The sequence below is a fragment of the Aeromonas taiwanensis genome (genome assembly GCF_000820165.1).
GTDB classification, from domain to species: Bacteria; Pseudomonadota; Gammaproteobacteria; order Enterobacterales; family Aeromonadaceae; genus Aeromonas; species Aeromonas taiwanensis.
Window position 1 is genome coordinate 1 of sequence record NZ_CDDD01000106.1, and the last position, 53,781, is coordinate 53,781.

Sequence of the window (53,781 nt, forward strand, 5' to 3'; positions counted from 1 at the left end):
TCATCCGAGCGGGCTTTTTTTGTCTGTAGATTTCCATTCTCTGTCTGAATCCTTTCTTGTTTTTGCCTTTTACCTCTCTTTGTCCCTTGTCTTAGCGGGCAGTGGAGCCGCATCTTCACTGTCATAACGCAATGTGCAGAGACGATGGTGTGTTATTTACCCATTTCCATCGGGATTATCCAGCCGAGACTCCTTCGTCCAAATCCGACACCAGGCCCGCGATTAGGGTTGTATCTGCACCATAACTCGGTAGAGTAAGGGCATTCTGGGTTTGCCCGTGCCATGCCTTTTTTCTCTATCTGGTCTGGGAATATCCACCTGTTTTCATTCACCTTCAGTCAGTGGTATCGATATGGAACAAGTAAACAAGTCTACTTTCAACGATGTGCTGGAATATGTGCGTATGTCCCGTCGCCAGAACAAGCTCAAGCGTGAAATCGCGGATAACGAGAAAAAGATCCGTGACAACCAGAAGCGGGTTCTGCTGCTCGACAACCTGAGCGACTACATCAAGCCCGGCATGAGCATCGATGAGGTTCAGGCCATTATCGCCAACATGCGTACGGACTATGAGGAGCGTGTCGATGACCACATCATCAAAAACGCCGAGCTGTCCAAGGAGCGCAAGGAGCTCAGCACCAAGCTGAAGAGCATGAGCACCAGCAAGTAACGCGACTCCATTACCCTGAACACCGGCCTCTGGCCGGTGTTTTGCTTTCTATCCCGCAGCTCGGATCTCTTGTCGAGCCGCAACAATCGGCTCCCCTTTTCACAATCGCCCTGTTAACATCGCTGCAAAGCAGTCAATAGTTTTCAAGCCTTTGACTTGAAACGACTAAGCTTGATTGAAAGACAATAAATTGCGCAACCATGGTGGGGCTGATATGGGCGCATCAAAACAGACGGATTCGATTAAAGTGGCAACTCAGGATTCATCCGTACCGCATGCGGACGGGCAACCTCAGCGCAAGCGTCGCCCCTGGTGGCGCTGGCTGTTCTGTTTTATCTTCTTGCTCTGCCTGGCTGCCGTGATCGCCCTGGTCGGTTATGAGATGAAGACATCCCGGCTGCAGTCACAGGAGATCTCCCGCTATGCGGCCGAGCTGACTTATCAGGTCGAGCCCGGCCCCAGCAAGCAGATCGCCTTCCCGGATGACGGTCCTTTCGACAAGCGGTTGGGCTATGTGCTGATGCCCATGATCCAGGAACGCCTTGTCCAGCGTGGCTATCAGGTGAGTGAACAGGTGTATTTCTCCGATGCGCTGTACAACTATGCCAGCCACGGCTTCTTCGTTCCCTACACCGAGAAAGTACAGGCTGGGTTGACGCTCCATGACTGTCGTGCCGAACCTTTCTATCAGTACAAGTACCCGACTCATTACTACGCGGATTTCAGCGCCATACCGCCGCTGGTAATACAGTCGCTGCTGTTCATCGAGAACCGGGATCTGCTGAGCAACAAGGAACCCCTCGCCAATCCGGCTGTGGACTGGCCGCGCTTTGCCAAGGCGGCTATGTCCCAGGTGGGTAAGGCGCTGGATATGCAGGACCAATCTGCGGGTGGCAGTACGCTGGCGACCCAGGTGGAGAAGTATCGCCACTCTCCCGACGGTCTGACCGTTTCGCCGACCGAGAAGATCCGCCAGATGGTCTCGGCCAGCGTGCGTGCCTATCGTTTGGGGCCCGAGACGCTGGAGGCGCGCAAGCTGGTTGCCTGGGCCTACCTCAACTCGGTGCCGCTTTCCGCCGCCCCGGGATATGGCGAGGTCCATGGACTGGGGGATGGCCTTTGGGTCTGGTTCGGCGCCAATGTCGACGAGGTAAACCGTCTGCTGGATCCCGCCCGCAACCAGAATGCCACGCTGGCCGAGCAAGGCCTGGCCCTGCGTCAGGTGGTTTCCCTGATGATTGCCCACCGTCGTCCCTCCTACTACCTGGCCCAGGGGCGAGAGGCGCTCTCTACCCTGACCGACAGCTACCTGCGACTGTTCGTGCAGGAGGGTATGATCACGCCACCTTTGATGGAGTCGGCTCTGAAGGCCAAGCTGGTCTTCCGCGACTTCCTTCAGGCGCCGGCCATTACCCGGGTCAACAACAACAAGGGTCTGCAGGTGGCGCGCACCCGTCTGAGCCGCCAGCTCGGGGTGCAGCTGTATGATCTGGATCGCATGGATCTGACGGCCAATGCCACCCTCAACATGCCGCTGCAAAACGAGGTTTCCCGCTATCTGCAGCAGCTGGCGGATCCCGCCTTCGCCGCCCAGGTCGGTCTATTTGGTGAGCGCCTGCTCTCGCCGGAGAAGACGGGGGACGTGAAATACAGCTTCACCCTGTTCGAGAAGACTCCGGAAGGGGTCAAGGTGCGGGTGCAGACCGACAACACGGATCAGCCGTTCGACATCAACGAGGGCAGCAAATTGGAACTGGGCTCTACCGCCAAGTTGCGGGTGCTGACCACCTACCTCGAGATCGTCACTGAACTGCATGACAGTTACGGAAACATGCCGGTCGAGAGCTTGCGCAAGATAGAGGTCGCCGACCAGGACAACATCAGCCGCTGGGCCATCGCCTACCTGATCAGTGCCAAGGATCGGAGTCTCCCCGTGATGCTGGAGGCGGCACTCGATCGCAAGTACTCCGCGAGTCCCTATGAAGGCTTCTTCACCGGTGGCGGGATGCACACCTTCAACAACTTCCGCAAGGAAGACAACGGCCGCATTCCACCCATCCGCGATGCGCTGCGTGAATCCATCAACCTGCCATTCGTGCGGCTGATGCGTGACATCGTGCGCTACAGCCTCTACAAAGAGGGCAACCGGGCCCAGTTGCTGAAGGACGACAAGGATCCACGCCGCACTGAGTACCTTGCCAAGTTTGCGGACAAGGAGGGGCAGACCTACCTGCTGCGCTTCTGGCGCAAATATCGTGGCAAGACAGCGGAAGAGCAGCTCGACACCTTCCTCGATGGCCTCAAGCCCAGCGCCGTGCGCCTCGCAGCCGTACACCGCTACCTGATGCCGGAAGCATCCCAGGCGGAGTTTGCCGCCTTCCTGGCCAAGCGCCTGCCCCGGGAGAAGCTGAGCGACAAACGGATAGAACAGCTCTACGTCAGCTATGGTCCAGGTAAGTATTCACTGCCGGATCAAGGCTATATCGCTCGGGTACACCCGCTGGAGCTGTGGCTGCTCTCCTATCTCAAGGCGTTTGACAAGGCGACCTTCTCCGATGCCGTCGAGGCGAGCCGGGACGAGCGCCAGGAGGTCTACAGCTGGCTGTTCAAGACTCGTCATCGCAGTGCCCGTGACAGCCGGATCCGTACCATGCTGGAGGTCGAGGCGTTCCTCGACATCCATCAGCGCTGGGCGCGCCTGGGCTATCCGTTCGACCATTTGGTGCCATCGCTGGCGACAGCCCTTGGCAGTTCGGGGGACAGACCGGCGGCCCTGGCCGAGCTGATGGGGATCATCCAGAATGGCGGGATGCGGGCACCTACCCTGCGCATCGAGCATCTCTCCTTCGCCAAGGGGACCCCCTTTGCCACCGTCTTTGAGCCGGCCAATACCCAGGGTACCCGGGTGATGTCGGTCGAGGTGGCCAGCGCCTTGCGCAATGCCTTGTCCAAGGTGGTGGAAGGGGGGACGGCACGGCGAATTGCCGGTGCCTTTGCCCTGCCGGACGGCACCGTCCTGGCCCTGGGGGGCAAGACGGGTACGGGGGACAACCGGATCGAGACGGTGGGCCGCTACGGCAATGTGACCAGCTCGCTGGCCCGCAACCGGACCGCGACCTTTGTCTTCTATATCGGGGATGACCACTTCGGGACACTGACGGCCTATGTGCCGGGCAGTCAGTCGGACAAGTTCCGCTTCACCTCGGCCCTGCCGGTACAGGTGCTCAAGGGAATGGCTCCCCTTCTGGTGCCCTACCTGCAGCCCGGTACCCATACCCAGTGTGTGGCGGGAAGCTGATAACACATAAAAAACGGGGCCTGACTGGCCCCGTTTTTATTCTTGCTATCCTGCGACTAACCCGAGAGCGCGCCGTGGTTTACAGCTGATCTTCGATCTCGCCGCGCAGGTACTGGTACATCTCGCGATAGGCGACCGGCGGCTTGTTCAGCTCCCGCTCCTTGTTGGCGGTGCGGATCAGCTGGCGCAGCTTCTGACGGTCCAGTTCGTGGAACTGGGACATCAGCTCGTTGAGGGCACTGTCACCCTCGGTGATCAGGCGCTCGCGCCACTGTTCGAGACGGTGCAGGCGGGCGTTCACAGTGGAGTGGCGCATCTTGATGATGGAGAGGGCCTCCTCGATGGGGCCGACATCGCGACTGCGCATCAGGCGGCCGATGAACTGCAGGTGGCGACGGAAGGACTCGTCCTTCTTTGGTTTGAGCTTGCGACCCAGCTCGACTGCTTCAGCCAGCTCTTCGTCCAGCGGGATCTTCTCCAGCTCGCTGTGGCTCAGGGAGACGATCTCTTCGCCCATCTTCTGCAAGGCCTCGGCGTCACGCTTGAGCTGGCTCTTGCTGGGACCCCAGTCTTCCCACTCGTTGTCGTCTTGATATTGACTCATCGGTCTCTTGATTCCTGTCATTCACGTTTTGGCGGATATGTTACCAGCTTCTCCCGCTGGACGCAGGGGTCTGATATGCTTAGTCCCTTTCCTTCCTTCATACAGATGTGAGTTATGGACCAGCAAGATCAAATCCGCCAGGATCAAGCCCATCTCGAGGCCGTGGTCGCAGAAGCCCTGGCGATAGCGAAAGGGCTGGGTGCCGGGCTTGCCGAAGTCTCCATCAGCAAACAGACCGGCCTCTCGGTGAACACCCGGGGCTGTGAGCTGGAAAGCATCGAATTCAACAAGGACGGAGCGCTCGGTATCGCTGTCTATCGCGATGGTTGCAAGGGCTCTTCCTCCACCACGGATCTGACCAAGCCAGCCATTCGCGCTGCCGTGGAAGCGGCCATGGAGATTGCCCGCCATACCTCCCCGGACGACTGTGCCGGCCTCGCGGATGCCGAGCTGCTGGCCTGGGATGCGCCGGATCTGCAGCTCTGTCACGCCATCGAGCTCGATCCCGAGCGCGGCATCGAGCTGGCCATCGAGTGCGAGCGTCTGGCGCTTGGCCGGGATGCCCGCATCAAGCACTCCGACGGCGCCAGTTTCTCCAGCCATCTGGGGGTCAAGGTCTACGGCAACAGCCACGGCTTCGTCAAGGGCTATGCGGCGTCGCGCAACTCTCTTAGCTGCGTGCTCATCGGCGAGCAGGATGGCGACATGCAACGGGACTACGGCTACTCCTCCAGCCGCTCCCTCTCCGGGCTGTGGAGCCCGCAGCGCATCGCCGACGAGGCGGTGGAGCGCACCGTCTCCCGTCTCGGTGCCCGCAAGATCAGCACCCGCCACGCGCCCGTGCTGTTCCATCCCGATACGGCGGCCGGGCTCTGGGGACACCTGGTCATGGCCATCAGCGGCGGCAACCTCTACCGCAAGTCGAGTTTCCTGCTCGACAAATTGGGCAAGCAGATCCTGCCCGAGTGGCTCACCATCCAGGAATTCCCCCACCTGTTGGGCGGGCTGGCCAGTACCCCGTTCGACGGCGAAGGGGTGCGTACACGCGACATGGACATAGTGCGCAACGGCGAGCTGATGAGCTGGTTGCTCACTTCCTACTCTGCCCGCAAGCTGGGGCTGAGCACCACGGGACACGCCGGCGGCATTCACAACTGGCAGGTGTCCAATACGGGGCAGAATTTCCAGGGCATGCTCAAGGAGATGGGCACCGGGTTGCTGGTGACCGAGCTGATGGGGCAGGGGGTCAATATCGTCAACGGCGACTATTCCCGCGGCGCCGCCGGTTTCTGGGTCGAGAACGGCGAGATCCTCTATCCGGTAGAGGAGATCACCATCGCCGGCAACCTGGCCGAGATGTTCAGCCACATAGTGGCGGTGGGGAGCGACGAGGATGAGCGCTCCAGCCTCAAGACCGGCTCCGTGCTGGTAGAACAGATGAAGCTGGCCGGTCACTGACTCCAGGCGGACAAACAAAAACGGCACCCCAGGGGTGCCGTTTTTTTATGGGCGCGAGGATTACGCCTTGATGCGCTCGATGCAGCCGCCCAAGCCTTGCAGCTTGTGCTCGATGTCTTCGTAGCCACGGTCGATGTGATAGATGCGATCGACTATGGTGGCCCCTTCGGCCACGAAGCCGGCCAGCACCAGGCTGGCGGAGGCGCGCAGGTCGGTCGCCATCACCTGGGCCCCCTTGAGCTGGGTGGTGTCGCGGCAGATGGCCACGTTGCCCTGGAGCTCGATGTCGGCGCCCATCCGCACCAGCTCGGGTACGTGCATGAAGCGGTTCTCGAAGATGGTCTCGGTGACCATGCCGGTACCCTTGGCCACCGCGTTCAGGACGGTGAACTGGGCCTGCATGTCGGTCGGGAACGCCGGGTAGGGGGCGGTCTTGATAGTGACAGGCTTCAGGGTGCGACCTGTCATGTCGAGGGTGATCCAGTCGTCACCCTTCTCAATCAGGGCGCCAGCCTCTTCCAGCTTGACCAGTACGGCTTCCAGCAGACTGGGGTCAGTGTTGCGGCAGGTGATCTTGCCACCGGTGACCGCTGCACCCACCAGGAAGGTCCCGGTCTCGATGCGATCAGGTTGCACGCTGTAGCTGCCACCGTGCAGGCGCTCGACGCCGTCGATGGTCAGGGTGTCGGTGCCCGCGCCCTGGATCTTGGCGCCCAAGGTATTGAGGAAGTGGGCCAGATCCACCACTTCCGGCTCCCGTGCGGCGTTTTCGATCACGGTGCGACCGTCGGCCAGGGCGGCGGCCATCATCAGGTTCTCGGTACCGGTGACGGAGACCATGTCCATCAGGATGTGGGCACCCTTCAGGCGACCGTCGACACGGGCCTTGATGTAGCCGTCCTCGATGGTGATCTTGGCGCCCATCAGCTCCAGGCCATGGACGTGCAGGTTGACCGGACGGGCACCGATGGCGCAACCGCCGGGCAGGGAGACGTCGGCCGCCCCGAAGCGGGCTGCCAGCGGACCCAGTGCCAGGATGGAGGCGCGCATGGTCTTCACCAGCTCGTAGGGGGCTACGTGGTTGTTCACGGCCCCGGTCAGCACGGTCACATTGCCGTTGACCTTGGTGGAGGCGCCCAGCATCTCCAGCAGCTTGAGGGTGGTGCCCACGTCCTTGAGGCGCGGCACGTTGGAGAGCTGCACCTCTTCATCGCACAGCAGGGTGGCGAACAGGATCGGCAGGGCGGCGTTCTTGGCGCCGGAGATGGTCACTTCACCGGAGAGGGTGCAGGGGCCGGTGATCTTGAATTTGTCCATGGTTACTTCTTTACCAAATCAGGAGGGCAGCTGGAATTTACGCTCGCGTTTCCACTCGGCCTCGGTATAGGCCTTGATGGAGAGAGCGTGGATCTCGTTGGTGGCAATCTTGTCCATCAGAGGGGCATAGATGGCCTGTTGCTTCTTGACCCGGCTCATGCCGTCAAACATGTCGCCGACGGCGATCACTTGGTAGTGACTGCCATCCCCTTTGACATGGACTTCGGACAATGGCAAAGCCTCGAGGAGTATCGCTTCAATTTCAGAGACTTGCATTATGCGTCCTCAGTTGTGAGCGGGGTTGATTGAAACAAACCGGCCACCCCGTAAAGGTTGGCCAGCGTATGGAAATCGTTGGAGGCACCCACCAGAGTCGGTGTGGCGCCTCGCGCCAGGGTTGCCTTGGCCCACTTGACCAGCAGGGCCAGGCCGGCGGAATCCAGGGTCGTGACCTCGCCGAGCTCGAGCTGGTCTTCCTGCCACCAGTCGGCACGGCGTTGCCACAGCTCGATGACCTGAGCCGCCTGCAACTCGCCACTCAGTCTCATGACTTGATGACCAGCGGCTTGGCATTGTGTTCGCGCAGCTGGGCGATCACCGCATCGATGCCGTTCTGACGGATGAGGCCACCCAGCTCGTTCTGCTTGGCAGAGAGCAGGCTGATCCCTTCGGCAACCATGTCGAAGGCTTTCCACTCGCCTGTCTTGTTGTTCTTGCGCAGCTTGAACTCGAGGAAGATGTCCGGTTTACCGGCCTCTTTCACGCTGACGTTGACGGCGGTGATGTTGCTGTCGGCCACCTTGCCGGGTTGCACCTGGACGGTCTGCTTGTCGAAGTGGGCCAGGGCATCGGCGTAGGAGCTCACCATGTATTCGGTGAAGACCTCGACGAAGGCATCACGCTGGGCCGGGGTGGTCTGTTTGATCTGGTTGCCGAGCACCTTGTAGGCAGCGAAGCGGTTGTCCACATAGGGCAGCAGCTCTTCGCGGATGATGACGCGCAGATGGTCGGGGTTGCTCTTGACCTGGGCCTGGTCGGATTTCAGGCGCGCGAAGGTCTGCTGGGCGGCCTGATCCACCAGGGCATAGGGATCCGAGCTGTTGATCTCCGCCTGGGCGACGAGGGAGAACAGCATGCTGGTCATCAGACCCAGCAGCAGGGCGATCTTCTTGAACATGGTTACTCCTTGGTTGCGGGTGTACTGGCGGCCGGAGAGGACTGGCTATAGAGGAACTTGCCAATCAGGTCTTCCAGCACGATGGCGGACTTGGTGTCTTCGATCATGTCGCCATCCTTGAGCATGCTGGTGCCCATCTCCTCATCGCTGAAGCCGGGTGCCAGACCGATGTACTGCTCGCCGAGCAGACCCGAAGTCAGGATGGAGAGGGTGCTGGTTTCGGAGAACTCGCCGGCACTCTTCTGCATCTGCAGGGTGACGACGGGGACCTGGCTCTTGGGCTCCAGACTGATGTCGCTGACCCGGCCGACGACGACACCGCCGACCTTGACCGGCGAACGAACTTTCAGGCCGCCGATATTATCGAAATGGGCGCGCAGGGTATAGGTTTCTCCTTCCGGTTTGAAACTCAATCCCGCCACTTGCAGTGCCAATGCCAGAATGGCCGCGATGCCAGCCAGCATGAAGGCGCCAACCAGAAATTCTACTTTGCTGAACTTCATCTTTCCCTTATCCAAACATGACTGCGGTGAGTATAAAATCCAGACCGAGCACGGCCAGGGATGAGTGGACCACGGTGCGGGTCGTCGCCTGACTGATCCCGGCCGAGGTCGGTTTGGCATCATAGCCGTTGAAGAGCGCTATCCAGGTGACCACCAGGGCGAAGATCAGGCTCTTCACTGCCCCTTGCATGATGTCGTCCTGCCAGTCGACGGAGGCCTGCATGGCGGACCAGAAGCCGCCCTCATCCACTCCCAGCCAATCGACACCGACCAGCTTGCCGCCGAAGATGCCGATCAGGCTGAACATGAAGGCCAGCAGCGGCATGCTGATGACCCCGGCCCAGAAGCGAGGCGCCACGACCCGACGCAGGGGATCGACGGCCATCATCTCGAGGCTCGAGAGCTGCTCGGTGGCCTTCATCAGGCCGATCTCGGCGGTGAGGGCGGAACCCGCACGACCGGCGAACAGCAGGGCGGTCACCACGGGGCCCAGCTCACGGAGCAGGGAGAGGGAGACCAGGGGGCCCAGGCTCTGCTCTGCGCCGAAATCCTTCAGTACGTTGTAGCCCTGCAAGGAGAGCACCATGCCGATGAACAGGCCCGACACCAGTATGATGGCGACGGACTGTACCCCCACCACGTAGAGCTGCTGCACCAGCAGCGGGAAGTGTTTACGCGGCTGGGGGCGTCCCGCCAGCGCATGAAACAGCATGATGGTGGCGCGGCCGATGGCGCTGATGAAGCGCACCCCGCTGCGTCCCAGCTTGCTTATCTGAGTTGTCAGCATCACAGATCCTGTAGCAGGTCGCCTGCCGGAAAATGAAACGGGACAGGACCGTCAGGCAATCCCTTCAGGAACTGCTCGACTTCGGGATTGTGCTCCTCGCGCAGCTGCTCCGGCGTGCCGTGCGCGACCACCTTGCGGTTGGCGATGATGTAGGCGTAGTCGGCGATGCTCAGCACTTCCTTCACGTCGTGGGTGACGATGACGGAGGTGATGCCAAGGGCGTCATTGAGCTCCTTTATCAGCTTGACCAGCACCGCCATGGTGATGGGATCCTGGCCGACGAAGGGCTCGTCATACATGATGAGATCCGGATCCAGCGCGATGGATCTGGCCAGGGCCGCGCGTCGTGCCATGCCGCCGGAGAGCTCGGACGGCATCAGTTTTGCCGCGCCGCGCAGTCCAACCGCCTGCAGCTTCATCATGACGATGGCGTGGATCAGTTCCTCCGGCAGGCCGGAGTGCTCCCGCAGCGGAAAGGCCACGTTGTCGAAGACGGTCATGCCGGTGAACAGGGCGCCGCTTTGAAACAGCATGCTCATCCGTTTGCGCACCTCGTAGAGGCGTGAACGGGAGAGAGTAGGAATGTCTTCCCCGTCGAACAGGATGTGACCCGATTCCGGTTTCAGTTGGCCACCGATCAGGCGCAGCAAGGTGGTCTTGCCGATCCCGCTCGGCCCCATGACGGCGGTGACCTTGCCACGGGGAATGGTCAGGTTGATCCTGTCGTACAGCAACCGATCTCCGTGACTGAACGTCAGGTCGGAGATGGTGATCAGGTCATCGTTCAAACAATTGTCCATCCGGTATAAATGAAGAGCGAATTTTATGGGCTAGTCTAGGTCTAAGCAACAGCAAGGAACAACTATTGAGCGGGTTTCCCCCCCAAAGGCGCGACAGTTTTATGTAACAATTTGCATCGCTGACCGGCCATTCCGCATCCGATTCGCTTATCTCGGCAGACTTTTTTATAATCCCGCAGCAAATTTCGGCCCGGAGCTGTGCCTTTATGTCTGTAAAGCCTGAAAAAGTGTCTGAATTGTTCGATTTTCGTCGCAGTGCCCGAGCGGTGCTGGACATAGAAAAACAAGCCATTGATGGGCTCTACCAGTACCTTGACGAGGCCTTCGAACGGGCCTGCGAGATGGTGCTGCGCTGCGGTGGCAAGATAGTGGTCACCGGCATGGGCAAGTCGGGTCATATCGGCAACAAGATTGCCGCGACCCTGGCCAGCACGGGGACGCCCGCCTTCTTCCTGCACCCGGGCGAAGCCAGCCACGGGGATCTCGGCATGATCTCCGCGGGGGATCTCATCATCGCCATCTCCAACTCTGGCGAGAGCGACGAGATCCTTGCCCTGCTGCCGGTGCTCAAGCGCCGCGGCATCCCGCTCATCTGCATGACGGGCAACCCGGCTTCCACCATGGCGAAAGAGGCCAACGTGCACCTGTGCATCAAGGTGGAAAAAGAGGCCTGCCCGCTGGGGTTGGCACCGACCTCCAGTACCACGGCAACCCTGGTGATGGGGGATGCGCTGGCGGTGGCTCTGCTGGAAGCCCGCGGCTTCACCGCCGACGACTTCGCGCTCTCCCACCCCGGCGGCTCCCTGGGCAAACGGCTGTTGCTGCGGGTCGGCGACCTGATGCACGCTGGTGATCTGTTGCCCAAGGTGGGGATAGATGCCACCATCAGCCAGGCGCTGCTGGAAGTGAGCCGCAAGGGGCTGGGGATGACGGCGGTGGTCGATGAACAGGGGCTGCTGGCCGGCCTGTTCACCGATGGCGACCTGCGGCGGATCCTGGATCTGCAGGTGGATATTCACCACACTCCCATCAGCCGCGTCATGACGGCCAACTGTGTTACCGTAGGGCCTGAAATGATGGCGGCCGAAGCCGTCAAACTGATGGAAACCAAAAAAATCAACGGGTTGCTGGTCGTGGATGGGGAGAAACGTCCGCTGGGCGCCTTCAACATGCACGATCTGCTGAAAGCCGGAGTAATTTGATGCAAGACGTACCGACCCTCTATGGTCCGGTGACGCGCAGCCAGTACGAGAAGGCGGCGCAGATCCGCCTGCTGGTGTGCGATGTGGATGGGGTGCTCTCCAATGGCTTCATCTATATGGGCAACAACGGCGAAGAGCTGAAGACCTTCTGCACCCGTGACGGGGCTGGGATGCGGGCCCTGCTCAATGCGGGCATCGAGATCGCCATCATCACGGGGCGCAGCTCCCGCATCGTCAGCGATCGCATGAAGAGCCTGGGGGTGCAACACCTGGTGCAGGGGGCGGATGAGAAGCTGCCCCATTTCGAGGCGTTGCTGACCACGCTGGGACTGGATGCATCGCAAGCCGCCTATATGGGGGATGACACCATCGATCTGCCGGTGATGCAGGCTTGTGGCCTGGGTATCGCCGTGGCGGATGCCCATCCTCTGGTACGGGCGCGGGCTGACATGGTGACACGGCTGGGAGGCGGTGTCGGTGCGGTGCGCGAAGTGTGCGATCTCATCCTGCAGGCCCAGGGGGTGGGGGACTATCCACCCGAGGTGTCGCGATGAACAAGCAGACGGTTTTGTTCGGCCTGCTGTTCCTGGTGGCGCTTGCCGCCTGGCAGTTGGGGGAGATAGAGCTGGCGCCCGAGCCGACGACCAAGGTAGAGAACTTCCAGCCGGACTTCACCGCCAAACATCTGGTGACCACCCGCTTCAACGAACAGGGCAAGCGGACCGAGCGGCTGGAGTCGGATTATGCGGAGTATTATCAGGTCCTCGAGCAGTCCACCTTCGACAAGCCTGTGGTTTACATGTTCGATGACAAGGGTGAGGCCGAGTGGAAGGTGACGGCCGAGACCGGGGTGCTCAACACAGACGACAATGTGATCCTGCGTGACAAAGTGCATCTGGACGGCCTGTTGCCGGCTACTTTCATCTCCACGCTGGATACCCCTTATCTGGAGATGGACCTGGTGACGCAGGAGCTGAGAAGCAACCAGCACATCAGCATCGTGGGCCAGGAATTCCAGACCGAGGGCGTTGGCCTGAAGGGTCACCTGGAACGTAAATATTTCGAGTTACTGGATAAAGGCCATGCCACTTATTTCAATCAAAAACGTTAATCTGGCGCTCACTGCCCTGCTGCTGTGTGGCACCCTGAACGCCAAAGAGTCCGACTTCGCCGAGAAGGTCTATGTGGATGCCGTCAGACAGGTAGCCGAGATGCAGGACAATCGCATCACCTTCAGCGAGGATGTGATCATCACCCAGGGCACCATCAAGATTAAGGCCGACAAGGTGGTGGTGATCCGCTCAGGCGAGAAGGGGGCTGAGGTCATGACGGCCTATGGCAACCCGGCCACCTTCTTCCAAGTGCTGGACAACGGCAAACCGGTCAATGCCCACGGCAACAGCATTCGCTACGAGCTCAAGAACCGGCTGGTGACCATCACCGGCAACGGCCAGCTGAAACAGGAAGACAGCCAGGTCACTGGCGATCTGATCCGCTATGACATCGTGAAACAGAAGATGATCGCCGAGAGCAAGGGACCCACCCAGCGCGTCAAGACGGTGTTCCTGCCGGATCAGGTAGAGAACTTCGACAAGCCCGCCGACCAGAAGAAGTAGGAAACAGAAGCCATGGCAGTGTTAAAAGCAACGGGGTTGCAGAAGAGCTACAAGCGCCGCATGGTGGTCAGCGATGTGAGCCTGGAGGTGGGTACGGGCCAGATCGTGGGCCTGCTCGGTCCTAACGGGGCGGGCAAGACCACCTCCTTCTACATGATCGTGGGTCTGGTGCAGCGGGATGCCGGTCTCATCACCATCGACGAGCAGGACATCAGCCTGCAGCCCATGCACATCCGGGCGCGCAATGGCATCGGCTACCTGCCACAGGAGGCCTCCATCTTCCGGCGCCTCTCGGTGTTCGACAACCTGATGGGGGTCATGCAGACCCGCAAGGGGTTGAGCCGGGAAGAGCGGGAGGATAAGGTCGAACAGTTGCTGGAAGAGTTCAACATTACCCACATCCGCGATAGCCTGGGGCAGAGCCTGTCAGGAGGGGAGCGGCGCCGGGTGGAGATTGCCCGGGCGCTGGCGGCGGAGCCGCGATTCATCCTGCTGGATGAACCCTTTGCAGGCGTGGATCCTATTTCCGTCATTGATATCAAGAAGATCATCCAGCACCTGAAAGAACGCGGGCTGGGTGTGCTGATCACCGACCACAACGTCAGAGAGACGCTGGACGTGTGCGAGAAGGCCTACATCGTCAGCCACGGCAAGATGATTGCCGAGGGTGCCCCGGCCGACATCCTTGCCGATGAACAGGTCAAGCGCGTCTATTTGGGCGATCAATTCAGTCTATAGTAAGGGGGCACCCCTCATTTTTGTTAGGTGACCGCCTCGCTGAACATAAGGATATCCCGACGTAGATGAAGCCGACATTACAGTTGCGCCTCGGTCAGTCACTGACCATGACGCCACAATTACAACAAGCGATTCGTCTGCTCCAGCTCTCCACCCTGGAACTCCAGCAGGAAATTCAGCAAGCGCTCGATAACAACCCCTTGCTGGAGCAAGAGGAGAACGATGCGCAGGAAACCAGTGAGGCGGAGCCACACGATGCTAGTCAGCTCGACTCCAGCGACGCCATGGCACAGGACAAGATGCCGGACGAGCTCCCGGTCGACACCACCTGGGACGAAGTCTATTCGGCCGGTACGGCCCAGAGCGCAGGCCCGATCCACGACGGGGAGGAGAGCCTCTATCAGGGTGAAACCACCGAGAACCTGCAGGACTACCTGCTGTGGCAGATGCGTCTCACCCCCTTCAGCGATGTGGACGCCGCCATCGCGCTTGCCATCATCGATGCCATCGATGAATCCGGCTATCTGACCGCTTCTCTCGAGGACATTCAGGCTGCAGTCAGCAGCGAAGAGGTAGAAGTTGAACTGGATGAGATCGAAGCGGTACTCAAGCGGGTGCAGCATTTCGATCCGGTCGGTATCGCCGCCCGCTCGGTGCAGGAGTGCCTGCTTATCCAGCTCGGCCAGTATTCGCCCGAGTTGCCCTGGCTCAACGAGGCCAGGGAGGTGATCCGCGAGCACATGGACTTGCTTGGCAATCGCGACTATCGCACCCTGGCACGCAAGACCCGGCTCAAGGAGAGCGACCTCAAGGAGGTGCTGGATCTCATCCAGCAGCTGGAGCCCAGGCCCGGCAACGGCATCATCCAGAGCGAATCCCAATACGTGATTCCGGATGTGTCCGTGGTCAAGAAGGGCAGCAAGTGGGTGGTGGAGCTCAACCCGGATTCGGCGCCGCGCATTCGTGTCAACGAGGCCTATGCGGCCATGGCACGCAATGCCCGCAGCAGCACGGATACCCAGTTCATCCGCTCCCACCTGCAGGAGGCCAAATGGTTCATCAAGAGTCTGGAGAGTCGCAACGACACCCTGCTCAAGGTGGCCAGTTGTATCGTCGAGCAGCAGCAGGGCTTCTTCGAGTATGGTGAAGAGGCGATGAAACCCATGGTGCTCAACGACATCGCCGAGGCGGTGGAGATGCATGAGTCGACCATCTCGCGGGTCACGACCCAGAAGTACATGCACACGCCTCGCGGCATTTTTGAACTGAAGTTTTTTTTCTCCAGTCACGTCAATACGGAGGGAGGAGGAGAGTGCTCATCGACCGCTATTCGCGCCCTGATCAAGAAGCTGGTGACGGCGGAGAACCCCGCCAAGCCGCTTAGTGATAGCAAGATCGCGGATTTGCTGGCCGAACAGGGTATTATGGTGGCGAGACGCACGATCGCAAAGTACCGTGAATCCTTGTTGATCCCGCCATCCAATCAGCGCAAACGCCTGGTTTAGGCAAACAAAAGGAAGACGTTATGCAAATTAACCTGACCGGACACCATGTCGAGATTACCGAAGCTCTGCGTGATTATGTGAACAACAAATTTGCCAAACTCGAGCGTCACTTTGACCATATCAACAACGTGCATGTGGTGTTGAGCGTCGAAAAACTGAACCAGATCGCCGAAGCCAAGCTGCACGTCAGCGGGGGTGAGGTGTTCGCCAATTCGCAGCATGCCGACATGTATGCGGCGATTGATACCCTGCTGGATAAACTGGATCGGCAGATCATCAAGCACAAAGATAAGTTAAATCAAAAATAACTATGCAACTTGAACACATACTGAGTCGGGACTGCACCAAGAGTGCGGTCCCTTGTACCAGCAAGAAACGCGCGCTCGAGATCATCAGTGAACTGGCCGCAGAGCGCCTCGGCGCCTCCCGCCAGGTCCTGTTTGAAAGCCTGCTGGCGCGGGAAAAGATGGGCAGTACCGGTATCGGTGCCGGTATTGCCATTCCCCACGGCCGGATCGACGACGCATTTGCGCCGACCGCCGTGTTGATGACCTTCTCCGAACCCATTCCTTTCGATTCGATCGACAATCAACCGGTTGACCTGCTCTTTGCATTGCTGGTGCCGGAAAGCGAGTGCAAGCAGCATCTCAAGACTCTTTCCCTGATGGCATCCAAGCTGGGTGACAAGGCCGTCTGCCGCCAATTGCGCCAGGCGACCAGCGACGAAGAACTCTATCAGATCATGACGTCGGCCTGAGGCCGGGTCTGACACAGCCACGTTGGCGTGAGGGGACAAGATGCAGTTAATAGTGGTAAGCGGCCGTTCGGGCTCCGGTAAGACGGTAGCCCTGAGGGTGCTGGAGGATCTGGGGTACTACTGCGTAGACAACCTGCCGGTCAACCTGCTGCCTCAGCTGATCGTGTCGGTGGAGAGCCAGTATGACAAGCTGGCGGTCAGCATCGACGTGCGCAACCTGCCCGCCCAGACAGACAGGCTGGAGAGCCTGCTGAGCCAGGTCCGCAACGAGGGGCGGGTGGAGTTTTCGAGTTTCTTCTTCGATGCGGACAACACGACCCTGCTCAAGCGCTACGGCGAGAGCCGCCGTCTGCATCCCCTGTCACGGAACAAGCTGTCCCTGGACGAGGCGATCCGGGAAGAGACCCACCTGCTGGCGCCCCTCTCCTCGACCGCCGACCTGCGCATCGACACCACCAACCTCAGCATTCACGACCTCAGCGAGCTCATCAAGACCCGGGTGCTCGGCAAGAAGGAAAACGAGCTGGTGCTGGTGTTCGAGTCGTTCGGCTTCAAGTACGGCATCCCCAAGGATGCGGACTTCGTGTTCGATGCCCGCTTCCTGCCCAATCCCCACTGGATCCCGGAGCTCAAGCCCTTCACCGGCCAGGACGAGCCTGTGGCCAACTACCTCTCGAGCCAGCCGGATGTCATGTTGTTCATCCAGCAGATCGAGAACATGCTGGCGACCTGGCTGCCCCACCTGGAGCGCAACAACCGCAGCTATGTGACGGTCGGGATCGGCTGCACCGGCGGGCAGCACAGATCGGTGTTCATCGCCGAGCGGCTGGCCAGTGCATTCCGGCTGCTTGGCAAGAACGTGCAGATCCGCCACCGGACGCTGGACAAGCGGTCCACTCAGGCCTGACAGACCACAGGATGCTCAGATGACAGTTTCCGCCTCGGTAGAAGTCAAAAACAAGCTAGGCATCCACGCCAGACCGGCCATGATGCTGTTCGAGCTGGTGCAGGGATTCGATGCCCACGTGCTGCTGCGCAACGAGGAAGGGGTCGAGGCCGACGCGGACAGCGTGATCGGCCTGCTGATGCTGGATTCCGCCCAGGGCAAGCAGGTGGAAGTCCAGGTGGAGGGCCCCGAAGAGGTGGAGGCACTGGCCGCGGTGGTGGCGCTGTTTACCTCGGGTTTCAACGAGGAGTAAGCGGCCCCGACTCGCCTCAGGAGGCGCAGCGCGCCAGCGCCTTGAAGGCGGCAAAGTCCCGACAAGCCAGCAGGTTCCTGCTGGCTTTTTCGTTCATCAGTGCCAGAAACAGGTCGTAGAGCCCCATCGCCTCCTCATAGTCGGCCTTGGCGATGGCCAGCACGAAGATGAGGGTGGCGGTCTCGCCATTGCCCCAGTCGATCCCCTGGGGGGCCAGCACGGTATAGACCAGGGTGCGGCGCGCCAGCAGACCGAGGGAGTGAGGTAGGGCGATCCCTTCCCCCAGCATGGTGGAGACGATGCGTTCCCGTTCGTGCAGGGATCCCCGAAAGCCGCTCTCCACCAGGTCCTCGCGCTCCAGCTGGGAGCAGATGCGGGCAAACAGCTCGTCCTGGCTGATCGGTTCCCTCACCACCATGAAGTGCTCGGCATCGAAATACTTGTCGAGCAGATAGGGGCGGGTGCGATCGATGAGCACCAGCTTGCCGAGCTGCTCCAGCTGATACTGGGTCGGGAAGGGGGCTACCTGCACCACGGGTACGTTCTTCTCGCTCACTTTGACGGTGCTGACGACAAAGTCCTGCTCGACCCGCGCCAGCCCTTCATAATCCCGTACCGACTCCAGCGTCATCAGCTGAAGTTGGGGATACTCCCGCCGGATGCGCGCCTCCAGCACCCGGAAGGTGGCATTGCCCGCGTCGCACAGCAGCAGCGCCTGGGGGCGCCGGGCGTAACCGATGTCGTAGTGGCGCTCAAGCCCGACCCCGATGTGGATCACCAGGTAGCCGATTTCATGGTGGGTCAGCCGGTACGGGGTCTGCCTGATCCACTCCGAGATGGCGGCCAGGGTGATGTCGTAGGCAAGGGGGTAATACTGCTTGATGTGGTCCGCCAGCGGGTTGTGGCTGCCGATCTGGTACTTGACCCGCAGCAGCATGGCGCTGATATGGGTCTGCAGATCGGCCCGCAGCTGAGGATCGCCGCGAAGGTCATAGGGGTAGTGCTGGTGGATGTAGGTCAGCAGATGCTCCGTCAGCTGCTTGCTCTCGGCGGCCATGGTCGGGCCGAGCTGGGGGGTGTCGGCTGTGAGACGGGCCTGGATCTGGATGGAGAGGCAGGCGATCTCCTCCTCCCCCGGTGGCGTCAGGGTGGGCAGGGCGGCATAGATATCGCGGGCCACTGCCGCCAGGGGCGGGGTGATGTCGTCGCTGGCAAACTGGATCAGTTCATGGCCGGAGGCTTGCCGAAGTAGGGCGACGGCGCAGTAGACGGTGACTTGCTGCAGGCTCTCGTCGGCGAGGCGTAGCTGATGTCGGCCGAGCTGTTCGTGAATGTGATTGCCCACTACCTCCAGCGTCTTGCTGGGGCAGAGGGTAGGCAGCAGGCTCTGGAGCGGATGCTGTTGCAACAGTTCCTGACAGAGCAGCTGTGTGAGGCAGGCGCGGATCGCCGTCTCGTTTCCCTGAATGCGCATCCCGAGCCTCGGCTTGCTGTCGATGGCGAGCCCGAAGTGAGCGAGCCGCTCCCGCACCTCCGCCATGTCTCCCTGCAGTGCCGCCCGGCTCAGGTACCAGGTGTCCGCCAACTCGTCGAGCTTGATCCCCTGTTCCGCCGTCAGCAGCAGGATCTGCAGGTGCAGCACCCGCTCGCGGCTGGTGCGGGGCAGGGCGCTCTCCTGCCCCTGTGCCGCCAGCAAGGCGTCGAACAGCCCCTGATTGTAGATCTTGAGCTGGTAGCCGCTGCCACGCTGGTGGATCAGATGGGCGCCCTGGGTGGTGATGAGCTCGTTCAGGGTCGCCACGTCGGTGCGCACGGTGCGGGTGGAGACATTGAGGCGGCGGGCCAGCTCCTCCTGAGGCAAGGGCTCGGCGTGGAGCTGGGCCAGCAGTTGGTGGAGCCTGGGGTGGGGCAGCTTGATCATGGGGGAAAGGGGACTCCTGTCGCGCACTGTGGGTCGATGTTAACAAGGGGGTCAATGACAAGCCAGGCACCGGCCAGTGATCTGACCGGTGCCCCTGGCTATCAGGCCAGCAGCCCCTTCACCATGGTGAGCAGGGTGCGCACGTCCTCGGGCCGGGTCTGACCGCTTGCGCTATCGATGATGGAGCTGTAGACGTGAGGGATCACCTTCTCGACCCCGGCATCCAGCGCGATCCGCACTATTTCCTCGAAGTTGTCCAGATCGATGCCGCCGGTGGGTTCCAGCCAGAAGCCGTGGCGGGCGCAGGCCTCGGCCACAGCCTGATACTCGGCGCGGCAGGCCAGCCCGCCCATGGGGAAGAACTTGACCGAGTTGCCGCCCATGTCCTTGAGCAGGGCGATGGCGGTATCGATGGGGACAATCCCGTCCGGCTGCCCGGCGCTGAGCGGGCCGGTGGAGATCTTCACCATGCCCGGCGTGCCGGTGGGAGAGATCAAGCCGTTCACCAGGGTGGCAGACTGGCCGAGCAGTGCCCGGCTGGCGCCGACCCCGGTGAACACCTGGTTGACGTGCTGGGGCTGCAGCTGGCGAGCCAGCTCGGCCACCATGGCGGACTGGCGCGGATCGCCAGCTCCCAGCCCGATGGAGAGGGCGTTGTCGATGAGCGCCGCGTACTCCTTCATGTCGGCGACGGCGGCAGGGACATCCGGGTAGTTCTTGGAGAGCACGCCGACCAGCACGTGGCCCTCGGCGGCTTCATAAATCTCGACGGCATTCTCTCTGGAACCGGCCAGCACGTTGAGGCAGACCCGATCGCGGTAGTAATTGGGCGTAAGAGACATAAGGAGTTCTCCTGGATTAGAGGTGGCTGTCGACGACGGCATGCTGTGTGAAACCCGGTAACGCGTTGAGGCAAATCTGATCGCGGTAGAAATTGGGAGTCAGTGACATCAGTTGTTCTCCTGAACGAGGTGGGCAATGGCGGCATGGATCTGGTCGAGCTGGGGGACGGTAACGCTGCGCACGTCTATCTCGATGTGCCCCTCGTTGGCCTTGTAGCCGCGACAGTAGATGGCCGGCGTACCCTGTTGCAGGCGGGCAACGACCTGCACCGTGGTCATGCCGATCTGCTGGTGGTCGAAGGCAATGTCGGTGCGGGCAATGTCGCGCCCCGCGCTGTCCCATACGACCCTGGCGGTGACGCCGGGCAGCTGGTTGAGGCCTTCGATGAAGGGGGTCATCTTGGCGACCATGGCGGCGCCGCTCTCCTTCTCTTTGGCCAGGTAGCGCTCGATGGCGTGAGTCAGGCCGAGGATCCCCTCCTTGCCTACCTTCATGGCGCGTCCGATGCCGTTGCCCTGCTGCTTGACCCACGCCACATACTGGCGTTTGCCGAGCACCAGCCCGCTGGTGGGCCCCTCGATGGCCTTGGCCCCGCTATAGATGACGAGATCCGCTCCCTGGTTGTAGTAGAGGTGCAGATCCTCCTCCGCCGCCGCATCGACGATGAGCGGGAGCCCGTGGACCCTGGCTACCTCGGCCGCCTCGGTCACCGACAGAATGCTCTTCTGCACGCAGTGGTGGGACTTGATATAGAGGATGGCGGCGGTATTGGCATTGATGGCGGCGGCCAGCTGGGCGGCAGAGCACTCGTTGGCATAGCCTGCCTCCACCACCTTGCCACCCCCCAGGCTGACCATGGTGCCGACGGGGGCGCCAAAGTTCACATTGTGCCCCTTGGGCAGCACGATCTCGCTTGGTACCCCGTGGTCATGGGCGTGTAACTGCTCGAGGCGGTAGGGGTCGCCGCGCACTATCATGGCGGCCACCGACTGGGCGATGCCGGCGCTGGCGCAGGATACCACCACCGCATCCTCGGCCCCCAGCAGGCCGGCGATGTAGGCGCCGGTCTTGTCGATCAAGTCTTTGACCTCGAAGTAGTGACCCAGGCCGAAGTTGACCGCGTCGACCACCTCCTGCTCGGGAGTGGAGACGCCGAGCAGGGTCATGCGCCCGGAGGCGTTGATCACCGGTTTGAGCTGATATTTCTCATACACAGAAGGCATGGTGTGATTTCCCGTTGTGAGTCAGAACCAGTTCGCCGCCGACCAGGGCGGCGAGGGGGAGCAGTTGCCGGTCGCCGTGGCGGGTAGCGGCCTCGGTATCGGCAAAGAGAATCGGGTCGCTTGCGACCTGGAACAGGGTCAGGTCGGCATCGGCGCCCACCTCGAGGCGCCCCTTGCCGGGCAGGCGCAGGGCATCGGCGGCCTGGTGGGTGACGCAGGCGAGCACCTGTTCCAGGGTCATGCCGATGGCGAGGAATTTCGACATCACGTGGGCCAGGCTGTAGACGGGCCCCTTGATGCGGTTCTTGCAGTAGATGTCGGAGCTGATGGTGTGGGGCAGGATCCCCTGGCGGATGGCCAGCTCCGCCACCTCGAAGCTGAAGCTGGCGCCGCCGTGGCCGATGTCGAGCAACAGTCCTCGCTGCATCGCCTCGCGCACCGCCTGGCGCAGTTCACCCGCCGGAGTCAGGATGCGGTTCGGCTTGCCATTGAAGCAGTGGGTCAGCAGGTCGCCATCCCCCAGCAGGGCGACGATCTCGTCGAGATCCGGCGGCGTGTTGCCCACATGCACCATCAGCGGCAGGTTGCCATTGTCCCGCTGGATCTGCTTGGCCACGCGCAAGGGCTGCAGGCCGCTCTCGCCCACCACGCTGCCGCTCATACGCGCCTTGATGCCGACGATGAAGGAGGGGTGGCGCCGGATGGCTGCCTGGGCGAGGGCGGGGTCGATGTCAGCGGGATCCGCCAGCTCGTTCTGGCGCAGCAGACCGATGCGGGAGATGTTGAGCAGGGCGTGGACCCGGGTCTTGCAGCCGGCGGCGATCTGCTGGAAGTCGTCCACGTCGTCGGCCCCGGTGCTGCCGGCGTCGATGACGGTGGTGACACCTGACGCTACCCCCACCTTGTCCGGCTCATCGTGATAGAGGGGGGAGGCGGGGTAGCAGTGGGTGTGGCCGTCGATCCAGCCGGCGCTCACATGCACCTGTCCAGCCAGAGTGAGGGTTTGCTTCGCCTCAGTGCTCTCTGGCAGCGAACCCAGCACCACTATCTTGCCATTCTTGATGGCGATATCGACGAGCTGCCCGTTTCCCAGGCATCCCGCCCTGATGATCGTGTCGTACATGCTGATGACCTCGACAGTGCCGCCCCTAAGGGCGGCGAGTGTGGCGCCGGCTTATGCCAGGGCGATGGGGAAGAAGGTGCCGAACAGCATGGCTCCCAGGATGGCGCCCCCCGTGATGGGTTTCTCCCAGAGGTAGAACACCAGGGCGCCCAGCAGGGAGCCGATGCCGATGGGGATGGAGGCGCCCATGGCGGAGAGGATGATCAGGGGGCCGAGGAAGCGGCCGGAGCTGTTGCCGGCCCCCATCATGACGTCAGCCCCGTAGGTGGAGTCGCTCTGGTTGATGGTGAACTTGCGCGCCAGGATGATCACGTAGCCGATGGCCAGGCCAATCGCCATGCCGGTGACCAGGGAGGCGGTGAAGTTCTCCACCGGGTAGACGATCCCGGCCCCCAGCAGAAGGGCGGGCACGCCAAGGCCCACCCCGGTCTGGATGGCGCCGCCGATGTCCAGTATCCCCACCAGGGAGCCCTCGATGATGCGGGCAAACAGGAAGCTGGCGCCGAAGGCGGCCACCGCGCCGTAGGCACCCGTGTCCATCCCGGCCTTGAGCATGGCGACGAAAGCGACCTCGTTGAAGGCGCCGACCCCGTAGAGGTAGAACATGTGGGTACCGGCGAAGACGCCGGAGGAGAGCAGGCCGACGAAGATGGGGAAGGACCAGTCGGCATACCAGAAGTTGTTTCTCAGTTTCTCATCCATGGTGTGACCCCTTATTTGCCGCTCAGCAGGTTGTGGACGTTTTCCAGCCACAGGGGGATGCCCAGGTGGAAGGACTCGATCAGTTTCATGTCAAAGCCGCGGAAGAAGCCGCTCAGCACGAACAGCAGCACGATGGCGCTCATCATGACGCGGGTGACGTGGTTCCAGCCGCTCTCTTCCACCCCCTTGCCGATCAGGATGCCGAGCACCAGACCCGGCACGGCGTTGCCCATGATGAGCTGCGCCAGACCGCCGAAGATGGTGGCCCAGAAACCGGACTTCTTGCCCGCCTCGATGGCGGCCAGCCAGAAGATCACCGGCATGACGGTGTTGACCAGCAGGTTGGCGGCCGGTACCAGCACCTTGACCGCAGTAACCTGCAGGGCGGCGGGGACGGCGGCGGCCGTGCTGTTGAGGAAGGCGACCACGATGGCCCCTATGATGCCGCAGGCGATGGCCATCTTTTTGGGGTCATGCAGGGTGGTGGCGAGATCCCGGTTCTTGAACATCAGGGCCGCAGCACCCCAGTTCGGCAGAATGCGGTGATCCACGTCCTGGGTGAAGGCCCCGGCCGCGACCGTGGAGGCCCAGGCGTTGAAGAAGAAGCCCAGACCGAACGAGAAGTGGGAGGCGGGATCCCCCTCGCAGGAGTTGAGCTCGCCCAGGGTGCGGAAGGCCCCCATGCCTTGTACGGTCGGGGCGTGGAACATCCGCGCCGCGCCAGCCCCCACCCCGACGCCGACCAGGCCGCCGATGATGAGTGACTTCATCAAAATGATTAGAAACATCCAACTTGTCCTTTTGGTTGTGGGGTCAGATCAGGGTGAAGTTCACCTTGTCGACGTCCAGGCTGGTGACCTTGACGGTGATCGCCAGCCGGACCCGGAACTCGCGGCGCTGGCGCGGCAGGAAGAAGAACAGGAACTTCTCCACCCTTACCGACTCCTCGGCCTCAAGCACCTCGACCTCGAGGGGCTCGATGCGCAGCATCACCCGGGGGTTCTCCTTGAGCAGGCCGGGTTGCACCTGGCTGAGGGCGGCGGCGAACGCCTGCTGGCGGGTCGCCCCCTTGCCGTTGACGGTCACCTGGGTGGTGAAGTGTTCTTTCATCAGGCGCGTCCGTGTTTCTTGGCGAAGGCCTCGACGAGCTTCTGGCCCAGCTCTTCCTTGTCCATGAAGCCGAAGCCCAGCACCACGCACCCCTCGTTGATGGCGGTAACGCCCTCCTCGATGGAGCGCATGCCGTAGCGGCACTTGTAGCCGTATTTGGTCTGGGCGGTGATGGCGCCCGCGCCACCGCTGCCGCAGAAGGAGATGCCGAGATCGGCCTGCTCCCTGTTCATCACATCACCGAGCTTCATGTCGGCGGCCATGCCGGGGATCACGGTCACGGCAGCACCGGCGGCTTCTGCGCCCGCTCCCACCTTCTGACCCTTGCCGAGACGATCTCCAATCACGAGTTTGATGGCTGTCATTTAGCTTTCTCCTTTGACTGAGCTGAGTTCATTTTCTTTGGCAACTTCGAAATGGACGGACAGGAGGTGCGCCTCCTCGTAGGCGAGTCGCTCCAGCCAGCTGACGACCTGTTCGGCGAGGCGCAGGGAGAGGGGGGAGATCTCCTCGAACAGGCTGAGGTCGACCTCCGGCAGGGATTCCCCGCTATGGGAGCGCCACACCATGGCCTTGACGTGGGAAGCCAGCATCTGCAGCTGCACCTCGTTGGGACGGATGCCCTGATCCGCCAGCAGGTTGTGGATGCGGGCCAGGGTGAGATCGGTCTTGCGCAGCAGTGCCGGGCTGTCCGGGGTCAGGGGGCTGTCATGGGGGTCGGTATTCAAGGTCTGCTCTCCAGGCTGGCAGAAAGGATGGAAGTACCTTAAGGCGGGGGCGCGGGAGGGAGGAGGCAGGCTTTTTCCGATTCGAACCGGAAATTCGGGTGGAAAGGCGTCGCAAGAGGCCGCTTTTGTGGCCGACAGGGGAAAAAGGAGGTCATGAATGCCGGTGCGCTGTGATCGGGAACGCATTTTGGTAGCCCCGACGGCCGAAAAATCTCAGGCAAGAAATGTGATGTGGCTCGCAAACAAAGGGTGATCAGAAGCCGACTGGCACAATAAAGGGCCCCTTGGGCCCTTCTCTGGTCAGCTTGCCGTCAGGTGGCGGGGACGGCGCCGCTGGTCGGCAGGTTCTGATTCTGGTAGCGCAGGTCCTCTTCGATGACGACGTCGACGTCCAGCGGTTTGCCGTTGCGGATCACCGAGATGGTGAGTTTGGTGCCTGGGCGGCTCTCGACGATCTTGTCCATGACGGGACGCACGCCCGTGATAGCCTCGCCGTTGATCTTGAGCAGCACGTCCCCACGCTTGAGGCCGGCCTTGGTGGCAGGGCCGTTGGGATCCAGGCTCTCCACCACCAGACCCTGCAGATCGCCCAGGTTCAGCATGCGCGCCACTATGGGGTTGATCTCGACGCTGGAGATGCCGAGGTAGCCTCGAATGACCCTGCCGTTGGCGATCAGCTCATCCATGATGCGCTTGGCCAGCTTGTAGGGGATGGCGAAGCTGATGCCGTAGCTCTCCTGGTTGCCGTTGAGGTGGTAGGCGGCGGTGTTGATGCCCACCAGATCGCCGCGGCCGTTGACCAGGGCTCCTCCGGAGTTGCCTTCGTTGATGGCGGCATCGGTCTGCAGCAGATCCTGCCGGCCGTTGCTGTCCGGCCCCATGCTGGAGAGGCCGATGCGGCCGGTGGCGCTGATGATGCCCTGGGTGATGGTCTGGCCGACGTTGTAGGGGTTGCCGATGGCGAGCACCACGTCCCCCACGTCCGGCAGCCGATCCGGATCCTGCGGGATCACCGGCAGGTTGTCCGACTCGATGTAGAGCACCGCCAGGTCGGTCAGCTTGTCGGTGCCAACCAGCTCGGCGCTGAACACCCGGCCATCCTGCAGGGCGACGATGATCTGATCCGCATCGGCGATGACGTGATAGTTGGTCAGCACGTGGCCGCGCTGGTTCATGATGACGCCGGAGCCCAGTCCCTGTGGCCTGAGCTCGGCTTTCTCGCCGCGATTGCCGGCAAAGCTGCGGGTGTAGATGTTGACGACGGCAGGGCCGGCCCGGTGGGCGGCGTAGGAGAAGCTCAGTTCACGGGCATTGGTGATGAGGCCCGGCAGGTGCGCGCCTCCGCGAAAACTGGGAAACAGCAACAACAGGAGTGCAGCCACGGTGAGGCCAAAGCCGACAGACTTGCCCAAGTAACTGATCAAAGGTGGGATTTTCATGTCATTCTCGTCCGTACACGCTGCGCGCAGAGAATAACACTATCGGTGGATAAAAATCACCCGCGGCGGTCGCCGCGGGTGTGAGGGACTTAACGGATCACCAAATAGAGCGAGGAGTCGCCGCGCTGGATGTTCAGCGCCAGGACTTCCGGCTTGTTCTTCAGTGCCTTGGTGAGCTCGCCCATGGAGTTGATACGCAGGCGGTTGACCCCGATGATGATGTCGCCCTTCTGCAGGCCGGAGGCGGCGGCAGGGGAGCGCGGATCGATGTCGGAGACGGCGACGCCGGTGACGGGGTCGGTGATGGTGCTGAGCTTGGCGCCTTCCAGAGCCGGGTGCAGGGCGCTGGCAAGCATCTCGCTGTCATCCGCCTTCTTCAGGGTGACCTTGACGGTCTGCTCCTTGCCGTCGCGGATCAGGCCGAGAGAGACCTGCTTGTCGGCCCCCATGGTGGCGATCTTGGCACGCAGCTCACCGAAGGAGCGGATAGGCTTGCCATCGATGCTGATGATGATGTCGCCCGCCTTGATGCCCGCCTTGGCGGCTGCGGAATCAGGCATGACCTGATTGACGAAGGCGCCGTCCTTCTTGTTGTAGCCGAAGGTCTTGGCAATCTCGGAGGTGAGCTCGGTGCCGGTGATCCCCAGCTGGCCGCGGCGCACTTCACCGTACTTCACGATCTGCTCTGACAGGTCGCGCACCATGTTGGACGGGATGGCAAAGCCGATACCGATGTTGCCGCCATTCGGACCCAGGATGGCGGTGTTGATGCCGATCAGCTCCCCGCGCAGGTTGAGCAGGGCGCCGCCGGAGTTGCCGGAGTTGATGGCCGCATCGGTCTGGATGAAGTTTTCCAGATTTTCGATGTTCAGGCCGCTGCGACCGAGCGCACTGACGATGCCGGAGGTCACTGTCTGGCCCAGGCCGAAGGGGTTGCCGATGGCCAGCGCGTAGTCGCCGACGCGGAGCTCGTCGGAGTCGGCGAACTTGATCTGCACCAGATCCTCGGCCTTGATTTGCAGCAGGGCGATGTCCGACTGCTTGTCTTCCCCGATCTTCTTGGCCGCATATTCACGACCATCCTTCAGGTTGACCTTGATCTCGTCCGCCTCGTGGACCACGTGAGCGTTGGTGATCACATAGCCCTTCTTGGCATCGATGATGACGCCGGAACCGAGCGCCTGGAAGGGCTGCTCGCTCACCTGCTCGTCAGGCATGTTGGGACCGAAGAAGAAGCGGAATTGTTCCGGCAGGCGCTGGCGGGTGATCTTCTTGCCAGAGACGGAGATGTTGACCACGGCAGGGGTCACCTGCTCGAGGACAGGGGCCAGGCTTGGCATCTCCTGGTTGTTCGCCAGCAGGGGCAGGGCGGCTTGCGCCGGTGCTGCGGACATGGCGATACCGACACTGAGGGCTAAGACACTGAATACAGAAAGAGATTTACGCATATGAGAAACAGCTCCCAGAAAAAGTTGCAGTGCAATCGTCAAGGTCTGACCACGATAAGGCGTAATTAGTTCCAGCGGAGACTAGCCAGGTTGCTTGAGCAGACCGGAGGCACCCGCGTAGTCACGGGGAGGTTGACCCGGTTCCTCGCCGGAAGTGGCTTCGTTTGCCTCCTCCGCTTCGGGCTCGCGGAACAGCGGCTCCTGTACCTTGGCCAGGAACTTGCTCTGCTCTGCCATGTGGCGATAGAGGGTCTGGTACTGCTCGGCCAGTTGCTCCATCAGGGCGGCGCTGTCGGCGAAGTGGGTGGTGATCTGGCCCTGATAGCTTTCCAGCTCCTTGTGAGCCTTTTTCAGTTCTTGTTCCAGGCGTCCGGCATCCCGGCTGCGGACAGAGAAACGGCCGATCACTACGCCGATGATCAGGGCGGCAATCGCCAGCAGGATCCCGTTAAACAGAGTCATAGAAGCTCCTTGTTACAGCTAAATCGATGAATTTGAAACGGTCGGATTGACCGCAACGCCTCGCTGGCACTATACCGTGCCCCCCGAGAGCGTGATACCATTTTGTCCCTCATTCAGGGACTTGGAGGCGGTTTACAGGATGACCCCGCAGCAAAAATATCAGCAGGATTTGCAGCGTCCCGGCTTTGTGGCCGACCCGGCCCAGGCAATGGCCGTGACCCGCCTGGAACGACTCTATCAGGATCTGTGCGCCAGCCCGACTCCGACCAGATCCCGCGGTCTGCTGGGCTGGCTGCAAAAGCCGAAGAGCCGCGACCCCATCCAGGGGTTATATATGTGGGGCGGCGTGGGCAGAGGCAAGACCTGGCTGATGGATACTTTCTTTGACAGCCTGCACGGAGAGCGCAAGCTGCGCGTCCACTTCCACCGGTTCATGCACCGGGTGCATGACGAGCTCAAGGGACTGACCGGCCAGGCAGACCCTCTCAAGCTCATCGCCAGCAAGCTGGCCAGTGAGGTCGATGTCATTTGCTTCGACGAGTTCTTCGTCTCCGACATTACGGATGCCATGCTGCTGGGTACCCTGTTCCAGGAGCTGTTCGGCCATGGTGTGGTGCTGGTGGCCACCTCCAACATCCCGCCCAAGGATCTCTATCGCAACGGCCTGCAGCGGGCGCGCTTCCTGCCTGCCATTGCCCTCATCGAGCGCCATTGCGAAATTCTGAACGTGGATGGCGGCACCGACTATCGCTTGCGCACGCTGGAGCAGGCGGAGATCTACCATTTCCCGCTGGATCAGCAGGCCAGGACCAACCTGGATCGCTATTTCGGACAACTGACCGGCATGGCGCAGGCGACAACCGCCGTGCTGGAGGTCAACCACCGCCAGCTGAGCGTATTGGGTATGGGGGAGGGGGTGCTTTACATGGAGTTCGAACAGCTCTGTTGCACCCCGCGATCCCAAGGGGACTACATCGAACTGGCCCGGGAGTTTCACACTGTCCTGCTAGCCAACGTGCAGCCCATGGGCACAGGCACGGACGATGCCGCCCGCCGCTTCATCGCCATGGTGGACGAGTTCTACGAGCGGCACGTGAAGCTCATCCTGTCGGCATCGGTGCCCATGGCCGAGCTATACGGGGATGGCCTGCTGAATTTCGAATTCAAGCGCTGTCTTTCACGGCTCCAGGAGATGCAATCGCACGAATACCTTGCAAGAGTGCACCTTCCTTAGTCACAATACCGCGCCTGCCAGTCGGATGGGCATCTGCGGCAGGTAGGGCCGGGCGACATTTGCTAGCTTCATGGCAGTGAAATTAGCAGGTGATATTTAAGGCAACTTCACTTATAATCGCCCGGCCCACGTTACAGCTGTCGATAAGACAGCAACACTTTAAGCTTTACTTGTATTCGAAGGGGTACAGGTAGGCCATCGTTTGTTGTTTGTGGGAGAGCCCCCATAAGCAATTGGGTCTGTAACAGGTAATTGGGTTTAACTTAATGAAAACTTTCGTTGCCAAGCCAGAAACCGTAAAACGTGACTGGTACATTGTGGACGCAGAAGGTAAAACTCTGGGTCGTATCGCAACCGAGATCGCTGCTCGTCTGCGTGGTAAGCACAAAGCCGAGTACACTCCGCACGTTGACACCGGTGACTACATCATCGTTGTAAACGCCGAGAAGGTACACGTAACCGGTAAGAAATTTACCGACAAAATGTACCACGCTCACTCCGGTTTCCCGGGTGGTATCAAGTCCATCAGCTTTGACAAGCTGATTCAGCGTAAGCCGGAAATGGTAATCGAAGCTGCCGTCAAGGGCATGCTGCCGAAGGGCCCGCTGGGCCGTGCCATGTTCCGTAAGCTGAAAGTTTACGCAGGCGCAGAGCACGCTCATGCTGCTCAGCAACCTCAAGTACTGGATATCTAACGGGAACTGGCAACATGGCAGAAAATCAATACTACGGTACCGGCCGTCGCAAAAGCTCCACTGCTCGCGTCTTCATCAAAGCGGGTAGCGGTAAAATCGTAATCAACCAGCGCTCCCTGGAGCAATACTTCGGCCGTCCGACTGCCCGCATGGTAGTTCGTCAGCCGCTGGAGCTGGTAGAGATGACCGAGAAACTGGATCTGTACATCACCGTTAACGGTGGTGGCATCTCCGGTCAAGCTGGTGCGATCCGCCACGGTATCACTCGTGCTCTGATGCAGTACGACGAGACCCTGCGTTCCGAACTGCGTAAAGCTGGCTTTGTTACTCGCGATGCCCGTAAGGTTGAGCGTAAGAAAGTCGGTCTGCACAAAGCGCGTAAGCGTCCGCAGTACTCCAAGCGTTAATTCGCTTTTGGTACGCACTCTCACGAGTGTCAAAAAAGCCTGGCCATGTGCCAGGCTTTTTTTATTGGTAATAGTCCATGCACTAATGCTAAGCACACGTCACAAAAGACAAAAATTTGTGTATTTATTGTTTTTACCCATCGCTTCCCTTTCTTGTCAAATTGTTATCTTTTCTTTAAAATTTCCATGGTCTTTCTGTGTCAATTGCCACTCCGCTTCCACCGCAGTTGTCAGGGAGAGGAGATAGGAAACGGGGACACTATAAGAATGAGCGGAGTCCACATGGGAGAGTTTTTGGATGAGCAATGCGCCAGTTGATACCGGTCGCCGCAGATTTCTTACCTGGTCAACGGTTGCCGTTGGCGGTGTAGGAGCTGCTTTTACCGCAGTGCCGTTTATAAAGTCATGGAATCCGAGTGCCAAAGCCAAGGCGGCGGGGGCACCGGTAGAGGTGGATATCAGCAAGTTGGAGCCGGGTCAGCTGATCCGGGTCGAGTGGCGTGGCAAGCCTGTCTGGGTGGTGAAGCGCACCAAGCAGACTCTGGATGCCCTGGCCGCACACGACGACAAGTTGCGAGATCCTGCCTCCGACGAGCCACAACAACCGGACTATGCCCACAATGGCTACAGATCCATCAGGCCGGAAATCTTCGTGGCGGTCGGTATTTGTACTCACCTGGGTTGCTCCCCCTCCTACCTGCCCGACAGCTTCGGCGAACAGGTGCAAGGGGTGACCTCCGGCTTCTTCTGCCCATGCCATGGTTCCAAGTTTGACATGGCCGGTCGGGTGTTCCAGGGCGTGCCTGCGCCGCTGAACCTGGTCATCCCGCCATACCAATTTCTTAGCGACACCACCATTCTGGTGGGTGCCGATGGCAAGGAGGCCTGACCATGTTTGCCAAACTCATGGGCTGGATTGACGATCGTTTCCCGCTCACGGCCATGTACAACGATCACATGGCCAAGTATCCGGCTCCCAAGAACCTGAATTTCTGGTACTTCTTCGGTTCCCTCGCCATGCTGGTGCTGGTCAACCAGATCATCACCGGCATCTGGCTCACCATGAACTACAACCCCTCTGCGGAAGGCGCCTTTGCCTCCGTCGAGTACATCATGCGGGATGTGGATTACGGCTGGCTGCTGCGTTACATGCACTCCACCGGCGCCTCCGCCTTCTTTGTGGTGGTCTATCTGCACATGTTCCGCGGCATGATCTACGGCTCTTACCAGAAGCCGCGCGAGCTGCTGTGGATCTTCGGCATGCTGATCTTCCTGGTGCTGATGGCGGAAGCCTTCATGGGTTACCTGCTGCCATGGGGCCAGATGTCCTTCTGGGGAGCTCAGGTCATCATCTCGCTGTTTGGCGCTATCCCGGTCATCGGTGACGATCTGACCTTGTGGATCCGCGGTGACTACGTCATCTCCGGTGCCACCCTGAACCGCTTCTTCGCGCTGCACGTCATTGCGCTGCCGCTGGTACTGGTGATGCTGGTGGCCATGCATATCCTGGCGCTGCACGAGGTGGGGTCGAACAACCCGGACGGCATCGACATCAAGAAGCACAAGGATGAAAAAGGCTGGCCGCTGGATGCGGTGGCTTTCCACCCCTACTTCACGGTCAAGGACATGATCGGGGTGGCAGGTTTCCTGTTCCTGTTCTGCGCCATCATCTTCTTCAAGCCGGATATGTGGGGCTACTTCCTCGAGAAGCCGAACTTTGAGGTGGCGAACGGTCTGAAGACTCCGGAGCACATTGCCCCGGTCTGGTACTTCACTCCCTTCTACGCCATCCTGCGCGCGGTTCCGGACAAGCTGCTCGGGGTCATCATGATGGGCCTCTCCATCGTGGTGCTGTTCCTGCTGCCCTGGCTGGATCGCTGCAAGGTGCGTTCGGTGCGCTATCGCAGCACCCTGCACAAGTTGAATATCGCCCAGTTCGTGGTCTGCTTCATCATCCTGGGGGTGCTGGGCGTGCTGCCATCGACTCCGACACTGACCCTGATCGCACAGGTCTGTTCACTGGGCTATTTCGGGTTCTTCGTCCTGTTGTTCTTCTACAGCAAGAATGAGAGCACCAAGCCGCTGCCGGAGAGGGTGACATTCAAATGAAAAGAATAATGTTTGCAGTGCTGGCCCTTCTGCCCGGCCTGGTGTTGGCCGCAGGCAGTGGCTTCCCGCTCGACAAGGCGGAATATGACCTGAGTGACAAGGCATCCCTGCAAAGGGGGGCTACCACCTTCATGAACTACTGCGCCGGTTGCCACTCCACCCAGTATCAACGTTACAACCGGGTGGCAGCCGACATCGGCATTCCGGAAGAGTTGATGAAGGAGAACCTGATCTTCACAGGCGCCAAGATCGGCGATCTGATGAAGAGCGCCATGTCCGAGAAGGACGCGGCGCGCTGGTTCGGTGCGCCGCCGCCCGACCTGACCCTGGTGGCCAGGGTGCGGGGGGCCGACTGGGTGTATACCTATCTGCGCTCTTTCTATGTGGATGAGACCCGGCCGTTCGGGGTAAACAACGCTGTCTTCCCGTCGGTGGGCATGCCCCATGTGCTGGAGCCGCTGCAGGGGACGCCCCGTGCAGAATTCGCGACCCACAAGGTCGATGGCGTCGATGTCCAGCAGGTTGCCAGCATCAAATCTGACGGCAACGGTGAAATGAACAATGAAGAATATGATCAGACGGTGCTGGATCTGGTAAACTTCTTGGTCTACTCGGCTGAGCCGGTGCAGCAGGAGCGCGAACGCATGGGTTTCTGGGTACTCGGTTTCATCGCTATCTTCTTCATCTTCACTGTGCTGTTGAAGAAGGAGTTCTGGCGCGACGTTCACTAAGCGACCAGATCGGAGTAATATGACGCACGGCAATGAAGACAGACATGCTTCATTGCCGTTTCTGCTTTTTAATGACGGGAGGGTTCAATGGCTGTAGCTGCCAATAAGCGTTCGGTAATGACGCTGTTTTCCGGTGCCAACGATATGTTCAGCCATCAGGTGCGCATTGTCCTGGCGGAGAAGGGTGTTAGCGTGGATATCTGCCAGGTTGATCCTGCCAACCTGCCGGACGAGCTGGCCGAGCTGAACCCGTACAACACTGTGCCGACCCTGGTGGATCGCGAACTGGCGTTGTACACCTCGCGCATCATCATGGAGTATCTGGACGAGCGTTTCCCGCATCCGCCCCTGATGCCGGTCTATCCGGTGGCGCGTGGCAACAGCCGTCTGATGATGCATCGCATCGAGCTGGACTGGTACTCGCTGGCCGACAAGATCATGGCAGGCACCGATACCGAAGCCGCCCGCGCCGAGCTGCGTGACAACTTGCTGGCCATCGCCCCCATCTTCGGCGAGATGCCTTACTTCATGAGTGAAGAGTTCGGTCTGGTCGACTGCTACATGGCTCCGCTGCTGTGGCGTCTGCCGAGCCTGGGCATCGACTTCACCGGTCGTGGCGCCAAGGAGCTGAAGGCCTACATGGTGCGTCTGTTCGAACGTGAGTCTTTCCAGGCCTCCCTGACCGAAGCCGAGCGCGAGATCCGTGCCGGCGTATGAGCATGGAACCGACAATGACTCCCAGTCGCCCGTATCTGCTGCGGGCGTTTTTTGACTGGTTGCTGGATAACGATCTGACTCCCCATCTGGTGGTCAATGCGAACATTCCCCATGTGATGGTGCCGATGCAGTTTGTGCAGGATGGTCAGATCGTCCTGAACATCGCTCCCCGAGCCGTCGGCCAGTTCCACATGGACAATGAGGCCGTCAGCTTCAACGCCCGCTTCGGTGGTGTGTCGCAGCAGGTCTATATCCCGATGGCGGCCATTCTGGCCATCCATGCCCGGGAGAACGGCGTGGGCACCCTGTTCCCGCCGGAGCCGGGTTACGATCTCTGGCTGGAGCAGGCTGAGGCCACGGCGCAGCCCGAGCCCGAATCGGAGCCACCGCGCCCGTCGGGCCGTCCGACGCTGAAAGTCATCAAATAAAAAAACGCAGCCTCCTGGCTGCGTTTTTTACATCCCCTGCATGATCAGTTCTGGGCGAACTCGAAGGCCTTGATCACCTGCCTCACGCCGCTGACGTGGCGGGCTATCTCCACGGCCTGATCCCCCTCCTGGCGGGTCACCAGGCCAATCAGGAACACCTCGCTGTTCTCGGTGACGACCTTGACCTTGGCGCTGTCGAAGTTCTTGGCGGCCAGCATGTCGGCCCGCACCTTGGAGGTGATCCAGGTGTCGTTGCTGCGCACCCCGATGCTCACCGGCTTGCCGAGACGCAGCTCGTTGTAGACGTGGCGCACCCCTTCGATACGAGCCACTATCTTGCCCGCTTCCTGCTTGTAGGTGTCGGAGGGGGTCTGGCCGACCAGCAGGACGCGGCCATTGTTGCTGTAGACGCTGATCTTGCTGGCGGCGCTAAGGGGCTTGTTGTCGGCCAGCAGGTTGGCCGCCTTCAGCTCGATGGCCTGATCGTCCCATTGGGCACCCAGGGTGCGGCGATCACCGGACGCCTTGGCGGTCCCGGCGGCGCCCCCCACCACGACGGCAGCACAGCCCTGCAGCAGCAGAGAGGCGGTCAGCAGGCCAAGCACCAGTATCTTCTTGTTCATGGTTTCAATCTTCCTGTTGCGGGAAAAGAGTCTGGTCGATGAGATCACAGAGGCAGTGCAGGGTCAACAGATTCACTTCCAGAATGCGGGGGCGACGGGCGGAGGGGACGCGGATCTCCACGTCATTGGGGCCGAGCAGGCCGGCGATTTCTCCTCCGTCCCCGCCACCCAGCACTATGATGGTCATGTCGCGGGAGAGGGCCGCCTCGGCCGCCTTGATCAGGCTGCGACTGTTGCCCGTGGTGGTGATGACCACCAGTATGTCACCGGGCTGACCCAGAGCCCGGATCTGCTTGGCATACACCTCTTCGAAACCGTGATCCGTGGCGATGGCGCTGATGGTGGCCATGTCCGGTGTCAGGGCCAGGCCAGGCAGGGAGGGGCGGGGCGTCTCATAGCAGTTCACCAGCTCGGAGATGAACAGCTGTGCCAGCGCCGAGGAGGGGCCGTTGCCGCAGGCCATCACCTTGTGGCCATTGAGCAGACAGATGGTCAGCATCTGGGCCGCGGTGTGGATGGCGTCCGGCAGCGCCTCGGCGGCGGCTATCTTGGTCTGGATGCTCTCGGTGTAATTCTCTTTGATGGGATCTGTCATGGGGTCCTCTTAAAACGCGTTCTGGATCCAGTCCGGCTGGTCGCCCTCGAACGCGATCACATCGAATCGACAGGCCTGGCTGGCCTCATTGATGGCATGTTGCTTGAAATAGTGGCGGGCGGCCAGCACGATCTTGTGCTGCTTGCGCCGGGTGACCGAGCTGGCGGCCCCGCCATGGCTGGCGTGAGCACGATATCTGACCTCGACAAACACCAGGGTATCCCCCTGGCGCATGACAAGATCGATTTCACCACCGCGGCAGCGGTAGTTGCGGGTCACGGGTTGCAGGCCGCGGGCCTGCAACCAGCGTTCCGCTACCTGCTCAAAGAGCTGTCCCTTGCTCGTCGCTGCCGATGGCAACAGGTTCAACCACTGCTGGTGCAGCTGTGTCAGTAACCTCTTCATGGGTCGCGTCCTCCAGCTGGGGCAAGGCGGTGTCGCTGACCAGCTTGCCATTCTGATAGGTGGCCCACTCCAGCACGCGCACGATGTTGCCCTGAGGATCCACGCTCAGCTGGCCGCTCATGCCCGGCTGTTGCATGGCGTTGACCTGGCGCATCTGCGGCAGGTTGTCAGCCAGGCTGACCGCATCGTAGCCGAGGGCGAACAGACGCAGCAGATCCCCCTGGGTTTGCGGCCAGAGAAGTGCAATCTGTTCACGCTCCTTCTCGTAGCTGCCCAGGATCAGCGGCATGTCGGAGATGTGCATGCCGTTAAGTTCGGAGGCGACCTCGGTCGCCCCGCTGTCATAGCCGCGAGAGCTGCTGTAGATGGGCAGGCTGCCCATGGGATTGACCGAGATATCCACGTAGGGCTTGATCATCCGTGTCTCCAGGCTGTTGGCCACCACGTAGACGGCATCGATACTGCGCGGCGCGGCATCCGAAAGCTGGACGATCTCCCCGGCGCGGGCGGTGGAGCGACCGCTCAGGGCATTCTTGACCATGCCCTGCACCTCGTTGCGTGCCCCGAAGGTAGCGACCACCGGCTTCTCCTGGCTGACGCCGGCCCAGGCCTGCTCAAACGCCTTGATGCTGCTGTAACCAATACGGCCCTGTGCGGCGATCAAGAGGGGTTTGCGATAACCCTGGCCGTAGAGATACTGCGCGGCCTGGCTCGCGTCGGCGGCGGCAGAGAGAGAGAAGTAGAAGGTGTTGTCGTTGACGATCGGCTTGTCCAGCTCGTTCAGCGCCAGTACCGGCACGGTCGGGTTGGACTTGAGCAGATCCTCGACCTGATCCTTGAGCAGCGGGCCGATGATCATGTTGGCCCCTTCCTGGATCGCCTGCTTGTAGAGGTCCCCCATCGCCTTGCCCTGGGTGTCGTAGAAGTTCAGGGTGAATTGCCCCTGATTCTCCTTGTAGGACATCAGCATGCCGTTGCGGATGGCGGCGCCCTGCGCCTCCAGGTTGCCAGAGAGCGGCAGGAAGACGGCGACCTGCTGCAGCGTGCCGCTGCTCGTGGTGGCAAGATCGCCAAGGCCGGCCGGCATGTCACTCTGTGCCGGGTGGTTGGGGAAGCTCTGCTTCCACCCTGCTAGCTGGCGGGAGAGCTGGCTTGGCTGGGCGCCAAACTCGTTCACCAGGGCAGCCAGCCGTAGCCAGCCGGTGGTGACGTCGGGAGCCGGCGCCTCTTCCAGGGCTTGCAGGGTGGAGGGGGTCATGCTCTTGAGCAGGGACCAGATCTGCTGATGGTTGGTGGAAAGCTCATTCTTGGCCAGGTAGGGTTCCAGCAGGATCAGCGACTTGGCGGCACCGAACTTGTTGTTGATGTCCAGTTGCAGCACCACGCGCTGGCGGTACCAGTCCTTCTGGGTATCGGCATCCAGCACCACGTCCGGCTTGCCCTCCAGCAGGATGAGTGCCTGGTTGGCATTGCCCTGGGCGAGCAGCAGATGCGCCTGCAACAGTTGCAGCTGCGCCTGTTGTTCCGGGCTCTGGGCCTGCTTCTGCAACTGCTGGTACAGGGCGGCGGCAGGCTTGGCCTGACCGAGCGCAAGGTAGCTGCGGGCGGCCATCACCTGCCAGACGAAGGCTTCCGCCGGTTTGGCGGGGTCGACCTGTTCCAGATACCACTGGGCATTCTTGGTCAGATCCGAGAAGGCCGACGGCATGCCGGGCTGACCCGAAGGTTGATTGGGCTCCGACGCACAGGCGGCGAGCAGTACTGCCGCGAGTATGATGCCGAAGAGTCGTGATACACTTAGCTGCTTTGTAACCCGGTTCAAGTTCATTCCCCGACCAGTGTTGAAATTCCTCATAGTGTAAACGGGCCAATATGACGACACAATTGTCGGGGCACTCGGAGATCCCATGAGTGACATCCCAACCCTGTATATAGTCCCTACCCCGATCGGCAATCTGGCGGATATCACCCAGCGCGCATTGGACATTTTACGCCGTGTCGATCTGGTGGCTGCCGAGGATACCCGGCACACCGGCATCCTGCTCGGTCACTACCAGATCTCGGTGCCGACCTTTGCCCTGCATGACCACAACGAGCAGCAGAAGGCGGATGTGCTGATCGGCCGGATCAAGGAGGGCAAGAGCGTCGCTCTGGTCTCGGATGCCGGCACCCCGCTCATCAGCGACCCCGGTTATCATCTGGTCACCCGCTGTCGCGAGGCCGGGGTCAGGGTTGTGCCGCTGCCGGGTCCCTGCGCCGCCATCACGGCGTTGAGTGCTGCCGGCCTGCCCACTGACCGTTTTGCCTTCGAAGGCTTCCTGCCTGCCAAGGCCAAGGGGCGCGACGATCGCCTGCAGGCCGTCATCGAGGACACCCGCTCCCTGGTCTTTTACGAGTCGCCGCGCCGGGTGCAGGAGACGGTGGAAGCCATCGCTCGCATCCTCGGTGAACGCCAGGTGGTGGTGTGCCGCGAGCTGACCAAGACCTTCGAATCCATCCACGGTCTGCCTGCCTCCGAGATGCTGACCTGGCTCGGCGAGGACGAGAATCGCTGCCGTGGCGAGATCGTGCTGGTGGTGGCGGGAGCGAGCAAGGTAGAAGAGGAGTTGCCGGCGGAGGCCATCCGCACCCTGGGGCTGCTGGTGGCCGAGCTGCCACTCAAGAAGGCGGCGGCACTGACCGCCGAGATCCACGGGGTGAAGAAGAACGCCCTCTACAAATACGGCCTGGAGCACCACTGAGACAGGCTGTGGACCCCTCGTGTGCGGAGGGCTCTTGTCCTGCTCGGCCCCGATACCGGGCTCGCGGGGTAGGAGAGGAATCTGCTTCCATCACGGCGAGCAGAGGTGCCCCCGATGCTTTCGACGGGAGGCCGCTGGCCGCCAAGGAGGCGTAAGCTGGCTCTGGCACAGGATAAATTGCTGCAAACGGGAATTGCCGGTTTACCCCGCCGGTATCACGGGGCTATAATCCGCGCCTCGGAGTTGGCTGGGCAATCGCTGCTTCGTCGTTGTGTCCCTCGGGACAGACGGGCGGAGGGGAGGAAAGTCCGGGCTTCATAGGGCAGGGTGCCAGGTAACGCCTGGGGGGCGCGAGCCTACGACCAGTGCAACAGAGAGCAGACCGCCGATGGCCCGCAAGGGATCAGGTAAGGGTGAAAGGGTGCGGTAAGAGCGCACCGCGCGACTGGCAACAGTTCGTGGCACGGTAAACTCCACCCGAAGCAAGACCAAATAGGCCCCTATTGGCGCGGCCCGCGTTGGGGGCGGGTAGGTTGCTTGAGCCAGCGAGCGATTGCTGGCCTAGAGGAATGATTGCTACCGGGGCAACCCGGAACAGAACCCGGCTTACAGGCCGACTCCGACCTACTTCAGGTAAGCAATTACCTTAAAATCCCGGCACCTCTGGTGCCGGGATTTTTATTTTCGGCTTGTCAGACCCCCGCGTGGCGCCTTTTGGGGTTTTGTAATAAAGTTCTCGCCCGTTTCGGTCGCTCTGTATCGGCTGAACTATTGGTATCAGTCACGCGGCCGGCCTGATGAGAGTCGCGACATGGCAGCAGGACGAGATGAAAATGGCAAAGGTGGTTTTGTAATGTCATCAAGCGGCGTAATGCTCACACCTGCCCGGCTGCTCAGTGCCGAGCGGGGCAGAGCTCTTCCCCAATATGATCTGCTGGGCGTCGAGCGTGCCAATCAGGCACGTCTCAAGCAGCTCAATGCCCAACTCAGCGCGTTTTCCCAGCAGGCCTCGGGCTGTATGGCCCAGTTGTTCAATGCGGCGGATTGCGATCTGGGTTACCAGGATTTTGCCTCCGCATTCCCGCAGGAGCAGGACGATCACCTGATCTGGGTCGAGGCCCGTACCCCCCTGGATGCCCAGCGCATCACCTACTTTGCCATCGATCCCGCCGTCATCTATCGGCTCGCCGTGCTGTTCTTCGGCGGCTCCCTGCAACACGAGGGAACCGTGGCCGCCCATGGCAGGGGATTGACAGATACCGAGCAGCGCCTGCTGCTGCGACTCTGCCAGTACCAGGTGGAGATCTGGTCCGCCTGCCAGGGTCAGGGGGATCTCGCCTGGCAACTGGCCCTGACTACCCGGGATGCGCTGCCGGCCAGCCGGCTCTGGGTGGCGCAGGCCGGCATGTTGGCGGGGGGCCGCCAGCATGATTGGCAGTTCTGGCTGGCGCCCCCCGAGGAGACCCTCAGCATCGGTGGTCAGAGCGTGCAGCCAGCGCAGCTGGAGCAGGCACTGACTCAGGTGCCGGTACGGCTGCGGGTGGTCATGGGGCAGATGTCCATGACCCTGGCCGACCTGGAGTGCCTCAAGGTGGGAGACGTGCTCTCGCTGGATTTACCCGAGGTGGTGCCGGCCCTGATCGGCCACCGCCCCTGTTTCAATGGACGCATTGCTGAACATAAAGGCAGCCTGGTGTATCAGGTTGCAGCAGTGGTAGAGGAGTAGTCGAATCGTGAACGAGCACAATATGAATGACCCGCTGGATCTGGATGGCCTGGATCAGCTGTTTGGTGACGACATCAGCATGCCGAGCGCGGCCGACTACATGGCACCGACCAGCAGCACCAAGCAGCGGGATCTCTCATTTTTCCACCAGATCCCGGTCAAGGTGACGCTGGAAGTGGCCAGCACCGAAGTCGCTCTGGGCGAGCTGATGAAGGTGGAAGAGGGCGCCGTCATCGAGCTGGACAAGCTGGCCGGCGAGCCGCTGGATGTGCGCGTCAACGGCCGCCTGCTGGCCAGGGGTGAGGTAGTGGTGGTCAACGGCAAATACGGCCTGCGTCTGGTGGACGTGGTCGACACCAAGCTGCTGGGTGGCATGAACGACTGATGCGCTATCTGGCGGTTGTCCTGCTGCTGTTCGCGCTGCCGGGTTGGGGCGCGGACATGACGCTGTTCTCGGTCTCGCCCAGCGAGACCGGGGGAGAGGATTACAGCATCAAGCTGCAGATCCTCTTCTTCATGACCCTGCTGGGTCTGCTGCCGACCCTGCTGCTGATGATGACCAGTTTCACCCGGATCATCATAGTGCTGGCCATACTGCGCCAGGCTCTGGGGTTGCAGCAGAGCCCGCCGAACCGGGTGCTGATCGGCATCAGCCTGATCCTGACCCTGGTGATCATGAGGCCGGTCTGGACCGACATGTACCAGCACGCCTTCGTGCCCTATGACCAGGACGAGATCACCCTGACGGAGGGGGTTGCCCGGGCCGAGAAACCGCTGCGCCAGTTCATGCTGGCACAGACCCGGGAGCCGGATCTGGAGCAGATGCTGCGCATCTCCGGCGAGCCGACCACCCTCGCCAAGAGCGAGGTCCCCTTCGGCGTGCTGCTGCCCGCCTTCGTGCTGAGCGAGCTGAACACCGCTTTCCAGATTGGCTTCATGCTGTTCATCCCCTTCCTGGTCATCGATCTCGTGGTCGCGAGCGTGCTGATGGCCATGGGGATGATGATGCTTTCGCCCCTCATCATCTCGCTGCCGTTCAAGCTGATGGTCTTCGTGCTGGTGGATGGCTGGTCCATGACGGTCGGGACCCTGGCGGCCAGTTTCGGCGGGGGAGGCTGACGTGACCCCCGAGCAGAGTGTGGCCCTGGTGGGGGGCGCCGTGAATCTGGTGGTCATCATGGTCTCCGTGCTGATCGTGCCCGGCCTCATCGTCGGGCTGGTGGTCAGCATCTTTCAGGCGGCGACCCAGATCCAGGAGCAGACCCTGAGCTTCCTGCCCCGTTTCATCGTGACCCTGCTGACGCTCATCTTCACGGGAAACTGGCTGCTGTCGCAGATCACCACCCTGTTTGCCGACCTGTTCCAGAAGATTCCCGGGCTCATAGGATGAACTCCCTGCTGTCGTTCAGTGCGGCCGAGCTGACCGCCTGGCTGGGACAGTGGTGGTGGCCCTTCGCTCGCATCGCGGCGGCCTTCTGGGTGATGCCGGTCTTCGGTGATGGGCGGGTGCCGGCCCAGGTCCGTCTCCTGCTGGCGTTCGTCATCAGTCTCATGATCGCCCCCATGATGAAAGGCATGCCGGTGCTGGATCCCTTCAGCGTCGGCATGCTGGTGCTGACCCTGGAGCAGTTGCTGTTTGGTCTGCTGTTCGGGCTCTGCATCCAGATGCTGTTCATGGTGATGACCATGGCGGGCCAGATCCTCTCCATGCAGATGGGGTTGGGGATGGCGGTGATGAATGACCCCTCCAACGGGGACACGGCCCCCATCGTCAGCCAGATCATGCTGATCTTCTGCTCCCTGCTGTTCCTTGGGCTCAACGGCCATCTGGTGACTCTGGATGTGCTGGTGCAGAGCCTGCACACCTGGCCGCCGGGCACCTCGCTCTATGCTCTCGACATGAAAGGCGTCGTCGGGCTCTTTGGCTGGAGCATAGGGGCTGCCCTCATCCTGACCTTGCCCGCCGTGGTCGCCATGCTGATGGTCAACCTCACCTTCGGGGTGCTGAACCGCACGGCCCCCTCCCTGAACATCTTCTCCCTGGGCTTCCCCATGACGCTGCTGCTGGGGCTGCTCACCATGGCCATCTCCATCAGCGGGGTGCCGGCTCGCTATCTGGATCTGGTCTCCCACGTGCTGGCCCAGCTCAGGGCCCTGACGCCGACATGAGCCAGCACAGCGCCCAGGACAAGACCGAAGAGGCCTCTTCCCAGAAACTGCGCAAGGCGCGGGAAGAGGGCCAGATAGCACGCTCCAAGGAGCTGAGCTCCGCCGGTCTGCTGCTCATCGGCGGTCTCGCCATGCAGTGGATGGTGCCAAGCTTCGGCCTCTTCTTTGCCGAGCTGATGAAGCAGCCCCAGCGCTTCAACTGGCAGGGGCCCCGGGATCCCCAGATGATGATCCACTGGACCGCGGATGCGCTGATCGGCATGTTGTGGGTCCTGCTGCCGCTGTTCGGTCTGCTCGCCCTGCTGTTGGTCCTCCTCGGCGCCGTCCCCGGCGGCATGGTGCTGGTCTGGAAGAAGCTGATGCCGAGCGGGGAGAAGCTCAATCCGCTCAAGGGCCTCAAGCGGATGTTCTCGACCCACAGCCTGATGGAGCTGCTGAAATCCCTCCTCAAGGTGCTGCTGATCGGCGGCACCCTGGCCCTGATGCTGGAGCACCAGTGGCCCACCCTGATGATGATGAACCGCATGCCGCCCCAGGCCGCCATGGAACAGGCGCTGCGGATCCTCTCCCAGGCATTTATCTTGCTAGGCAGTGTGCAGATGCTGATCGCCGTGCTGGATGTGCCCTACCAGCGCTGGTCCCTGAGCAAGCAGCTGAAGATGACCAAGCAAGAGGTCAAGGACGAGCACAAGAACAGCGAGGGGCGTCCGGAGATCAAGGCGAGGATCCGCCAGGTGCAGGGCATGCTGGCACGAGCCCGCATTGAGCAGCGGGTGCCCCAGGCCGACGTGATCATCGTGAACCCGACCCATTACGCGGTGGCCATCAAGTACGATCCCGAGCGTGCCAACGCTCCCTATGTGATTGCCAAGGGGGTGGACAGCATGGCGGAGCGGATCCGCGAGGTGGCCGGGCAGCACGGCAAGATGGTGATGAGCCTGCCCGAGCTGACCCGGGCCATCTACTACTCCACCCGGGTGGATCAGGAAGTGCCGGCGGGTCTCTACACCGCAGTCGCCTATGTATTGAATCATGTATTGCAGCTACGGGCCTATGAGGCTGGCAAGGGCAAGAGACCCAACCCCCTTGCCCCCTTGCACGTGCCGCCCGAGTTACGTCAACCTGAGAGGTAAGTTGTGAACTGGCGTGTATTGACCCAATCCTATACCGCAATCCCCATGATGCTGCTGGCCATCCTGGCAATGATGATATTGCCTCTGCCGGGCTGGCTGCTGGACGCCCTGTTTACCTTCAACATCGTGCTGGCGGTGCTGGTGCTGCTGGTCTCCGTCTCGGCCCGCCGTCCGCTGGACTTCTCCGTATTCCCCACCGTGCTCCTGGTCGCCACCCTGATGCGACTGTCCCTCAACGTTGCCTCCACCCGGGTCGTGCTGCTGCACGGTCATGAGGGCAACGAGGCCGCCGGCAAGGTGATCCAGGCCTTCGGCGAGGTGGTCATCGGGGGCAACTACGTGGTCGGTCTGGTGGTCTTCGTGATCCTGATGATCATCAACTTCGTGGTGATCACCAAGGGGGGGGAGCGTATCTCCGAAGTCTCCGCCCGCTTCACCCTGGACGCCATGCCGGGCAAGCAGATGGCCATCGACGCCGACCTCAATGCGGGGACCCTGGATCAGCACCAGGCCCGGGCTAGGCGGGAGGAGATCGCCAGGGAGGCGGACTTCTACGGCGCCATGGACGGGGCCTCCAAGTTCGTTCGTGGCGATGCCATCGCCGGCCTGCTGGTGCTCATCATCAATCTGGTAGGGGGGCTGGCCATCGGCATCTTCCAGCACTCCCTGCCGGTTTCCGATGCGTTTCGTATCTATGCCCTGCTCACCATAGGTGACGGCCTGGTCGCCCAGATCCCCTCCCTGCTGATGTCCACCGCCGCCGCCATCATCGTCACCCGGGTGAGCGACGAGGGGGAGATGTCGGATCAGGTCGGCCAGCAAATCCTCGCCTCCCCTCGTGTGATCTACACGGCGGCGACCATCATGCTGATCCTGGGCCTGGTTCCCGGCATGCCCATGCTGGCCTTCCTCAGCTTCGCGGCCGTACTGGCCTGGACCGGCTGGAGCGTCAGCCAGCGCCGGGCCCAGGATCCGGCGCTGGATGCGGCAGAGGCGCTGACACGCCAGATGGTACAGCCGGAGCCCCAGGGGCTGGAGTGGCAGGACTTGCCGCCGGTGGACACGGTTGCCATCGAACTCGGCTATCGGCTGGTCCCCCTGGCGGAGGCGGACAAGGGGGCCGAGTTGCTCGCCCGGGTGCGAGGCATCCGCAAGACGCTCTCCGAGCAGTATGGCTTCCTGCTACCCGAGATCCGGGTGCGTGACAACCTGCAACTGCAGCCGGATCAGTATCGCATCAAGCTCTCCGGCATCGCCCTGGCCTCGGGCAACGTGGACTGCCAGCGGCTGATGGCCATCAGCAGCGGGGAGACCTACGGCGCGCTGGATGGCGAGCTGACCCAGGATCCCGCCTACGGCATGAACGCGGTCTGGATTTCGCCGGACAACAAGGCCAAGGCCCTCAACCTGGGTTACTCGGTGGTGGATTCCGCCACCGTCATCGCGACCCATGCCAGCAAGCTGCTCAGGGAGCAGCTCGACAGCCTGTTCGGTCATGACGAGGTGGGCAAGTTGGGCCAGCATCTGGCCACCCAGTCTCCCCGTCTGGCGGAGGAGCTCAATCTGGCCCTGACCCAGATGCAGCAGCTACGGGTCTTCCGCCAGCTGCTCAAGGAGCAGATCAGCCTCACCGACATCCGCACCATCGCCACCACCTTGCTGGATGCGAGCGAGCTGACCAAGGATCCCGTCCTGCTGGCATCCGATGTGCGCTGCGCACTGAAACGGCAGATCGTCAGACAGGCGATAGGTTCCCGCGACGTACTGGGGGCCTTCACCCTGGATGATCGGCTGGAGCAGACCCTGCTGACGGCGATGAGCCAATCCCAGCAGCAGGGGAAGATCCAGCTGGACAGCTTCCCGGTGGATCCCCAGCTGCTGGCACAGCTGCAGCAAAACATGCCGCTGGTGAAGGAGCAGTTGCAGCAGCAGGGATACCCCCCTGTGCTGGTGGTGATGCCCCAGCTCAGGCCCCTGATCGCCCGCTATGCCCGCTCCTTCTCGAAGGGGCTCAAAGTGATCTCGTACAATGAAATACCGGAAGAGCTGCGGGTTGAGGTAATTGGCACGTTGGGCTGAAGTTGAATTGCCTTATTCTCTGCCGGCAGGAAGTGACTATTCCGCATATCTGCTTGAATTGTCATATAAAGCCGTTATGATGTGACGGTTTTTGACGCGACACATACTGACGATTAAATAACAAAATACAAACAATCAGGTGTGTCTCATGGCTTGAAGGATCACCAAGCCATGCCATCCAAATACGGGTCGTCGCATGATAAAGGCAAACTGAACTGAAAAGTCAGGACGCAAAGCCTCCGGTCTAACAGCATTGATGCTAATGATAGCGGGGTTGCCAAGGCCATGATTCTCGCCTTGTTTTTATGAAGATATAGGGCAAGCGCTCAATTAGAAGCGCTGCTCTGTCTTTGTATGTCTTAATTTTTCAGCTGTCGGTTCTGTTGATTGATTCATGTGCAATCACAGGTTCGGGATAATATGTTTTCTGATATTTCTATCAAGGAAAATTCAGTATCGGTCGATATTGGAACCCATGCTCATTTATTATTGGTCTCCTCATTGTCACCAAATGGAAACCATGTTGGGCAAATATTATTGAATGCCGGTTATCGAATTACCCATCAGGATTCTGTGACGCAGGCCAAACATTTTATTTCGAACCACTGCGTTGATCTTATTCTGCTCGATATGGCCGTCATGACAGAAGCCGGCCCTGCCATGGTGCAGACGCTGGCGGGAACCGACTGCGTCATCCTGGTCAATGAACATCAGGCCTATCTGGCGGCCGAGGCCATGCGGGCCGGTGCCATCGACTACATCATCAAACCCTTCAGCCAGCGACAGATCCTCGACGTCGTCAGGGGCGCCCTGCGTCTGCGCCAGGCCATCCCCAACCTGATCGCCACCTCCCCCCAGAGCCTGCAGGTGCTGCAGCTCGCCCGCCGGGCTGCCAAGACCTCGGCCACCATCCTCATCGGTGGCGAGTCGGGGACGGGCAAGGAGCGGCTTGCCCGCTACATCCACGAGATGTCCAGCCGGGCGGCCAAGCCCTTCGTGGCCATCAACTGTGCGGCCATCCCGGAGGCCATGCTCGAGTCCATTCTCTTCGGTCACAGCAAGGGTGCCTTCACTGGCGCGACAGCCAGTCAGCAGGGCAAGTTCGAGCTGGCCCAGGGGGGCACCCTGCTGCTCGACGAGATCTCCGAGCTGCCGCTAGCATTGCAGGCCAAGCTGCTGCGGGTGCTGCAGGAGAAGGAGGTCGAACGGCTGGGCAGCCATCAGGTGATCGCGCTGGACGTGCGCATCATCGCTGCCAGCAACCGGGATCTGCGGGAGCTGGTGGTGCGGGGCGAATTTCGCGAGGACCTCTTCTACCGGCTGGACGTGCTGCCCATGAGCTGGCCCGCCTTGAGAGAACGGCAGGATGACATCCTGCCCCTGGCGGAGTACTTCATCGAGCGTTATGCCGCACAGCAGGGTTATCGCCTCAGCGAGAGCGCCCGCCAGCAGCTGCTCTCCTATGACTGGCCAGGCAATGTGCGCGAACTGGATAACGTCATCCAGCGGGCGCTAATTATGGCTCGCGGATTGCATATTCAGGCCGTCGATTTGATGCTGCCCCATTACGCAGCTGAAGCCGACACCCCGCTACCGCAGACACTCGCGGCCCCGGAGGGGCTCAACGAGACCAAGCGGCATGCCGAATTTCAATTCGTTCTTGAGACGTTGCGCCGTTTCCGTGGCCACCGGACACGCACGGCAGAAGCCCTCGGGATGACGACCCGGGCACTTAGATACAAGCTGGCTGCCATGCGCGAGCAGGGCATCGATGTCGAGCAGCAGATACAAAACTAAGGGATAACCGAGTGAAGATTGAGATCATGTCATCACAGGTGACACTCCTGCAGCAGATGCAGGAAATGCAGCGAGTCGCCAGTCAACCCCCTGCCATCGAGCCAAACGAGGCGTCTGCCGTCTCGTTCGGCGACGCCATGCGTGACGTCGTCGGCCGGGTCAACGAACAGCAGAACATCGCCTCCAGCCTAATGACCGCCGTCGATGCGGGGCAGAGTGACGATCTGGTGGGGGCCATGGTGGCCAGCCAGAAGGCAGGCCTCAGTTTTTCCGCCCTGATGCAGGTGCGCAACAAACTGATGACCGGCTTCGATGACATCATGCGCATGCCGCTCTGAGGTTGGTGATGACTGAATTGGTATCCTCTTCACCTGCGTCAGGCTCCCTGATCGCCCGCGTACAGGAAGGGATGCGCAACTGGCGCACCCTCTCCCGGGACAACAAATCCATTCTGACCATAGCGCTGCTGGCTGCGGTGGTCGCCGCCACCATAGTGGTGATCCTCTGGACCTCCAGCAAGAACTACGTGCCGCTCTACGGCAAGCAGGAACTCTACGACACCGCCAACATCATGGAGATGCTGGAGAAAGAGCAGGTGCCGTTCCGGCTCGAGAAGAGCTCGGGACAGATCCTGGTGCCTGAGAGCCAGCTTGCCCATGTCCGTATGGCGCTGGCGGCCCGCGGCGTCCGGGCCGCCATGCCGGCGGGCCTGGAGGGGCTGGACAGTGTCACCGGTCTTGGCACCAGCGAATTCATGGAAGGGGCGCGTTACCGCCACGCCCTGGAGGGGGAGCTGGCCAGAACCATCATCTCCCTGGATGCGGTGCGCAGTGCCCGGGTGCATCTGGCCATCCCGAAGCGAACCCTGTTTGTCGGCCGTGACGAGGAGAAGCCCAGCGCCTCCGTGATGCTGGATCTGCAGCCGGGCCAGTCCATGGAGCCGGGCCAGGTAGAGGCGATCGCCAACCTGGTGGCGGGCAGCATCTCCGGCATGAAGCCCGGCGCCGTGACCGTGGTGGATCAGAGCGGCCAGCTGCTGAGCGCGGAGCTGGGTGACAAGGCGGGCTTCGGCAAGCAGAGCGTCCAGCAGATGGAGTACGTGCGCAAGCTGGAGCAGTACATCCGCCAGCGGGCCAACGACATGCTCTACCCCATGCTGGGCACCGGCAACTTCCGGGTGCAGATCGCAGCAGACGTCAACTTCAACGCGGTGGAGGAGACCCAGCAGCAGCTCGATCCCAACGGGGTGGTGACCAGGGAATCCAACAAATCCGACAAGACCATAGACGCCCTGGCCCTCGGCATTCCTGGTGCCCTCTCCAACCGTCCCCCGGAAACGGCGCCCCAGACCGATCAGGCCGCCACCGAGGAGAACAAGGCGCAGGAACCTGCCAAGAACGACACCCGAACCGAGCGCCAGGAAGTCAGCAAGCAGTATGAGAACAGCCGCACCATAGTGCATACCCGCTATCAGCAGGGGCGACTGGAGCGGATGAACGTCTCCATCCTGCTCAACCAGCAGATCGGCCCCAAGGAGGGGTGGAGCGCGGAGCAGCTCGAGCAGATCCGCCAGATGGTGGAGCGCTCGGTCGGCTTTGACAGCGCCCGTGGCGACCAGATCAGCCTGCAGGTGTTCGATTTCAACGGCGCCGTGCCGGTGACACCGCCGGAGTCGAGCTGGCTGGAGACCCCCTACTGGCAGGATTCCCTGCGCTACCTGGTGGGCGGACTGCTGGGGCTGACCCTGGTCTTCTTCGGCATTCGTCCCCTGGTGAAGCACCTGGTGCGTACCCAGCAATATCCTGACACCGAGCCCGGACAGGAGCTGGACGAGGATCGGGAACCTGCCGTGGGTCTCTCCATGCGGCGGGAAGGGGATGAGGAACATGAACCGTCCTCCTCCGGCAATAGCCTGCAACAGCCCGAGTACAGGCTGGAGCCTCAGTTCTCCTCCCTGGATCTCGAGGCGCTGCCGGAGCCGGGGTCCGAGCTGGAGGTCCAGCTCAAGCACCTGCAACTGCTGGTGGACAAGGACACGGCCCGGGTGGCGGAAGTGGTCAGACAATGGGTGAGCGGCAATGAGCAACGGTAATCTGAATCAGAACGCGGTCGATATCGACATCGACAACCTCGAGAAGGCCGCCATCCTGCTGCTGAGCATGGGAACGGAGGCGGCCGCCAAGGTGATGCAGAAGCTGTCGCGGGACGAGGTGCAGCGCCTCATCTCCAAGATGGCCGGCCTCTCCGGCGTGAGCTCCATCGAAGCCAAGTGGACCCTGCAGCAGTTCTTCGACCAGTATCGCGAGCAGAGCGGCATCGGCAGCGCCTCGCGGGAATACCTGGAGCAGACCCTGGATCTGGCCCTCGGCCAGCGCCTCTCCCGCAGCCTGCTCGACAGCCTCTACGGGGATGCGATGAGCCAGGACATCCAGCGTCTGCAGTGGGTCCCGGCGGATGTGCTGGCCCGCTTCTTCCGCAACGAGCACCCACAGATGCAGGCGGTGCTGCTCGCCTTCCTGCCCCCCCAGACCGCCTCGGCGGTGCTGGACGCCCTGCCGGGGTCGGTTCACGACGATCTGCTGGTGCGGGTCGCGAGCCTCAGCTCGGTCAGCGAGCACGTTCTCGGGGAGCTGCGGCTGACCCTGGATCGCTGCCTCGCCTATGTGGCCGATCAGTCCGGTGCCAAGGTCAACGGGGTACGCCAGGTGGCCGACATCCTCAACCGCTATCAGGGAAACAAGGAGCAGATGCTCAGCCTGTTGCGGGAGCATGACGGCGAGATGGCCCTGGAGATCGAGAAGAACATGTTCGATTTCATGGCCCTGCGTCGCCAGAGCGACGACACCCTGCAGCGCCTGGTGCAGGAGTTGCCGGCGGATCTGCTGGCCCTGGCCCTGAAGAATACCGAGGCAGGCTTTCGCAAGGTGGTGCTGGGGGCCATGCCGAAGCGGATGGCGCAGGCGCTGGAGGCCCAGATCCAGGATCAGGGCAGCGTCTCCCTGCGCAAGGTGGAGCAGGCCCGGGAAGAGGTGATGCAGCTGGTGCGGGAACTGGTGGAGCAGGGCGAGATCGAGTTCCAGCTGTTCGAAGAGCCCACTGTCAGCTAACAGGAGTCAGGCATGAGTCAGCACGTTCGCAAACTGGCGGCCGGGGCTACCCGTCTCTACCGTTTCCCGTCGCTGGGACAGAGCGGGGAAGAGGCCAGGAGCCAGCAGGAAGAGTTCGAATACGGCTATCAGCAGGGGCTGGAGCAGGGCCAGGCGGAAGGTTACCAGTCCGGCTACCAGCAGGGGCTGACCAGCGGTCTCATCGAGGGAGAGGCCAAGGGGTTGCAGCAGGGACAGGTGCGTGGTCTGGCCCAGGGGCTGACCGAGGGGCGGGCCGCCTTCGATGAGTCCATGGTGCCTTTTGCCAAGCTGCAACAGCAGTGGGAGTCCCTGACCCGGGCCCGGATGCTGGAGCAGAAGGAGCTGGTCGCCCAGCTGGTGGCCCAGGTGGCCAAGCGGGTGATCCAGGCCGAATTCACCCTCAATCCCCAGCAGGTGCTCCACCAGGTGGAGCAGGCCATGGCCAGCCTGCCGAGCGAGTCGGAGGAGCTGGTCATCTACCTCAACGAGGGGGACAGGCAGCGGTTGGCCGAGCAGGGGGTGACCCGCTGCGAGAAGTGGCCGCTGCAGGTGGACCCGGCGCTGGCGGTCGGCGACGCCCGCATCGAGACCCGGGCCGCGGTGATCGAGATCAACACGGGGGAGCGCCTCGAGCGCTGCATCGAGCAGCTCAACCAGACCCTGGATCTGGCACAGGATGCATGAGGCCCTGCAGCAGGCACTGACCTCGGCCCTCGACAGCCTGGACGAGGTGCCGGGCTTTCGCCGTTACGGGCGGCTGGTGCGCGTCACCGGGCTGACCCTGGAAGTGGTGGGCTGCCAGCTGGTGATGGGGCAGCGCTGCGAGGTGGAGACGGCCACCGGGACCGCCCTGCTGGCCGAGGTGGTCGGCTTCAACCGTGACATCTCCTACCTGATGCCGCTCCAGCCAATGAGCGGTCTCTATGCCGGTGCCCGGGTCCTGCCCGTCGATGGGGAGGAGACCATCCGGGTCGGCGGTCATCTGCTTGGCCGGGTCCTGGATGGCCTGCTGCAACCCCTGGATGGCCGCCCCCTGAAAGAGGAAGGGGAGCGGGTTCCCCTGTTCTCCACCTCTCCCAATCCCCTGCTGCGCACGCCGGTGCGCGAACCGCTCGACGTGGGCATCCGCGCCATCAACGGCCTGCTGACGGTGGGCAAGGGCCAGCGCCTGGGGCTGTTTGCCGGCTCCGGGGTGGGCAAGAGCATGCTGCTCGGGATGATGACCCGCAATACCAGCGCCCAGATAGTGGTAGTGGGCCTCATCGGGGAGCGGGGCCGGGAGGTGCGCGAGTTCATCGAGCACAGCCTGGGGGCCGAGGGGTTGGCCCGCGCCGTGGTCATCGCGGCCCCGGCGGACCAGTCCCCCCTGATGCGACTGCGGGCCGCCCAGCTGTGCCACCGCATCGCCGAGTATTTCCGCGAGCAGGGGCAGGACGTGCTGCTGCTGATGGACTCCTTGACCCGCTACGCCCAGGCCCAGCGGGAGATCGCACTCGCCATCGGCGAGCCACCCGCGACCCGTGGCTATCCGCCGTCGGTGTTCAGCATGCTGACCCAGCTGGTGGAGCGGGCGGGCAACGGCACCCATCCCGACGGCAGCCTGAGCGCCTTCTACACCGTGCTGGCGGAAGGGGATGATCAGCAGGATCCCGTGGTGGATGCCGCCAGGGCCATCCTCGACGGTCACATCGTCCTGACACGGCGTCTGGCGGAGGAGGGGCACTACCCGGCCATCGACATCGGCGCCTCCGTGAGCCGGGTGATGCCTCAGGTGGTCTCTCCCGAATGGCAGGGGTTGGCGGTGAGCCTGCGCCAGCTGTGGGGACGCTATCAGCAGGTGCGCGAACTGCTGCCCCTGGGAGGCTACCAGCCGGGGGCCGATCCCCAGATGGATGAGGCGGTCCAGCGCTACCCCGCCATCGCCAGTTTCCTGCAGCAGGGCCTGCAGGAGGAGACCCCCATCATCCAGGTGATGGCCGGGTTGAAACAAGTGCTCGGCAGGGCCTAAGGAGGCGGGGTGCTGAAATCCTATCTCGGCCTGCAACAGGATGCCCTGGACGCCATGGGCAAGGAGCGCCAGCGCCTGCGCGAGGTGGCGCTGCGGGAGGAGCACAGGGCCCGGAAGCTGCAGGAGGTCATCGAGACGATGCAGCCGGGCTCGGCAACCTTCCACCCTCTGTTGTGGCAGAACAAGCAGCAGATGCAGGGACAGCTTCGCCACCTGCTGGCGCACCAGCAGCAACAGAGTGTCCTGGCCAGCCAGGATCTGGTTCACCACGAGGGGCAGTTGATCAAGCAGTTTGGCCGGGTGAAGGGGCTGGAGCTGCTGCTGGAAAAGCGGGCCCTGGCGGCACGCCAGCGCCGGGAGTCTGGGGAGCAGCGTCAGCTGGACGAGCTCGCTACTCAGCGTCATCGCGCCCTGCAGGGGAAGTGA

General features: G+C 61.6%; 60 protein-coding genes, 1 other RNA gene and 1 riboswitch. Of the genes, 37 read left to right on the forward strand and 24 right to left on the reverse strand.

The window, feature by feature from the left end; translation table 11 throughout:
• Window positions 1-352: 352 nt before the first annotated feature.
• Both tmaR and BN1136_RS19045 read left to right on the forward strand, forming a co-directional pair.
• Window positions 353-670, forward strand: coding sequence for a PTS system regulator TmaR (tmaR, locus tag BN1136_RS19040; protein ID WP_010672687.1), 318 nt, complete (start codon window positions 353-355; stop codon window positions 668-670).
• 214 nt (window positions 671-884) lie between these two features.
• Window positions 885-3,968, forward strand: coding sequence for a transglycosylase domain-containing protein (locus tag BN1136_RS19045; protein WP_043762624.1), 3,084 nt, complete (start codon window positions 885-887; stop codon window positions 3,966-3,968).
• Window positions 3,969-4,047: 79 nt separating this feature from the next.
• Here the strand turns inward: BN1136_RS19045 and yjgA are convergent, their stop codons facing one another.
• Complete coding sequence (gene yjgA, locus BN1136_RS19050) at window positions 4,048-4,572, reverse strand: ribosome biogenesis factor YjgA (protein ID WP_042074394.1); 525 nt, start codon at window positions 4,570-4,572, stop codon at window positions 4,048-4,050.
• A gap of 114 nt (window positions 4,573-4,686) precedes the next feature.
• Here yjgA and pmbA point away from each other — a divergent pair, with 114 nt between their 5' ends.
• Window positions 4,687-6,030: a metalloprotease PmbA gene (pmbA, locus tag BN1136_RS19055; RefSeq protein ID WP_043762629.1), complete on the forward strand. Its 1,344-nt coding sequence runs from the start codon at window positions 4,687-4,689 to the stop codon at window positions 6,028-6,030.
• Between the two features lie 60 nt (window positions 6,031-6,090).
• Here pmbA and murA read toward each other — a convergent pair whose 3' ends face one another.
• The 7 genes from murA to mlaF are packed head-to-tail and all read right to left on the reverse strand — an operon-like array spanning window position 6,091 to window position 10,614.
• Window positions 6,091-7,347, reverse strand: a complete 1,257-nt coding sequence (gene murA / locus BN1136_RS19060; RefSeq protein WP_043762630.1) for a UDP-N-acetylglucosamine 1-carboxyvinyltransferase — start codon at window positions 7,345-7,347, stop codon at window positions 6,091-6,093.
• 18 nt (window positions 7,348-7,365) lie between these two features.
• The gene (gene ibaG / locus BN1136_RS19065; protein WP_043762631.1) at window positions 7,366-7,623 is read right to left on the reverse strand and encodes a BolA family iron metabolism protein IbaG; all 258 of its coding nucleotides are present in this window, start codon (window positions 7,621-7,623) and stop codon (window positions 7,366-7,368) included.
• A complete protein-coding gene (locus tag BN1136_RS19070; RefSeq protein ID WP_043762632.1) occupies window positions 7,623-7,895 on the reverse strand; it encodes an STAS domain-containing protein in 273 nt (90 codons plus the stop codon). The genes ibaG and BN1136_RS19070 overlap by 1 nt, the downstream gene beginning before the upstream one ends.
• Window positions 7,892-8,524 (reverse strand): phospholipid-binding protein MlaC, encoded by a 633-nt coding sequence (gene mlaC, locus BN1136_RS19075; RefSeq protein WP_043762633.1) that lies wholly within the window; start codon window positions 8,522-8,524, stop codon window positions 7,892-7,894. The genes BN1136_RS19070 and mlaC overlap by 4 nt, the downstream gene beginning before the upstream one ends.
• A gap of 2 nt (window positions 8,525-8,526) precedes the next feature.
• Complete coding sequence (gene mlaD / locus BN1136_RS19080) at window positions 8,527-9,027, reverse strand: outer membrane lipid asymmetry maintenance protein MlaD (protein ID WP_043762634.1); 501 nt, start codon at window positions 9,025-9,027, stop codon at window positions 8,527-8,529.
• Window positions 9,028-9,034: 7 nt separating this feature from the next.
• On the reverse strand, window positions 9,035-9,814 hold the full coding sequence (mlaE, locus tag BN1136_RS19085) for a lipid asymmetry maintenance ABC transporter permease subunit MlaE (protein WP_043762635.1): 780 nt from the start codon (window positions 9,812-9,814) through the stop codon (window positions 9,035-9,037).
• Window positions 9,814-10,614: a phospholipid ABC transporter ATP-binding protein MlaF gene (gene mlaF / locus BN1136_RS19090; protein WP_043762636.1), complete on the reverse strand. Its 801-nt coding sequence runs from the start codon at window positions 10,612-10,614 to the stop codon at window positions 9,814-9,816. The genes mlaE and mlaF overlap by 1 nt, the downstream gene beginning before the upstream one ends.
• Window positions 10,615-10,820: 206 nt before the next feature.
• Between mlaF and BN1136_RS19095 the strand changes: the two genes are divergently transcribed.
• From BN1136_RS19095 to npr, 10 genes are all read left to right on the forward strand, one after another.
• Window positions 10,821-11,816 (forward strand): KpsF/GutQ family sugar-phosphate isomerase, encoded by a 996-nt coding sequence (locus BN1136_RS19095; protein WP_043762637.1) that lies wholly within the window; start codon window positions 10,821-10,823, stop codon window positions 11,814-11,816.
• Complete coding sequence (kdsC, locus tag BN1136_RS19100) at window positions 11,816-12,370, forward strand: 3-deoxy-manno-octulosonate-8-phosphatase KdsC (RefSeq protein WP_043762638.1); 555 nt, start codon at window positions 11,816-11,818, stop codon at window positions 12,368-12,370. The genes BN1136_RS19095 and kdsC overlap by 1 nt, the downstream gene beginning before the upstream one ends.
• Window positions 12,367-12,927, forward strand: coding sequence for an LPS export ABC transporter periplasmic protein LptC (gene lptC / locus BN1136_RS19105; protein ID WP_043762639.1), 561 nt, complete (start codon window positions 12,367-12,369; stop codon window positions 12,925-12,927). The genes kdsC and lptC overlap by 4 nt, the downstream gene beginning before the upstream one ends.
• The gene (gene lptA / locus BN1136_RS19110; RefSeq protein ID WP_081843841.1) at window positions 12,899-13,432 is read left to right on the forward strand and encodes a lipopolysaccharide transport periplasmic protein LptA; all 534 of its coding nucleotides are present in this window, start codon (window positions 12,899-12,901) and stop codon (window positions 13,430-13,432) included. Before lptC ends, lptA begins: the two co-directional genes overlap by 29 nt.
• A 12-nt stretch (window positions 13,433-13,444) precedes the next feature.
• Window positions 13,445-14,170, forward strand: a complete 726-nt coding sequence (lptB, locus tag BN1136_RS19115; RefSeq protein ID WP_010675872.1) for an LPS export ABC transporter ATP-binding protein — start codon at window positions 13,445-13,447, stop codon at window positions 14,168-14,170.
• A 65-nt stretch (window positions 14,171-14,235) separates the two neighbouring features.
• A complete protein-coding gene (locus tag BN1136_RS19120) occupies window positions 14,236-15,675 on the forward strand; it encodes an RNA polymerase factor sigma-54 (protein ID WP_043762641.1) in 1,440 nt (479 codons plus the stop codon).
• Window positions 15,676-15,695: 20 nt separating this feature from the next.
• Window positions 15,696-15,983 (forward strand): ribosome hibernation promoting factor, encoded by a 288-nt coding sequence (gene hpf / locus BN1136_RS19125; RefSeq protein WP_005305957.1) that lies wholly within the window; start codon window positions 15,696-15,698, stop codon window positions 15,981-15,983.
• A 2-nt stretch (window positions 15,984-15,985) separates the two neighbouring features.
• Complete coding sequence (ptsN, locus tag BN1136_RS19130) at window positions 15,986-16,432, forward strand: PTS IIA-like nitrogen regulatory protein PtsN (RefSeq protein WP_010675870.1); 447 nt, start codon at window positions 15,986-15,988, stop codon at window positions 16,430-16,432.
• 40 nt (window positions 16,433-16,472) lie between these two features.
• On the forward strand, window positions 16,473-17,339 hold the full coding sequence (gene rapZ / locus BN1136_RS19135) for an RNase adapter RapZ (RefSeq protein ID WP_043762642.1): 867 nt from the start codon (window positions 16,473-16,475) through the stop codon (window positions 17,337-17,339).
• Window positions 17,340-17,358: 19 nt separating this feature from the next.
• Window positions 17,359-17,631, forward strand: a complete 273-nt coding sequence (gene npr, locus BN1136_RS19140) for a PTS phosphocarrier protein NPr (protein WP_010675868.1) — start codon at window positions 17,359-17,361, stop codon at window positions 17,629-17,631.
• 16 nt (window positions 17,632-17,647) lie between these two features.
• On the opposite strand, the gene BN1136_RS19145 is transcribed toward npr, so the two are convergent.
• The 12 genes from BN1136_RS19145 to BN1136_RS19200 all read right to left on the reverse strand — a co-directional run bounded on the left by BN1136_RS19145 (window position 17,648) and on the right by BN1136_RS19200 (window position 28,630).
• On the reverse strand, window positions 17,648-19,552 hold the full coding sequence (locus BN1136_RS19145) for a BglG family transcription antiterminator (protein ID WP_043762643.1): 1,905 nt from the start codon (window positions 19,550-19,552) through the stop codon (window positions 17,648-17,650).
• Between the two features lie 101 nt (window positions 19,553-19,653).
• The gene (gene dagF / locus BN1136_RS19150) at window positions 19,654-20,394 is read right to left on the reverse strand and encodes a 2-dehydro-3-deoxy-phosphogluconate aldolase (RefSeq protein ID WP_043762644.1); all 741 of its coding nucleotides are present in this window, start codon (window positions 20,392-20,394) and stop codon (window positions 19,654-19,656) included.
• 108 nt (window positions 20,395-20,502) lie between these two features.
• Window positions 20,503-21,618: a DgaE family pyridoxal phosphate-dependent ammonia lyase gene (locus BN1136_RS19155; RefSeq protein ID WP_043762645.1), complete on the reverse strand. Its 1,116-nt coding sequence runs from the start codon at window positions 21,616-21,618 to the stop codon at window positions 20,503-20,505.
• The gene (locus tag BN1136_RS19160; protein ID WP_043762647.1) at window positions 21,602-22,741 is read right to left on the reverse strand and encodes an amidohydrolase/deacetylase family metallohydrolase; all 1,140 of its coding nucleotides are present in this window, start codon (window positions 22,739-22,741) and stop codon (window positions 21,602-21,604) included. Before BN1136_RS19160 ends, BN1136_RS19155 begins: the two co-directional genes overlap by 17 nt.
• 51 nt (window positions 22,742-22,792) lie before the next feature.
• Window positions 22,793-23,443 carry a DUF4310 family protein gene (locus tag BN1136_RS19165; RefSeq protein ID WP_043762648.1) on the reverse strand — a complete coding sequence of 217 codons (651 nt, stop codon included), beginning with the start codon at window positions 23,441-23,443 and terminating at the stop codon, window positions 22,793-22,795.
• A gap of 11 nt (window positions 23,444-23,454) precedes the next feature.
• Entirely contained in the window at window positions 23,455-24,231 is a 777-nt protein-coding gene (locus BN1136_RS19170) for a DUF4311 domain-containing protein (protein WP_043762650.1), read from the reverse strand.
• 25 nt (window positions 24,232-24,256) lie between these two features.
• A complete protein-coding gene (locus tag BN1136_RS19175) occupies window positions 24,257-24,553 on the reverse strand; it encodes a DUF4312 family protein (protein ID WP_043809095.1) in 297 nt (98 codons plus the stop codon).
• The gene (locus BN1136_RS19180; RefSeq protein ID WP_043762653.1) at window positions 24,553-24,918 is read right to left on the reverse strand and encodes an SFCGS family glycine-rich protein; all 366 of its coding nucleotides are present in this window, start codon (window positions 24,916-24,918) and stop codon (window positions 24,553-24,555) included. Before BN1136_RS19180 ends, BN1136_RS19175 begins: the two co-directional genes overlap by 1 nt.
• The gene (locus BN1136_RS19185; RefSeq protein ID WP_043762655.1) at window positions 24,919-25,281 is read right to left on the reverse strand and encodes a PRD domain-containing protein; all 363 of its coding nucleotides are present in this window, start codon (window positions 25,279-25,281) and stop codon (window positions 24,919-24,921) included.
• A 311-nt stretch (window positions 25,282-25,592) separates the two neighbouring features.
• Window positions 25,593-26,720 (reverse strand): outer membrane-stress sensor serine endopeptidase DegS, encoded by a 1,128-nt coding sequence (degS, locus tag BN1136_RS19190; RefSeq protein ID WP_043762657.1) that lies wholly within the window; start codon window positions 26,718-26,720, stop codon window positions 25,593-25,595.
• Window positions 26,721-26,809: 89 nt separating this feature from the next.
• On the reverse strand, window positions 26,810-28,168 hold the full coding sequence (locus BN1136_RS19195; RefSeq protein WP_043762658.1) for a Do family serine endopeptidase: 1,359 nt from the start codon (window positions 28,166-28,168) through the stop codon (window positions 26,810-26,812).
• Window positions 28,169-28,249: 81 nt separating this feature from the next.
• Window positions 28,250-28,630 (reverse strand): Z-ring associated ZapG family protein, encoded by a 381-nt coding sequence (locus BN1136_RS19200; protein ID WP_043762660.1) that lies wholly within the window; start codon window positions 28,628-28,630, stop codon window positions 28,250-28,252.
• Between the two features lie 139 nt (window positions 28,631-28,769).
• On the opposite strand from BN1136_RS19200, the gene zapE reads away from it, so the two are divergent.
• The 8 genes from zapE (at window position 28,770) to BN1136_RS19240 (ending at window position 34,951) form a co-directional block, all read left to right on the forward strand.
• Window positions 28,770-29,864 (forward strand): cell division protein ZapE, encoded by a 1,095-nt coding sequence (zapE, locus tag BN1136_RS19205; RefSeq protein ID WP_043762661.1) that lies wholly within the window; start codon window positions 28,770-28,772, stop codon window positions 29,862-29,864.
• A gap of 266 nt (window positions 29,865-30,130) precedes the next feature.
• Window positions 30,131-30,559 (forward strand): 50S ribosomal protein L13, encoded by a 429-nt coding sequence (gene rplM / locus BN1136_RS19210; RefSeq protein WP_005336289.1) that lies wholly within the window; start codon window positions 30,131-30,133, stop codon window positions 30,557-30,559.
• A 14-nt stretch (window positions 30,560-30,573) separates the two neighbouring features.
• The gene (gene rpsI, locus BN1136_RS19215) at window positions 30,574-30,966 is read left to right on the forward strand and encodes a 30S ribosomal protein S9 (protein ID WP_005336286.1); all 393 of its coding nucleotides are present in this window, start codon (window positions 30,574-30,576) and stop codon (window positions 30,964-30,966) included.
• A 298-nt stretch (window positions 30,967-31,264) separates the two neighbouring features.
• Entirely contained in the window at window positions 31,265-31,855 is a 591-nt protein-coding gene (petA, locus tag BN1136_RS19220; RefSeq protein WP_043762663.1) for a ubiquinol-cytochrome c reductase iron-sulfur subunit, read from the forward strand.
• A 2-nt stretch (window positions 31,856-31,857) separates the two neighbouring features.
• A complete protein-coding gene (locus BN1136_RS19225) occupies window positions 31,858-33,075 on the forward strand; it encodes a cytochrome b (RefSeq protein ID WP_043762664.1) in 1,218 nt (405 codons plus the stop codon).
• Entirely contained in the window at window positions 33,072-33,806 is a 735-nt protein-coding gene (locus BN1136_RS19230) for a cytochrome c1 (RefSeq protein ID WP_043762666.1), read from the forward strand. The genes BN1136_RS19225 and BN1136_RS19230 overlap by 4 nt, the downstream gene beginning before the upstream one ends.
• An 87-nt stretch (window positions 33,807-33,893) precedes the next feature.
• Window positions 33,894-34,523, forward strand: coding sequence for a stringent starvation protein SspA (gene sspA / locus BN1136_RS19235; protein ID WP_039040485.1), 630 nt, complete (start codon window positions 33,894-33,896; stop codon window positions 34,521-34,523).
• Window positions 34,520-34,951, forward strand: coding sequence for a ClpXP protease specificity-enhancing factor (locus BN1136_RS19240; protein WP_043762670.1), 432 nt, complete (start codon window positions 34,520-34,522; stop codon window positions 34,949-34,951). Before sspA ends, BN1136_RS19240 begins: the two co-directional genes overlap by 4 nt.
• A gap of 44 nt (window positions 34,952-34,995) precedes the next feature.
• Here the strand turns inward: BN1136_RS19240 and dolP are convergent, their stop codons facing one another.
• Genes dolP through BN1136_RS19260 form a run of 4 tightly spaced genes read right to left on the reverse strand, consistent with a single transcriptional unit; the run spans window position 34,996 to window position 38,402 of the window.
• A complete protein-coding gene (dolP, locus tag BN1136_RS19245; protein ID WP_043762671.1) occupies window positions 34,996-35,574 on the reverse strand; it encodes a division/outer membrane stress-associated lipid-binding lipoprotein in 579 nt (192 codons plus the stop codon).
• A 4-nt stretch (window positions 35,575-35,578) separates the two neighbouring features.
• Window positions 35,579-36,169: a D-sedoheptulose-7-phosphate isomerase gene (locus tag BN1136_RS19250; protein ID WP_010675848.1), complete on the reverse strand. Its 591-nt coding sequence runs from the start codon at window positions 36,167-36,169 to the stop codon at window positions 35,579-35,581.
• A 9-nt stretch (window positions 36,170-36,178) separates the two neighbouring features.
• Window positions 36,179-36,574: a YraN family protein gene (locus BN1136_RS19255; protein ID WP_081843843.1), complete on the reverse strand. Its 396-nt coding sequence runs from the start codon at window positions 36,572-36,574 to the stop codon at window positions 36,179-36,181.
• Entirely contained in the window at window positions 36,492-38,402 is a 1,911-nt protein-coding gene (locus BN1136_RS19260) for a penicillin-binding protein activator (protein ID WP_081843844.1), read from the reverse strand. The genes BN1136_RS19255 and BN1136_RS19260 overlap by 83 nt, the downstream gene beginning before the upstream one ends.
• Before the next feature lie 79 nt (window positions 38,403-38,481).
• Here BN1136_RS19260 and rsmI point away from each other — a divergent pair, with 79 nt between their 5' ends.
• The 16 genes from rsmI to lfiJ all read left to right on the forward strand — a co-directional run bounded on the left by rsmI (window position 38,482) and on the right by lfiJ (window position 53,781).
• Window positions 38,482-39,315 (forward strand): 16S rRNA (cytidine(1402)-2'-O)-methyltransferase, encoded by an 834-nt coding sequence (gene rsmI, locus BN1136_RS19265; protein ID WP_043762678.1) that lies wholly within the window; start codon window positions 38,482-38,484, stop codon window positions 39,313-39,315.
• A 239-nt stretch (window positions 39,316-39,554) separates the two neighbouring features.
• Window positions 39,555-39,940, forward strand: an RNA gene (gene rnpB / locus BN1136_RS19530) — RNase P RNA component class A.
• Between the two features lie 228 nt (window positions 39,941-40,168).
• Window positions 40,169-41,041 (forward strand): lateral flagellar motor switch protein LfiM, encoded by an 873-nt coding sequence (lfiM, locus tag BN1136_RS19270; RefSeq protein ID WP_167332239.1) that lies wholly within the window; start codon window positions 40,169-40,171, stop codon window positions 41,039-41,041.
• 7 nt (window positions 41,042-41,048) lie between these two features.
• Entirely contained in the window at window positions 41,049-41,426 is a 378-nt protein-coding gene (gene lfiN, locus BN1136_RS19275; RefSeq protein ID WP_043762679.1) for a lateral flagellar motor switch protein LfiN, read from the forward strand.
• Window positions 41,426-42,160, forward strand: coding sequence for a flagellar type III secretion system pore protein FliP (fliP, locus tag BN1136_RS19280; RefSeq protein ID WP_043809097.1), 735 nt, complete (start codon window positions 41,426-41,428; stop codon window positions 42,158-42,160). The genes lfiN and fliP overlap by 1 nt, the downstream gene beginning before the upstream one ends.
• Before the next feature lies 1 nt (window position 42,161).
• On the forward strand, window positions 42,162-42,431 hold the full coding sequence (fliQ, locus tag BN1136_RS19285) for a flagellar biosynthesis protein FliQ (protein ID WP_041211832.1): 270 nt from the start codon (window positions 42,162-42,164) through the stop codon (window positions 42,429-42,431).
• Entirely contained in the window at window positions 42,428-43,210 is a 783-nt protein-coding gene (gene lfiR, locus BN1136_RS19290) for a lateral flagellar biosynthetic protein LfiR (protein ID WP_043764237.1), read from the forward strand. Before fliQ ends, lfiR begins: the two co-directional genes overlap by 4 nt.
• A complete protein-coding gene (flhB, locus tag BN1136_RS19295) occupies window positions 43,207-44,343 on the forward strand; it encodes a flagellar biosynthesis protein FlhB (protein ID WP_043764236.1) in 1,137 nt (378 codons plus the stop codon). The genes lfiR and flhB overlap by 4 nt, the downstream gene beginning before the upstream one ends.
• Before the next feature lie 3 nt (window positions 44,344-44,346).
• Window positions 44,347-46,422 carry a lateral flagellar biosynthesis protein LfhA gene (lfhA, locus tag BN1136_RS19300; protein ID WP_043809100.1) on the forward strand — a complete coding sequence of 692 codons (2,076 nt, stop codon included), beginning with the start codon at window positions 44,347-44,349 and terminating at the stop codon, window positions 46,420-46,422.
• Window positions 46,423-46,616: 194 nt separating this feature from the next.
• A riboswitch (cyclic di-GMP riboswitch) is annotated at window positions 46,617-46,704 on the forward strand.
• A 138-nt stretch (window positions 46,705-46,842) separates the two neighbouring features.
• Entirely contained in the window at window positions 46,843-48,219 is a 1,377-nt protein-coding gene (locus BN1136_RS19305; protein ID WP_043762694.1) for a sigma-54-dependent transcriptional regulator, read from the forward strand.
• Window positions 48,220-48,230: 11 nt separating this feature from the next.
• Window positions 48,231-48,557 carry a lateral flagellar hook-basal body complex protein LfiE gene (gene lfiE / locus BN1136_RS19310; protein ID WP_081843845.1) on the forward strand — a complete coding sequence of 109 codons (327 nt, stop codon included), beginning with the start codon at window positions 48,231-48,233 and terminating at the stop codon, window positions 48,555-48,557.
• Between the two features lie 8 nt (window positions 48,558-48,565).
• A complete protein-coding gene (gene fliFL / locus BN1136_RS19315) occupies window positions 48,566-50,311 on the forward strand; it encodes a lateral flagellar M-ring protein FliFL (RefSeq protein ID WP_081843858.1) in 1,746 nt (581 codons plus the stop codon).
• Window positions 50,298-51,326 carry a lateral flagellar motor switch protein FliGL gene (gene fliGL, locus BN1136_RS19320; protein WP_043762697.1) on the forward strand — a complete coding sequence of 343 codons (1,029 nt, stop codon included), beginning with the start codon at window positions 50,298-50,300 and terminating at the stop codon, window positions 51,324-51,326. Before fliFL ends, fliGL begins: the two co-directional genes overlap by 14 nt.
• Window positions 51,327-51,338: 12 nt before the next feature.
• Complete coding sequence (gene lfiH, locus BN1136_RS19325; RefSeq protein ID WP_043762698.1) at window positions 51,339-52,031, forward strand: lateral flagellar assembly protein FliH; 693 nt, start codon at window positions 51,339-51,341, stop codon at window positions 52,029-52,031.
• The gene (gene lfiI / locus BN1136_RS19330) at window positions 52,024-53,355 is read left to right on the forward strand and encodes a lateral flagellar FliI-like assembly ATPase LfiI (protein WP_043762700.1); all 1,332 of its coding nucleotides are present in this window, start codon (window positions 52,024-52,026) and stop codon (window positions 53,353-53,355) included. The genes lfiH and lfiI overlap by 8 nt, the downstream gene beginning before the upstream one ends.
• A 9-nt stretch (window positions 53,356-53,364) precedes the next feature.
• Complete coding sequence (gene lfiJ, locus BN1136_RS19335; RefSeq protein ID WP_043762701.1) at window positions 53,365-53,781, forward strand: lateral flagellar protein LfiJ; 417 nt, start codon at window positions 53,365-53,367, stop codon at window positions 53,779-53,781.

What these genes read in the sequence shown, in the direction of transcription:
- BN1136_RS19225 (WP_043762664.1), top strand. Translation starts at nt 31,858, where the DNA reads ATGTTTGCCAAACTCATGGGCTGGATTGACGATCGTTTCCCGCTCACG.
- lptA (WP_081843841.1), top strand. Translation starts at nt 12,899, where the DNA reads ATGCCACTTATTTCAATCAAAAACGTTAATCTGGCGCTCACTGCCCTG.
- tmaR (WP_010672687.1), top strand. Translation starts at nt 353, where the DNA reads ATGGAACAAGTAAACAAGTCTACTTTCAACGATGTGCTGGAATATGTG.
- ptsN (WP_010675870.1), top strand. Translation starts at nt 15,986, where the DNA reads ATGCAACTTGAACACATACTGAGTCGGGACTGCACCAAGAGTGCGGTC.
- yjgA (WP_042074394.1), bottom strand. Translation starts at nt 4,572, where the DNA reads ATGAGTCAATATCAAGACGACAACGAGTGGGAAGACTGGGGTCCCAGC.
- pmbA (WP_043762629.1), top strand. Translation starts at nt 4,687, where the DNA reads ATGGACCAGCAAGATCAAATCCGCCAGGATCAAGCCCATCTCGAGGCC.
- rsmI (WP_043762678.1), top strand. Translation starts at nt 38,482, where the DNA reads ATGAGTGACATCCCAACCCTGTATATAGTCCCTACCCCGATCGGCAAT.
- dagF (WP_043762644.1), bottom strand. Translation starts at nt 20,394, where the DNA reads ATGTCTCTTACGCCCAATTACTACCGCGATCGGGTCTGCCTCAACGTG.
- lfiR (WP_043764237.1), top strand. Translation starts at nt 42,428, where the DNA reads ATGAACTCCCTGCTGTCGTTCAGTGCGGCCGAGCTGACCGCCTGGCTG.
- rplM (WP_005336289.1), top strand. Translation starts at nt 30,131, where the DNA reads ATGAAAACTTTCGTTGCCAAGCCAGAAACCGTAAAACGTGACTGGTAC.
- ibaG (WP_043762631.1), bottom strand. Translation starts at nt 7,623, where the DNA reads ATGCAAGTCTCTGAAATTGAAGCGATACTCCTCGAGGCTTTGCCATTG.
- BN1136_RS19260 (WP_081843844.1), bottom strand. Translation starts at nt 38,402, where the DNA reads ATGAACTTGAACCGGGTTACAAAGCAGCTAAGTGTATCACGACTCTTC.
- dolP (WP_043762671.1), bottom strand. Translation starts at nt 35,574, where the DNA reads ATGAACAAGAAGATACTGGTGCTTGGCCTGCTGACCGCCTCTCTGCTG.
- BN1136_RS19255 (WP_081843843.1), bottom strand. Translation starts at nt 36,574, where the DNA reads ATGAAGAGGTTACTGACACAGCTGCACCAGCAGTGGTTGAACCTGTTG.
- mlaF (WP_043762636.1), bottom strand. Translation starts at nt 10,614, where the DNA reads ATGGACAATTGTTTGAACGATGACCTGATCACCATCTCCGACCTGACG.
- lfiI (WP_043762700.1), top strand. Translation starts at nt 52,024, where the DNA reads ATGCATGAGGCCCTGCAGCAGGCACTGACCTCGGCCCTCGACAGCCTG.
- BN1136_RS19155 (WP_043762645.1), bottom strand. Translation starts at nt 21,618, where the DNA reads ATGCCTTCTGTGTATGAGAAATATCAGCTCAAACCGGTGATCAACGCC.
- BN1136_RS19070 (WP_043762632.1), bottom strand. Translation starts at nt 7,895, where the DNA reads ATGAGACTGAGTGGCGAGTTGCAGGCGGCTCAGGTCATCGAGCTGTGG.
- flhB (WP_043764236.1), top strand. Translation starts at nt 43,207, where the DNA reads ATGAGCCAGCACAGCGCCCAGGACAAGACCGAAGAGGCCTCTTCCCAG.
- BN1136_RS19250 (WP_010675848.1), bottom strand. Translation starts at nt 36,169, where the DNA reads ATGACAGATCCCATCAAAGAGAATTACACCGAGAGCATCCAGACCAAG.
- petA (WP_043762663.1), top strand. Translation starts at nt 31,265, where the DNA reads ATGAGCAATGCGCCAGTTGATACCGGTCGCCGCAGATTTCTTACCTGG.
- lfiH (WP_043762698.1), top strand. Translation starts at nt 51,339, where the DNA reads ATGAGTCAGCACGTTCGCAAACTGGCGGCCGGGGCTACCCGTCTCTAC.
- fliFL (WP_081843858.1), top strand. Translation starts at nt 48,566, where the DNA reads ATGACTGAATTGGTATCCTCTTCACCTGCGTCAGGCTCCCTGATCGCC.
- BN1136_RS19095 (WP_043762637.1), top strand. Translation starts at nt 10,821, where the DNA reads ATGTCTGTAAAGCCTGAAAAAGTGTCTGAATTGTTCGATTTTCGTCGC.
- hpf (WP_005305957.1), top strand. Translation starts at nt 15,696, where the DNA reads ATGCAAATTAACCTGACCGGACACCATGTCGAGATTACCGAAGCTCTG.
- BN1136_RS19180 (WP_043762653.1), bottom strand. Translation starts at nt 24,918, where the DNA reads ATGACAGCCATCAAACTCGTGATTGGAGATCGTCTCGGCAAGGGTCAG.
- kdsC (WP_043762638.1), top strand. Translation starts at nt 11,816, where the DNA reads ATGCAAGACGTACCGACCCTCTATGGTCCGGTGACGCGCAGCCAGTAC.
- fliP (WP_043809097.1), top strand. Translation starts at nt 41,426, where the DNA reads ATGCGCTATCTGGCGGTTGTCCTGCTGCTGTTCGCGCTGCCGGGTTGG.
- lptB (WP_010675872.1), top strand. Translation starts at nt 13,445, where the DNA reads ATGGCAGTGTTAAAAGCAACGGGGTTGCAGAAGAGCTACAAGCGCCGC.
- BN1136_RS19195 (WP_043762658.1), bottom strand. Translation starts at nt 28,168, where the DNA reads ATGCGTAAATCTCTTTCTGTATTCAGTGTCTTAGCCCTCAGTGTCGGT.
- BN1136_RS19165 (WP_043762648.1), bottom strand. Translation starts at nt 23,443, where the DNA reads ATGGATGAGAAACTGAGAAACAACTTCTGGTATGCCGACTGGTCCTTC.
- sspA (WP_039040485.1), top strand. Translation starts at nt 33,894, where the DNA reads ATGGCTGTAGCTGCCAATAAGCGTTCGGTAATGACGCTGTTTTCCGGT.
- BN1136_RS19230 (WP_043762666.1), top strand. Translation starts at nt 33,072, where the DNA reads ATGAAAAGAATAATGTTTGCAGTGCTGGCCCTTCTGCCCGGCCTGGTG.
- fliGL (WP_043762697.1), top strand. Translation starts at nt 50,298, where the DNA reads ATGAGCAACGGTAATCTGAATCAGAACGCGGTCGATATCGACATCGAC.
- BN1136_RS19170 (WP_043762650.1), bottom strand. Translation starts at nt 24,231, where the DNA reads ATGTTTCTAATCATTTTGATGAAGTCACTCATCATCGGCGGCCTGGTC.
- BN1136_RS19120 (WP_043762641.1), top strand. Translation starts at nt 14,236, where the DNA reads ATGAAGCCGACATTACAGTTGCGCCTCGGTCAGTCACTGACCATGACG.
- mlaD (WP_043762634.1), bottom strand. Translation starts at nt 9,027, where the DNA reads ATGAAGTTCAGCAAAGTAGAATTTCTGGTTGGCGCCTTCATGCTGGCT.
- BN1136_RS19145 (WP_043762643.1), bottom strand. Translation starts at nt 19,552, where the DNA reads ATGATCAAGCTGCCCCACCCCAGGCTCCACCAACTGCTGGCCCAGCTC.
- BN1136_RS19240 (WP_043762670.1), top strand. Translation starts at nt 34,520, where the DNA reads ATGAGCATGGAACCGACAATGACTCCCAGTCGCCCGTATCTGCTGCGG.
- rapZ (WP_043762642.1), top strand. Translation starts at nt 16,473, where the DNA reads ATGCAGTTAATAGTGGTAAGCGGCCGTTCGGGCTCCGGTAAGACGGTA.
- BN1136_RS19175 (WP_043809095.1), bottom strand. Translation starts at nt 24,553, where the DNA reads ATGAAAGAACACTTCACCACCCAGGTGACCGTCAACGGCAAGGGGGCG.
- zapE (WP_043762661.1), top strand. Translation starts at nt 28,770, where the DNA reads ATGACCCCGCAGCAAAAATATCAGCAGGATTTGCAGCGTCCCGGCTTT.
- degS (WP_043762657.1), bottom strand. Translation starts at nt 26,720, where the DNA reads ATGAAAATCCCACCTTTGATCAGTTACTTGGGCAAGTCTGTCGGCTTT.
- BN1136_RS19200 (WP_043762660.1), bottom strand. Translation starts at nt 28,630, where the DNA reads ATGACTCTGTTTAACGGGATCCTGCTGGCGATTGCCGCCCTGATCATC.
- mlaC (WP_043762633.1), bottom strand. Translation starts at nt 8,524, where the DNA reads ATGTTCAAGAAGATCGCCCTGCTGCTGGGTCTGATGACCAGCATGCTG.
- murA (WP_043762630.1), bottom strand. Translation starts at nt 7,347, where the DNA reads ATGGACAAATTCAAGATCACCGGCCCCTGCACCCTCTCCGGTGAAGTG.
- BN1136_RS19160 (WP_043762647.1), bottom strand. Translation starts at nt 22,741, where the DNA reads ATGTACGACACGATCATCAGGGCGGGATGCCTGGGAAACGGGCAGCTC.
- lfiM (WP_167332239.1), top strand. Translation starts at nt 40,169, where the DNA reads ATGTCATCAAGCGGCGTAATGCTCACACCTGCCCGGCTGCTCAGTGCC.
- npr (WP_010675868.1), top strand. Translation starts at nt 17,359, where the DNA reads ATGACAGTTTCCGCCTCGGTAGAAGTCAAAAACAAGCTAGGCATCCAC.
- rpsI (WP_005336286.1), top strand. Translation starts at nt 30,574, where the DNA reads ATGGCAGAAAATCAATACTACGGTACCGGCCGTCGCAAAAGCTCCACT.
- lptC (WP_043762639.1), top strand. Translation starts at nt 12,367, where the DNA reads ATGAACAAGCAGACGGTTTTGTTCGGCCTGCTGTTCCTGGTGGCGCTT.
- BN1136_RS19045 (WP_043762624.1), top strand. Translation starts at nt 885, where the DNA reads ATGGGCGCATCAAAACAGACGGATTCGATTAAAGTGGCAACTCAGGAT.
- BN1136_RS19305 (WP_043762694.1), top strand. Translation starts at nt 46,843, where the DNA reads ATGTTTTCTGATATTTCTATCAAGGAAAATTCAGTATCGGTCGATATT.
- mlaE (WP_043762635.1), bottom strand. Translation starts at nt 9,814, where the DNA reads ATGCTGACAACTCAGATAAGCAAGCTGGGACGCAGCGGGGTGCGCTTC.